Source organism: Yersinia bercovieri ATCC 43970 (assembly GCF_013282745.1).
Lineage (GTDB): Bacteria > Pseudomonadota > Gammaproteobacteria > Enterobacterales > Enterobacteriaceae > Yersinia > Yersinia bercovieri.
The window spans coordinates 1-54,096 of the sequence record NZ_CP054044.1 but is presented as its reverse complement, the minus strand read 5'-3'; the positions used below and the strand labels follow the sequence as shown (position 1 = coordinate 54,096).

Below are 54,096 nucleotides of genomic sequence, written 5' to 3'. Positions count from 1 at the left end.
TGGCTTTGCCAATGCGCTGATCAGCCGCCTCGAGAAAAAGCTAATTGCTCGCGGCTGCCCAAAGCTCAATATCATGGTGCGCGAAGACAATGACGCGGTAATTGGCATGTATGAAAAACTCGATTACGAAACCCAAGACACGATTATGTTGGGCAAACGGCTGATTGTGGATCAGGAGTATTGAGGGGTAGTTGGCGTAATCAGAATAAACTTTCCCTCAGCAGATGAGGGAAAGTGGGTATTGAATTTTTTATTATTAATGGGTCGTAGCTATGGTTGGAAGATTGAAATTATCAAAGGGTGTAATCACATACAGTACTTCCGAGCTCTGCGTCTTATCGCTGAATTCAGACATACATTCAGTCATTACATCGTATGGATACCCTTCTGGGTTAATACATTCCGACTCGTTATTTGTATAGTCAAAATAATCATCAAGAGAATTAACCTGGAGGGAGTTGGTTTTATTAGAGGTGATGAATTTTTTTGAGTCATATGTCACATTTTCAATAATCATCTCTTTAATACCAGTCATTTGATTATCAACTATATGATTATTCAAATCATGAAGCAGATTTTTATAATTAGAAAATGCCTTTTTTTCCGCATTAAGGCGATCTATTTTTTTGCTGTCAATATTATTATTAATATCATGTAACAGCTTGTTGTAATTAGTGATTTCATCTTTCATTGCATTAAGATTATCTATTTTTTCGTTCTGCTTGGAAATCAAGATTCTAATTTTAATATCCACTACCTCAATGACATTATTGATTTTATGTAAAATTAATTCGGTGGGGATATCTCCCTCGTTATAATTTTGGTAAAGTATTTGATGAGTAAAATTAGAGTCGTTAATTACCTTATTATAATGTTTGTTTGCTGTTATGGCATCTCTATATATATCTCCATCTCCATCTATGGTTAGGTCATAATTATTGAAAAGTGCGTGTTCTATCTCATCGGCAGCTTCCTGTAAATTGGCTAATGCTTGGTTATATCCAGCATAACCAGCGTTAGAAAACGTCACTTTATGGCCAGATTCTTTATCTAGTAGATAGCTACAATTCTCTCCGGGGATGTATACTAAATTCTCTTTTTTGCTGTTCTTGAAAGTTAAGGTGGCAGTGCCGTCAGCATTACTAATAATATAATTTCTTTGCCTTAAATCTACCTCAAATTTATTATTTTCTAACTTGCCCTCTAATTCTATTGTTTCTGATTTGGTGTTTATTGAATAGTGGTCGTTATTTATCATTGCGTTTTTCCTTATTTATTTTTTATTTGTATAAATTATTATCTCAGGCGATTTATCTTGGTATGCCTGATAAATTTAATCATAGTGTTATTTTAATTGGCTTTAAATAAACAAATAATAAACATTTCTTCACAGTAAATATATTAAATATATTTGAATTTTATATTTTTCTTTGATGATGATTCGTTGAGGAGAGCATAGGTGTTAGGGGTATTATCGGGTACTGAACTCACTGAGATACAGTACCCGAGGTTAAAAATGAATGATTGAATCTTGATAATTATTGAATCTTACTAATATTCTTCACATCCACTTCTACTGAGTTCCAGTCTTTATCCACTTTCCCTTCGATTTGTACTTTATCTTGCGGCGTGATGGTTTGGCCTTTCCAGCGTTTGTCATCAATATCAACCGTGATGGTGCCAGTGGCGTCGCGGAAAGTATAAGTGTCGTGGCCCAGCCGCTCGATAATATTCCCTTGCAGGGTCACACGGGCGTCATCCCGCATACTTTTGACTTTATCCACAGTGGTGTTCGTGGCGCTAGGGCCGGTAAATCCGCCCTGAGTTGCCGGTTGAGTCTGTGTGGTTGCCGGGCCATCAAAGCCGCCTTTCGTGGTGTCGGTCGCGCTGTGGGCTAATAGTGGCGCACCGCATAACATCATGAGCGTTGCAGCTAAGGTTAATTTTTTCATTATATTGCTCCTTCAATGAATGAATAATTACGTCTAAAACGGGAGGCGATAAAAGCCTCTCAGGTACTCAAGAGTAGACCAAATTTAAGTTAAAACATGCAGAAGTTTCAATACCCGGCAATTAAATAGGGCCGATGTGGGTTTTATCAACCACCGCCAGTGGCTTTCATCTGGGTAGCGCAGTAAATTAGATGCGCCGCTGACCAGTGATAGCGATCAATGCCTGCGTGGCAATGGCACTTTTTCTGCGCTGAAGACTCCAACCACTGGTTATCATTTTTCAACTGCCCATAACTCTGTCTCTGCGCCGCACTCTTTGCAGAGAAGCTTACTGGATGCAGTGGTTTTTTTAAGGAGCTTTAGATGAATATTCGCCCACGGTTGTCTGGGGTGCGGTTGTTATTACTGGGTGCCCCTTTGTTGCTGGCCGGGTGTTCAAGTATGTCCGGTCTCTCCTGGTCAAGCCTCTCTCCGCTCAATTGGTTTAGCGGCAGTAGCAGCTTGCAGGTGACTGATCAGGGGGTCGGCGGGATTACTGCCAGCACGCCGCTGGCCGAAAATGAGATTAAAGAGGGGCTGAAAGGTGATTATCGGTTACGCAGTGGAATGGCAACCAATGATGGCAAATTAGTCTCTTTCTATCAGGCGATGCAAGAGGAGCAAATTAAGCTAGTGATATCCGGTCAGCCAAAAGGTACGGTAGAGCGTATCGATGTAATGGATAAAAATATTCCTAGCCAATGGGGTGTCAAAATTGGTACTCCATTTGGTGATTTATATAAAAAAGCCTTTGGTGTTTGCCGCCAGGGGCATGGTGATGACGCCGCGCAAATAGAGTGCGTCGCACCGGATAGCAAGCATGTCAGCTACTTATTTGACGGTGACTGGCATGGCCCTGAAGGCTTGATGCCCTCTGATGACACGCTAAAAAGCTGGAAGGTGAGTAAGATTATATGGCGAAATAGTAGCCAATAGTTTTTATTGTCATGCTATTAAGGCGCGGCATATTTCTCGCGCCTTAATAATATTCTCATCTCCCTTCTCTATTTTATTTTGCGTTGACGCAAGGTTATTTAAATCGTTTCAGCTATGATATTCAGCATTATCAATATGGATTTTAGTAAGGAAAAAAGATGACTCAAGTACAGAGTGGCATTTTGCTGGAGCATTGCCGTTTTGCCATATTTATGGAAGCAAGAGTGCAGGGCGAATTTGATGCCATTCGTCAGGGCTGCAAAAAATTCTGCCATTCATTACAAGAGTTGCAGCAACAATTTCCTCATGAACATCTAGGTGCCGTTATCGCTTTCGGTTCTGACATTTGGCATGATCTATCCAATGGGCAGGGCGCGAAAGAGTTAAAGCCTTTTGTCCCACTGGGTAAAGCGCCAATGGTTGCCCCTGCGACTCAGCGCGATCTATTGATTCATATCCAATCACTGCGTCAGGATATCAACTTTACCTTAGCGCAAGCGGCTGTTGCGGCCTTTGGTGATGCTATTGCAGTTGAAGAGGAGACCCACGGTTTCCGCTGGGTTGAAGAGCGTGATTTTACCGGCTTTATTGATGGCACTGAAAACCCGCAGGGCGATAGCCGGCCAGAGGTGGCGGTGATTGCTGATGGTGAAGAGGATGCGGGCGGCAGTTATGTTCTGGTTCAGCGTTATGAGCACGACCTGAAAAAATGGCAGCGTATTCCTGAGCATAAACAAGAACAAATTGTTGGGCGCACCAAGCATGACAGTCAGGAGTTGCCTTCGGATCAACGCCCAGACACTTCCCACGTCAGTCGGGTTGATCTGAAAGAGCATGGTAAGGGGCTGAAAATTTTGCGCCAAAGCCTGCCTTATGGCCAAGCCAGTGGCAAACATGGCTTATATTTTATTGCTTATTGCGCGCGCTTGCACAATATCGAGCAGCAATTATTAAGCATGTTTGGTTCAATAGATGGCAAGCATGATCTGCTACTTGGTTTTAGCAAACCGGTGACTGGCAGCTACTATTTCGCGCCGTCACTGACTAAATTGCTCTCCCTCTAACTCTTGGTCTTGGTCATAATAAAGGCCGGATATCCGGCCTCAGACTGATACAAACCCCGATGACGCGATCTGGAATGGAGAGGACGGGTAGAAGAGTAAAGCGTCCGCGCCAGGGAGGGCGCGGCTCGAGCCATCAGGGATGATTTTACGGCGTCTTTACGATCTGCCTGTTCTCTCCGCTCAGGCGACTTTGTTTGCTATTACTGCCATCATTCAATTAAGCAGAATATATTGCGTCACGCATTCTGTTCACCACTGTTTGCTTCTGCTCTTTGGTCAGTGCTCGCAGTGGCAGACGTGGATTACCGGCATCAATACCGTGTAACTGCATCGCCGCTTTGCCGGCGGCAACACCGCCAAATTCAACCAGCACACGAATAAGCGCAATAACCTGATCCATGCTGCGCTGTACCGCCACTTGATTGCCCGCATTGAAGTCAGCAATGATTTTGTGGAACAGTGGGGCTGCATAGTTATAGGTGCTGCCGACTGCGCCGATAGCGCCCACGGCCAAACCCCCCGGCAGATGTTCATCTACGCCAAATGGAATATCAAATTTACCGCCACTCACTCGCAGGCAGCGCTGGAACTCATAGAGATCCGCATTATTGAATTTGATGCCTGAAAGGTTAGGGATCTTGGATTCAGCTTTGATCAGGAACTGCTCCATATCCAAATTCACCCCAGACATCCCAGAGTGATAATAGTAGAAGCCTTTCGAGGGTGCTGCGGCCGCGATGGCCTGACAGTAGGCTATCAGATCATCAAGATTGCCGGGCTTAAAGAAGCAGGGGCCGATGGCGGAGGTCGCGAAGATATCCAGTGTTTCTGCATGGCGAGAGAGGTCGACGGCATCTTTGATGCTGAGCGCGCCGGTGTGCAGGGTGATGCTCAGTTTGCCTTGTGCCGCCTTGACCCAGCGCTCAGCAATGTTCTTGCGCTCTTCAACTGAGCAGTGAATGCCCTCGCCAGTGGTGCCGCAAACATAGACCCCTTTCACGCCATCATTGACCAGATGCTCGGCAATTTGGTCAATAACAGGATAGTTGACCTCACCCTGCTCATCAAAGGGGGTGTGCGGAGCTGCTATCAGGCCGGTTAACTTTTTCATACGCATCCTTATAAATCAGAGAGAGTGGGTAGCCCGGATGGGCTAATAGCCATTAGTATTCAGTCAGTTTTGCGGCTTGATGCTGCTTGATTGCTTCGCAAAACCAACCGCAAATATGTTCGATTCGGGTAATGGCCGAGCCGACAGTCACGGCATAAGCACCCGCTGAAATCGCGGCGGCTGCCAGAGCTGGCGAGTTATAGCGGCCCTCCGCAATCACCCGACAACCCGCTTTGGCCAACTGATTAACCAGCGTCAGATCCGGTTCGGTAGGCACGATTTTTTGGGTATAGCCGGATAGAGTGGTGCCGATAAAATCGATACCTAATCGATGGGCCAGCAAGCCATCGTCAAGATTGGAAGCATCCGCCATCGCCAGGCGGCCGGTCGCCTGCACTCGTTGGTACAGCTCTTCAACCGAGACCGGACGAGCGCGGCAGGTGACATCAAACGCGATAATATCGGCACCGGCGGCACTCAGGCCATCGACATCTTCCAGCCACGGAGTAATTCTCACCTCGCAATCCGGCAGGTCGCGCTTAATAATGCCGATAATTGGCGCATCTGTAACCCGGCGCACCGCCAGAATATTGTCGATACCTTCAATCCGCAGGCCAACGGCACCTCCAGCGAGAGCCGCACAAGCCATTGCCGCCACAATTTCAGGTCTATCCATGGCGCTGCCGGGGAGTGGCTGGCAAGATGCGATTAAGCCATTTTGCAGCTTGTGGCGAAGATCACTGGTGTTACTCATGGTCGGGTCACTCGCAGTCAGATTGCGCACGGTTTTTTGCTCCGATCTTTAATTTTAAGTGAAGTTTTACTCCATTATGTTAGATCTTTTATTTGCAGGGCGCAATGGTGATAAAGGTAAATAAATGTCTCAATCGGAGCTTAACTCCAATTTAAAAATAGTAATGGAGTTAAGGCCAAAAAATTGCCATAGTCAATGTCATGACATTTATGACAGGTGCAAGAGGGTTACGCCGGATGGGAAAAGTATTAGCACTGGATATTGGTGGGACAAAAATTGCGGCGGCAGTGGTCACCGAGAGTGGCATGTTGATTGGTCGCCAGCAGGTGGCAACGCCACGGGGCGGGGCGGAACAACTGGCTATCGCCCTGGACACCTTGGTGACACCTTATCGGCATCTGGTTGATTCTATTGCAGTTGCCTCAACAGGCATTATCAGTGGTGGCCGCCTCACTGCGCTGAATCCTGCCAATCTGGGCGGGCTGGCGGATTTCCCATTGCAGGAGTGTATTCAGTCGATCACTGACTTGCCCTGTGTGTTGCTCAATGATGGGCAGGCCGCAGCCTGGGCTGAGTATCAGGCATTAAGTGATAATGGCGACAGTCTGATTTCTGTCAATAATATGATGTTCGTCACGGTATCTACTGGCGTGGGCGGCGGCATTATCTTGAATAAAAAGTTGCTGGTCGGCAATCACGGGCTGGCAGGGCATATTGGCCACACGCTGGCTGATCCCCATGGTCTGCTATGTGGCTGTGGTCGCCGTGGGTGTGTCGAAAGTGTGGCATCCGGCAGTGCCATTGGTGCTGAAACCTTGGGCTGGAAACAGCCGGTCGCGGCGGCCAAAGTGTTTGAAATGGCGCAACGTGGTCATCTTCCGGCGGAAAACATCATTAACCGTTCCGCGACAGCGATAGCACAGATGCTGGCAGACATGAAAATGGCACTGGATCTGGAGATCGTGATTCTGGGTGGCAGTGTCGGGCTGGCAGTGGGGTATCTGGAGCGGGTGATAGGTGCGCAAAAAGCGCTACCTGAAATTTATCGCGTACCGGTACAGGCGGCACATCATCGGCAGGATAGTGGCCTGTTGGGGGCCGCACTCTGGGCAAAAAACAGCCTTTGTTCTTGACGCCGCAATGAGTGTGGGTATTCATTTTATGATTAAAAATAGAGGGTCAATATGATCAGCGGATCATTAACACAAACAACATTTTTTGGCGGATTGCCAGAGCGACTTCAATGGGTTTTAGCTTATTTGGCCAAGTTGCCACTGGCGGAGCTAAGCTGCGGGCGTCATGACATTGATGGCGAGCTACTTTTCATGAATGTCATGGAGTTTGACACCCAACCGGCTGAGAGCAAAAAAGCTGAAATGCATCGCACCTATGCTGACGTCCAGCTATTGATCAGCGGCATTGAGGGCATTGAGTATTCAACGCTGACACCAACTGAGCATCTGGAACCTTATCATGCGGATGACGACTACCAACTCATCGCCGATATTCCGGATAAAAGCCAATTACGTATGCTACCGGGGATGTTTGCGCTGTTTTTACCGGGCGAACCCCATAAACCAGGCTGCAAGATTGCCGACTCCGGCACCATTAAGAAGGTGGTGGTAAAGGTTCACTACAGCCTATTGTAAATACTATATCGCTATGATTTTTATATAATAATAATGCAGGTTGTCTTTGACATCTTCCCCGGCCCTCCGGGGTTTTTTTATCGATTTTTTATGGAGTGCATCCCGCATAACAGAGCCATTGTTCTTCACGAAATGGGCCAATTATGTCATGATGCGCCCCAGATATGTCCCCTGTTCATCAATTCTCTTTCCCTTGAGGTGTCCGCGTGAAGACTGGTGCCCCCCGTTTTAAGCCAGGTAAAATTCTTGATGCCTTGGGTGCGATGCAAAATAGCCTGACACGCTCAGCACAGCGAATTGCGGCCTATATTCTGGCGGAACCGGCTAAAGTGACTCACCTTTCTATTGCTGATCTCTCCGCGAACACGCAGGCCGGTGAAGCCACCATTATCCGCTTCTGCCGGACACTGGGCTATAAAGGGTTTCAGGATTTTAAAATGGATCTGGCCATTGAAGTGGCAACCCGCCATAACAGTGAAAACAGCCTGTTGGATGCGGATGTGCAAGAGGGCGATGATGCGCTGGCGATTGGCAATAAGTTGCAGTCGGCGATTAATAACGTGCTATCCGAAACCCTAAATCTGCTCTCTATCGAGAGTGTCGAGCAGGTGGTTAAGTTACTGCGTCCGGCGGATCGAATCTGCATTTTTGGTGTCGGCTCTTCCGGCATCACGGCGGAAGATGCCAAAGGTAAATTAATGCGAATCGGACTGCGGGTTGATGCCGCTACCAATAACCATTTTATGTATATGCAAGCCTCTTTGATGCGCCCTGGTGATGTGGCGATTGGTATCAGCCACTCGGGAACCTCGGCTGAAACTGTGCATGCCCTGAAGCTGGCGAAGCAGGCGGGGGCGACCACTGTGGCATTGACTCACAATATGGGTTCCACTATTACTGAGCTGGCGGATTATGTGCTGATTAACGGCAACCGTCAGGGGCAGCTGCAAGGGGACTCCATCGGCACCAAAATCGCTCAACTCTTTGTGCTGGATCTGATCTACGCCCTGCTGGTTAAAGCTGATCCGGCGCAGGCGGAGAGCATTAAACGCAAAACCACTCAGGCGGTCAGTCAAAATGGATGACCGGTAATACATTTTCTGCTGCAATACCTAGCCCCCGCGACGGAGATATTCCGCCTGCGGAGGTAAATACCCCGTTATCCTGTTGCCTCTCTCTCGCACACTAGCATTTCGCCATCTTTGTCACGTTTTAGACACATTGTGATTGAAATAGCGGGCTGATCTTATACACTCAAATGGAGTTTTACTCCTTTTGTGTATTTTGTTTGGAGTAAAACCACATAAATATAAATGTGGCGAGAACCATCGGGTAGTGACAGATTATGTGATGATAAACAATCGGTTGCTATGGTTATACCTGCCGCGGGGAAAACAGTTTCTGCCAGTGAATTTGGCTGGTGGTGGAGAGAGCGACGATATGAGCACTTCAGTAGGATCTCGTGGAGACAAGCCATTGCGCTGGTATAAGCAGCTAACCCCTGCGCAATGGAAGGCATTTATTGCCGCCTGGATCGGTTATGCCCTGGATGGTTTCGATTTTGTTCTTATTACTCTGGTTCTGACTGATATTAAACAAGAATTTGGTCTGACACTGATTCAAGCCACCAGTCTTATCTCAGCGGCCTTTATTTCACGCTGGTTCGGTGGTCTGGTGCTAGGGGCCATGGGCGACCGTTATGGCCGCAAACTGGCGATGATCACCAGTATTGTGCTGTTCTCTTTCGGGACGCTGGCCTGTGGTTTAGCGCCCGGTTATACCACCCTATTTATCGCGCGACTGATTATTGGCATCGGGATGGCGGGGGAGTATGGCTCCAGTTCCACCTATGTCATGGAGAGCTGGCCGAAGAATATGCGCAATAAAGCCAGTGGTTTTCTGATTTCTGGCTTCTCTATTGGCGCAGTATTGGCGGCTCAAGCCTATAGCTATGTGGTTCCGGCATTTGGCTGGCGTATGCTTTTCTACATTGGATTGCTACCGATTATTTTTGCACTCTGGTTGCGTAAAAATCTGCCAGAAGCGGAAGATTGGGAAAAAGCCCAAAGTAAGCAACAGCACTCTAAACAGACCAAAAATCGCAATATGTGTGGGGGAGTGATCATTTTAACATAGCTTAAGGAGAGTCTGATTTAGGCGGGATGCCTTGAAGAGAGTGACTTGCGGGGCAATTCAACGATTTTGCATGGTTACGATAAAAATAATCAAAAGTACGTTTTTTTGCATTCAATTCTGCACAAATTAGATCATCGTTCAAACCATTCTAATCAGATCTTAAACAACGTTTAAAAAAGATGATTGCGTTACCATAATGCAATCATCCAACCTTCTTCTGTGATTGGTCGCCAGAGTTATTTTCTACACAACTTTCAGATGCCCCTTTTTTGGCTTCGTGTAGCGCCATCAGGCGTTCCTTCTCTTCAGTTGGTAACTGTAGTAGCTCTATATCGAGAGAATTCGCAGTAGCCAGCTCGACTATGCCATCAACCCCCTTCTTGTGTATCACTCTTAATAAAGCCTGTGCTTCATTTTCATCAAGAGAGTCAAGCACTGCTAGCCAAGCGCTAGTTAACCTCCCTCTAGCTTTATATTCTTTTTCAGCCTCACTGAGATTATGGTTAGTGGTGGTGATCGTGTCAGCTATTGATCCATATGCTAACCAGTCAAGACTAACTTGCTCCTTATGTGCAATTTTCTGCATGGCAGTAAAAGCAGGCTCAGTACTCTTGGTTAAATAATTATTTAACGTGGAGAAAGATAGCCCCCAGTCTCTTGCCGCTGCCCGCACACTCCTGGTACCAACAAGCTCCCTCAAACGCTCTTTGAGTTTTTCTTTTCCTTCAGCCTCAAAAGTAAATTCTTTAACTTTACTACTAATCATTTTCTTTTCCTTTTAACTCTTTGATTATTAATCGTTATTCATAATTGAAATCAATTGATCACAATAAGAAGCAAAGAAAGTCATATTTTTACTTTACGTGACCACTATTTGGATCAATACTCTATCCATACGGATAACCTTTACGGCTTATCCGCGCGGTTCAACTTTTTAGGGTAATCGAATGATGAATAGAAATGAAGTGGCTTGTAGCGATATGCACCGAATAGATATCGTTGCATCGTTACATAAACAAGGTGTAACCATGCGAGACCTGTCTATTGAGGCTGGTTTAGCCGCAGATACACTCAAAAACGCTCTGTATCGCCCTTACCCAAAAGGGGAAAAAATCATTGCCCAAGCATTGGGTTTAGAACCAGCAAATATTTGGCCGAGTCGCTACCCCGCTTTAACTCGCAGGGTGGCTTAACATGTTTCTTTCTGTGAATGAGCTGATTGGGTTACCGGGTATGCCTGGGACTGCGCCAGGTATTAGGGCTGCGCTTAACAAGCGCGCGGGTAGTTCACTGGAATTGAAACGTAAACGCGCTGGCACCAAGGCATTTGAATACCACATCGATTGCCTGACAGAGCAGCAACAAGACGTTGTTCGTGAGCGCCACCTTAACTCTCTTTTAAATGCAGAGAAAAAAGCCGTTAAAACGGCATTTAACGGCGATTTAAACCCAAGAGTAAAAGCCAAGCATGAGTTAGACCTTATGCGCCAATGTCCAGCCCTGCTTGAGCGTAGCACCGGCAATCTGACCAAGTTACAGCGTGATATTGCGGATGCCCGCGCCACTCTGGTGACCGAGGTTATCAATTTACAGAACGCCGGATTGTCACGCATTCGAGCCATTAATTATATTTGTGACCAGTCACGTTCTAATAATTTACCTGAGAACTTGCAGAAAGCAGCCGCAATGGCCAATGCCCGTAAAGGTCTGCGCACAGGCGTCAGTACCCGCACCCTGAATGGTTGGGTTGTTGACTATGAACGTGCCGCCACGCCCTCCGAGCGTCTGGTTTTATTGGCTCCAGGGCACAATAAAGGCAAACCCGTTGAGCGCATTAAATGGATGCCACTATTTATGGCGCACTACCGCACCACCAACGGATTAAGCATTGCTGAGGCTTACGAGAACTTTGAGCATGACTGGCAAATGCAGTATGCAGACCAGCCCGCCATGCTCGCCGCAATTCCTTCTGTCTATGCCGTGCGGCGGGCATTAGACAAGTTGCCAACCGTCGTTAAACAACGTGGCCGTGTTACGGGTTCTGCCATGCGAGCGCTGAATACCTATGTGAAGCGTGACTGGTCACAAATGCCCGTTAACGGCGTTTGGATTGGGGATGGCCACAGCATGAAAATGAAAGTGGCACACCCTGACCATGGCCGTCCATTTACACCAGAAATCACGCTGGTTATTGATGGCCGGACACGTTATGTCGTCGGCTGGAGTCTGAGCCTGGCTGAGAACGTGATCGCTGTGGCTGATGCACTGCGCCACGGTATGCAGAGCCACGGCATACCCCTGATTTACTATTCAGATAACGGTGCAGGTCAAACCGCAAACGTATTAGATGCTGATATTACGGGGATTTTATCGCGTCTTGGTGTGGAACACCCTACAGGTATCCCCGGTAACCCGCAGGCACGTGGGATTATTGAGCGGCTTAACCGCGAAATTCCTGCCCGTATCGCCCGTAAATTTGCCACCTATAACGGTAAATCTGCTGACCGCGAAACGGTTCGTATGGTCAGCGTTGACCTTAATTCAGCCTTCAATGCACAGGGGAAGAATAAAGAGCTCAACAGTCGCCAAAAGGCGGCGATGGCTAAATTACCCTCATGGCAGCAGCTTATCGATGCCATAGAAGATGAAATTGAAGCCTATAACACCACCCACCGGCACAGCGAATTACCCCGCCGTGACGATGGTAAACACTATACCGCTACGGAGTACCGCCAGTTATTGCTGGCAAGCGAGACCATTGATCGCCTTTCCGATATCGAGTTGCGCGACATGTTCCGTCCGCAAGTCAAACGTACCGCCCAGCGCGGTTGGCTGTCTATCTTCAATAACCAATATTTTGCTGAGGGTTTAATTCAGGTCGATGGCGAAGAAGTTCTGGTTGAGTTCGATATTCACGATGCCAGTAGCGTTACCGTTCGCCGCCTTGATGGCTCGTTTATCTGTACTGCGATTGTGAATGGTAATACCCGCGCCGCCTTCCCTGTGGATTACGTCCAGAAAGTGGCAAAAGACCGCCATAGCCGCCGTATGAAACTGGTTGAGCAAAAAGCCGAAGAGATTAACGCCGAGCTTAATCCGGTACTGACTGCCGATGATGCACCCGATTTTGGCTCGCTTATCCAGGGTGATATCTCACGCATTAATGATGACCGGGAAGAGATGTTCTTATTCCAATCTGATCGCGATGAATATTTAAAAGTACATGGCAATAAAAAAGCGGCTATTTGACGCCCATCAAATGCCGCTCATTCACTACATAGGAATTAAATCATGACAATTAAAAATGACCTTATAGAACTGATGGAACGTAAAAGCCTCAACCAAACACAGGTTTCACGCGCTATTGGTATGAGTACTGCCACCGTCAATCAATATCTACAAGATAAATATAACGGGGATTTGGAGAGGGTCAATAGTGAGGTACAGGCTTTCCTCGAACGTACTCGCGAGAAAGATAAAGCCCAGCGCGTAGACGTGAAGTTTGTTGCAACGTCAGCATCCAAAAAAGCGCTGGAAATTATCCGTATGGCCCACGTTGACGGTGAGATCAATGTGATTTACGGCGAGGCTGGGCTAGGTAAAACCATGGCATTAAAGGCTTACGCCAGCCAGAACTCGACTGCGTTGTTAATCGAAGTTGATCCCAGCTTTACCGCTCGCGTCTTGCTGGAAGAGATCTGTAACCGTTTGGGGCTATCCCCTCGCGGCAACATGCATGAAACCTTTGAGTTATGTAGCAATAAATTACGTGACTCGGGCTATGTCTTGTTGATTGACGAGGGGGAATTATTGCCGCATCGGTCACTGGAAGTACTGCGCCGACTGCATGATAAAAGCGGGATTGGTGTTGTTCTAGTCGGTATGCCGCGCCTGCTGATTAACCTGAAGGGGAAACGTGGCGAATTCGTCCAGCTTTATAGCCGTGTGGCCTTTGCACTCAATATCGGTAATGCCCTGCCTAAAGATGATGTCAGTGCCATTGCGGCCAGTGTATTGCCTGCGGTAGCGGATGATATCAATGAGGCGCTTTATCAGGAATCAAAAGGCAATGCCCGCCGCTTATTTAAGTTACTGCGCGGTGCAATTCGCCTTAGCCATATCAATGAAACACCCGTGGGTGTAGGTGCCGTTCGCCAAGCCGCCAAAATGTTAATTAATTAAGGAATAAGCCATGTGCCAATTACCTATTAATAACCCGACCTTAATGAAGCCGATTAATCGCTTATTACGCGCCGGTATTAAGGTGGTGGAATTAAACACCCGCTTACGCCGTCCGATCATCGAAGTTGATCGCCCCTTTAAGGCATGGGAACAAGGCGCGGTTGAGATAACCGAAACCCGTAACGGCGTCCGTAGCCTGGTCAAAATGACCCTCTGGCGCGGCGCTCATATCATCTGGAGATAGCCAGTTATGGCAAAAATAATCATTGATATTACGACAGACAGTAAAAACCGGATGGCTGTTGATTGTCGGTGTGAAGCATCAAAAACAGACGGTAAGGATGATTTAGCGATAGCCAAAGCGGTTTCTTGCGGGTTGGCTGGGCATATTTCAATCAAGGCTCACGAAGCATTAATTAAAACCAAACGAGGTAAAAAGCATGTCCACTGATAACAAACAATTCACTGATAAAGCCGCTCCAGAGGGGTACTGGGTTGATGCTAAAGGTATTCTGACCCCAATTTCTCTGGTTAAAGATATCGACAAAATGCGCGACACATTAGTGGGTGACATTATCAATCGCGCACTGGTCGTTAACAAAATGCTGACCGAGTTTAAGTTGGCCACCTTTGCTGACATCGCCGCGTTCGTTGACCTGTCAGCCAATGAATACAATGTTTCACTGGGCGGTAAAAAAGGCAACGTCACGCTATATAACTTTGACGGCAAATATAAAATACAACGAGCCATGCAAGACCGCATTGCTTTTGATGAGCGCCTGCAAGCTGCTAAAGCGCTTATTGATGAATGCCTTGCTGATTGGGTTAAAGGTGCACAGCCTGAAATTCATACCATAATCAACCGGGCTTTCTCCTCTGATAAAGAGGGTGAGATCAATACCGGAGCAGTCTTGGCACTGCGTCGTTATGACATTCAGGACTCACGCTGGTTACGCGCCATGGACGCAATCAGCGAAGCGGTGCAGGTTGTCGGCAGTCGTTCCTATGTGCGGGTTTATGAGCGTATTGGTGACAGTGACCAATATCAGGCAATACCTCTTGATATCTCTGGAGTCTGATATGAAAGCTGGAGAGTTTAATCGGCGTTATCCCGTAGGTAAGGTTTTCATCTACCAACCGTGCAAATTTTTACGCGGGGGCAAATCAGTAAAAACGGTTGGCCCAGCCCATGATTTTGATTCGGCAACTGTCGTGGAAATTAATAAAGAACCTTATTTTGATAATACGGAATCATTAACGCCTGCGGGCTAATTTAATTCGCTTTTAAATCATCTTTAAACATGGCGTAAACCCGCAGGGGCGCGCTTACGCCAAAATAATGGAAAACCATCATCATGAATAAAGAAAAGTATCTCGCCAAAATAAAGAAACTGTTGAATTTGGCTAAGCACAGTACTAATTCCAATGAAGCTGCCAATGCGATGAGTCAGGCTCAAAACCTGATGCGTGAGCATGGTCTGACATCTATTGATATCGACTTGATGGAAATCAACGAGGCAGGCAGTAAAGGCGCTCCCTCTCATGCTCAGGCTGTCCCTAAATATATGGGGCTGCTGGCAGATATTATTTGTCGGGCTTTCGGCGTTAAGTGTTATATGACCTTTAAACGCAATTATTACACTACCGCTCAGCGTCAGGTTATTTTCTACGGCCCGAATGAACGCCCACAAATAGCAGCTTATGCCTTTGACGTACTCTCTCGCCAAATGATGAAAGCCCGCCGTGAATATACCGCGTCAATGCGCAAGAGCATTAAAGCCAGCACCAAAATAGCCCGAGGGGATACCTTCTGTGAGGGGTGGGTAATAGGCGCTTATCAGGTCATTAAAGATTTTACGGTTACAGATACAGAGGCAACCCTAATCACTGCCTACCATCGTAAATTGCAGAAAGATATTGGGCTGCAATCAGGCGATATGCGAGAAGCCAAAAAGTGTCGTGGGGCTGATGATGCTGCGGATACTGGATATCGAGCGGGTAAAGATGCCAGCTTGCTCCACGCAGTCAATGGTACTGATTCTCAACCTGCATTGATTGGGAGGTCATAATGGAAAACCTGTCTAAAACCGATTCTTTGCGCCAGGCACTGAAAATACTGGGTTCTGCCACTGGCCGCGAACTGGCCAACTTTACTGGCTTACCCATTGCGCGTGTCGGCGCACTGTTGGCCAAAGATATCAGCAAAGGCCATGTTAGCCGGTGCTGGAACGGTAATATGCGTTGCTACGCTATGGCAGGGGTAGCCGGTGTCACGCCAAAATCGCCGGGTACCCCCCGTTTGTCTCATTGGAAAAATGTACCCGCCAGTAAAAAAGTCAGCACCAAAAAATTGCGCTGCCTGCCTTTGGGTGTCACCAACCCCGAGTTTATGTCTTTGGCGCTGAAAGCCGCGGCCCTCGAAAAACAGTTCAAATATGCCGATGCGTTACCCGTTTGGCGAGCAGCCGCCGACGCCTCCATGCTGGCCGTCAATGAGCAATGGTGTTTTACCCGCGCCCGGTTCTGTGACGCGGCCAGATTCAAAGGCTGGGGAGAGCGCTCATGAAAGCCCATGTCAGCAGCCGGGAATATCAGGATAACGGCAATAAGCGTATTTACACCCTGACGGATGGCAGCGTGGTGATCGAGTATCCCAATCTGCCCGGTAAATCGCGTTTCAACTTCTTTGATAGTCGTGGGAATTCGATTCACAAGAACCAGCAGCGCGTTGCCATGAAGCAAGCCGTTGAACACCATAAAAAACAGTGGAGGGTGAAGCCATGAGCCATTTTCTAAAAGGGTTGTCAGCCGAAATATTCAATCAAAAATACCCTGTAGGCAGTCGTTTTAATTACTTTTCCGTTAAGGGCATTCCTGACAGTGTTGAGGTGGTCACACGTACTGAAGCCTGGGCGTTAGGTCATGGGGATGTTGTTGTCAGCGTCAATGGCCGAGCCGGTGGGCTTCACATTGAGCATATGAAGCCTGTTGTTATCGCCGATAGTTCTTTGCAGGTGCTAAGCACCGAGTATTTGACAGAGATTATCAATAGTCCAGCCAGTGAACTCACTATAGCGCTAGCAACTGGACTGCTATCACTGCGTGAGCAACTGGAGGGGCTTAAAGAGCAGAAGCCCACAGGCCAAGTTATTAGCTGTAACGGCAATAAAACGCTCGGTTGGATTAATGACGCGCCAGTTGGCACTTTGTTATTCACAGCAGCCAAGCCAGCAGACATACAAAGGGGGCAAGGATGACTATCAGAGAAATTACCTTAATCTGTTGGGCCATAGCGACCTACATTTACCTTGGCTATTGCTGGGCCAGCATTCTGCGGCGGTTGGGTTGGATGAGAAAAAACATTCACTGGATTGCCTTTATTTTCACAATGCTGCTTTGGCCAGTGGGATTAATGCTTTTTGAAGCGCGACTGGTTGAAGAGAGTTATGACGATAACGTTGACGAGGATGATATCAATGGCAATTGAAATCTCACCAAATGATGAACGTATAGCAATGCTGGTAGCCAGCGGCTTTTCTCATGATGAGGTCAGCCAGTTGTTTAATCATCTCAAATCAGAACCTGATCATGAGGCTTATCAGCAAGAGTTATACCGTAATGCCGTGTTATCAGCCAGAGAAACACTTAGCGCCTATTGGATTATCTCCAGGCTTAAAGCCATATCTGAGGGCAGCGATAAACAAGCCGCAGTGACAGCATTGAGTGCCTTAATGGATATTTCTTCATCCTTTAATCTTTTCAGACTCAATATTGCTCCGGAGTTTTTATCGGGTTTAAGTCAGGGAGGTGTCGATAATGACCAAGGACAACAGTAAAGAGCAGGCAGCGGCGCGTAAGCGCCTCTCCCGCGCTCGCGCAAAGTCACAGTTCGGCCAGCATCGTATTGAAATAGTTATCTCTGACCGTGGGTTTAAAATGTTGCTGGATGGCTGTAAGCGCCGTAATCCGGGTCGTAAACCATACATCCCCAGCGAGTATGTTGAGCTTTTAATCTTTTGTGACGGTGAGCGACTGGAGCGGCAAGAGGCTGAGTTAGGTCATTGCAATCACTGTGACTTGCCATTACCTACCGGTTGCAATACAGCGTTTGTAGGTGAATCACAATGTTGGTTTTATCGTCAGTCACGCGCTTTAAATCTTACAGATGTGACCGGTCACGCTCAGTTAGATGAGGTGAAAAAATGACTAATTTGGGTCTGTTAAAAAGTCACCTGGCACTGGGTGAAGACTACGGCGAAGAACTGCTGCAAGTGCTCCAGTCGGCCTTTGATGAGATTACCGTCTCGCGGGCAAAGCTGCTTGAATTGGGCGGTTACTCTCCAGCGGATACTGCTGATTTACTGACTGGCTGCGGGAAATTAACCCAACACATCACTAAGTTTGAACACAGTAGCCCGTACTCTGTAGGTTCTTCCGCTTTGATTAACTTATTGGTGACGCATCAAAACCAACACACTGTTATTGAACAATCATTAACCTTAACTTCTCTCAATAACGAGTGGTTTGCTCTGGTGGGTTTTGAGAACTTTCCTTGGCATGCCTCACCAGCCGAGGCGATGGATACACTATCTGACTGGCTTATCCGGTTGGGCTTGGCGACAAAAGTCAGTGATGGTTTACGTACTCAGCTGGGGGCGTTATGGACAAAAAACTGATCCAGCTTATTCATGTGGGTAAGTCTGCCTTAGCCTGGGACGATGAAACCTACCGTGATGTTATTTATCGACTTACCGGTAAAACAAGCTCGGCTCATTGTTCCATCGAGCAGCAAGAACGTATTGTGGCTTATATGCGGGCTCATGGATTTGAGCCTAAACCGACCCCAAAACGCGGACGTCGCCCCAGCGTTCCCGCCAGTAAGAAGACGATACTCAGTAAGATTGAGGCACTTCTGGCTGACGCAAACCGACCATGGGATTATGCTGAATCTATGGCGCAACATATGTTTCAGGTAAGATATGTTGATTGGTTGCCGCTGGATCAACTGACAAAACTGATGCAGGCATTGATTATCGATGCCAAACGTCGAGGTAAATTATGATGGATATTGAGCAGGTTAAAGCGCTATTGCCAGAGTCTGTCCAGCAGATTGCCGAGTTGATCGGTTATCCAGCCACAGCCCGCCTGCTCGATAAGTTGGGTGGCACCACCTTCCCAATCGGTAAAGGGTTGCGCGCACTTGGCGCAGCCCGCGCCACGTTGTTACGTGAAACCATTGGTGATGAGAACGCGCAACTGTTGGTCAAGCACTTTGGTGGGGAGGTTCTTTACCTCCCTCGTTGTGATCGGGCATTGCGTGAGTTGCGTAACCGTTCGTTCCTGGCTGAATTTGCGCAGTTGCGTGACACTGGCGTCTCTTCACTGATGGTAATGACGCAGCTATGCCCTAAGTATGGTTTTTCTGATAGATTTGCTTGGGGGCTTTTGAGTCAGCGTAATATTGATAGTGTCCATAATCAGCAAGATTTGTTTTAAGGCATACATGGAATGATGATGAAAACGATTTTACTATCCTGCATATCTTTGTTGTTGGCAGGCAATGTAGGGGCATCAATGGTTGATAACTCTAAAATGGTTGCCTCGTATAAAACTCATAAAGATGATGCAGACTTTATATTAGTTAGGGTGCAGGATGCGGTTCAACTCAGCGATGCTATATTGATATCCTATAAAAACATTGGCATAACCCCAACATTCACGGGTTACAATCGCACAATGCAAACTCTGCGGGAGGACGCAGCAACGTTACCTTCTCCATTTGACTCCTGTAGCACTTTGCCAAACTCAGCAGCCATTTATTTTGATGCTAGAGTTGATGGGCTGAAAAAAGATAATCGTTTGGCAATTAAATCCAGCAAGGCACGTTATCTCGAAGATGTTAAATATTGTACAGAAGAGATAAATGTCCCCCCACAAGATAAAGTAGAAGAACTTGGTATAATTGATATTGATGCTCCCCACTGAACCCCTTCCACTGATTATATAAAGCCCCCGTAGCAATACTGACACCATCCCAACCCATTGGATGGTGTCATGCAAATATCCCTATCACAGTTTCAACTTGCCGCTTCTTTATCGCCCGCGCTCGCATCGCGTTGGTATCCGCATATTCTGTCGGCCATGAATGAATTCGGTATCGATACACCACGCCGACATGCTGCATTTATTGCTCAGGTCGGGCATGAAAGCGCTGGTTTTAAAACACTGGTCGAATCATTTAACTACAGCATAGCGGGCTTAAAAGCCACCTTTAATACCCGTTTAACGGCGGGTCAATGCGCGATGTTGGGCCGTCAGCCCGGTGAAACCGTTGTCCCTATTGAACGTCAAAAAGCCATTGCTAACCTTGTTTACAGTAAACGCTATGGTAATAATGCGCCCGGAGATGGCTGGAAATTCCGTGGCCGTGGCCTGAAGCAAATCACCTTCCTGGATAACTATTACCGCTGCGGCCATGCGTTAGAAATCGACCTTATCACTAACCCTGACCTGTTGTTGCAAGATGAGTATGCGGCCCGTTCTGCTGGCTGGTTCTGGCACGTTAATAACTGCAACCAATATGCCGATAACGGTAGCTTTGTTCTCTTGACCAAAGTGATTAATGGCGGTGCCAATGGCTTGGCAGACCGCCAGGCTCGCTTAACTGTTGCCGAGCGTGTCCTATGTCCATCATGAAAACCCTTAAAGAACTCATCACCAACCCCTCATCTGGGCGATTGTCGACGTCAGATACCACTCTGGTGGGGGCGTTTATCGTGTCCTCTCTCGCGTTACTGTGGGCCACCATCTTTGGCCAGTCCGGTGATATCTGGTTCGGATTGTATCTGGCCGCGTGGGTCACTCAAAGCCAGGCATCAAAACACCAGGCGCTCAAACGTGATAAGGAGGTCTCCAGTGCTAATTCTGCGGACGCTCCTTAAAGCCTATTGGAAAACCCTGTTGGTGTTGCTTATGGCTGCTGTCGCAGGGTTTGCACTGGCCGCATTGATTTACGGCAAGCAACTTGCTGATGAACGGCTGGATTTTAGCCAGGCTAAAACCGTCTGGTTAGAAGAAAAGGCAAAGGCGGCTAATGATGCTTCTGCGGCGTTAGAGACCGCGCTGGCCCGACAGAGAGCCGCTCAGCAGTTGGGCGATAAATTGTCTGCTGAGTTGCAGGCCAAAATCGACGCACTTTATAGCGATAACCAGAGACTCAAGAGGCAAATCAATGATGCGACTCAAAAAGATGGCGCTACCTATACTGGCCTTGGGCCTAACAGCCTGTGCGTCTACCAGTCAGCCCTTGGCTACGCCGATTGTGATCAGCGAGTGCAACCCACCGCCAGCGGTTCTGTACCAACTGCCCGCGAAACCCAGCCCACCCATAGCGGGCTACCACCAGAAGATATTCTCGCCCACTCCACAGATTACGGGAAGTGGTGCCAGCAATTAGAAACGCAATTAATACAAATCAATAAATATTATTCGGGCGGTGCTAAGTGATATTTGATCTGGCAATGGCATTCCAAATTATTTTGGGATTGGTTTCTACTCTTTTCGGCTTATGGATTAACGAACTTAAAAAGGATATTACCGCGCTGGAAAAATCGGTTGAAAATATAAAAACCGATTATCAACGGCGTGAAGATGCCAAAACAAACTTTGACCTCATGATGAACACATTACGTGATGTCAGAAGCGCCATTGATCGCATTGATGGCAAATTGGATAAGAAGGCAGACAAATGAAATCACGCCAGAAACGCAGAAGTCGACGTGTTCATGCCGTTGAGAGTGAAGTCAGTGCGCTGAAAAAAATCAGCACTCAACTAGACCAGCTCATTATTCCGGGGCAGGACTTGGAGATATTGACTGACATCAATTTAAAACTTGATCGGATAGAAACCAATATGACGGCAATTCAGGTCGAAGCGACCCGCCGTGGTGCGGTGGCCGGAGCCATTGCGGGTGGTTTATCCGGGGGGCTTATTGCGACAGCTATCGTGCTTATTAAAGCTCGTCTGGGGCTGTAACGATGGCGCATCCGCAGGAAACACGGGACAGGCTGCGTAGGTCGTATATTTTCGGCCAGATGTCATTGGAAATCGCCTCCGCTCAGGCGGCAATCCCTTTTGTTACCGCCCGTCGCTGGAAAAAAGAGGCACAGGACAACGGGGATGACTGGGATAAATTGCGGGCCGCTCACGTGATTGCAGGCGGTGGACTGGAGGATATTGGCCGGGCAGTGCTGACCGGACTGGTCACGCAGTACCAGACCACGCTGGAGCAGCTTAACGGTGACTCTCAGCTTCCCGCGAAACAGCGGGTCGAGCTGTTGGCCAGTCTGGCGGATGCCTTTAACAAGGCGATATCTGCCAGCAAGAAGATATTGCCGGAAACCAGTCAACTGGCCATTGCGCTGGATGTTCTCCAGAAACTCAGCATCTTTATTTCTGAGAAGCACCCCCAGCATTTAGCGGCGTTCGTCGAGATATTAGAACCCTTTGGTGATGAAGTGGAGAAACATTATGGCTGATAAATTAATCCGTTTGACCGGTAATTACAGTGTTATGGCCAGCGATATTCTCGGCGTAGAAGTCAACTGTAATGGCTATATCGTTGTGACGACATCAACAGGGAAGCATCACGCGGATGCGGGTTATGGCGAATTGACCTATCAAGCCCGTGACCGTCTGATTAACGAAATTAATAAGGCGCTGGAATAGCCCTATGGCGAAGAAATTCACCGCGCGTGACTTTGCCAGCGAACTGGCAGACCTCGCCGCCAGTCTGCGCAGAACCATTGAAGCCGAGGATGTGGGTTTTGACCCCTCAGCGGCGGCGGTGGCTGAGCGTCACCAGCAGGTAAAAGACCCGGTGACGGGCTATGAGTTCTTTATCGAGAATTATTTCCCGCACTATGTGCGTCATAAAGACAAAAGCGAACTGCATAAATATCTGTTCAGTCGCCTGCCGGAGATTGTCGCCAGTCCCAAGGGCGAGAACGATGCCATTGCCGCCCCGCGTGGTGAAGCCAAATCCACTCTGGTCAGCCAGCTCTTTGTTCTGTGGACAATTATTTGTGGCATCAAACATTACCCGGTCATCGTAATGGACTCCATTGATCAGGCGTATCCGATGCTGGAAGCCATCAAGGCCGAACTGGTGTACAACCCGCGTCTGTTGATGGACTTCCCTGATGTCTGTGGCGCGGGTCGTGTGTGGCAGATGGGGACAATCCTGACCCGCAACGATATTAAAGTTCAGGTGGCCGGTTCCGGTAAGAAACTGCGTGGTTTGCGCCATGGGCCATACCGTCCTGATCTGGTGGTGCTGGATGATATCGAGAATGACGAGCAAGTCCGCAGCCCGGAGCAACGCGAGAAGCTGGAAAACTGGCTAAAGAAGACCGTGTTACCGCTGGGAACGGCGGGTGGTAAGCTCGATGTTATCTACATCGGGACTATCCTGCATTACGATTCTGTCCTTTCCCGCACACTCAAAAATCCGCTGTGGCGTGTCGCCCGATTTAAGGCCCTGATTCGTTGGCCAGATAACATGTCGCTGTGGGATACGTGGGAAGAAATTCTGCGTAACAACGGGCAGGATGGCGAGATGCTGGCCAATGCCTACTATCAGCAACACCGAGCAGATATGGACGAGGGGGCCATTGTCTCCTGGTCAGCCCGTCCTCTCTACACCTTAATGCTTATCCGTGCGCGTGATGGCCATGCCACCTTTGACGCAGAATATCAGAATGATCCGGTCAGTGGTGAAGATGCGATTTTTGCCGGAGAAGGTGTGTTTCACTTTTGGGTTAACCGACTTGCCGAGTGGATTTTCTACGGAGCCTGCGACCCAAGCCTCGGTTTGCGCGGTAACAGTCGTGACCCTTCCGCCTTATTGGTCGGCGGCTTTAACCGTCACACGGGGATTCTTGATGTGGTCGAGGCAGCCATCCGCAAACGGGTGCCGGATAAGATAATCTCGGACATTATCGAGTTACAGAAGGTTTATCGCTGCCAGATATGGAGCGTTGAATCCGTCGCATTTCAGGAATTCTTGCGCACCGAGTTAATCAAGCGCTCCGCCAAGGCGGGTATACCTGTGCCAGCTCGCGGCGTGTCGCCTAGTGCCGATAAGCTGTTACGTATCGAATCTTTGCAGCCGCACATGGTGAATGGCTTGATCCGCCTGCACCCCAGCCAGACCACGTTGATTGAACAATTACGTCATTTCCCCAAAGCCGATCATGATGATGGCCCGGACGCCCTGCACATGTTGTGGGCGCTGGCTGTTTCCGGTGCGGGTCACTTTGAATTTACGCCGGTGCCGCGTAGCCGAGATAATGATCGCGGTAGTCGGTTCGGCTCGGGAGGTTGGTAGTATGGGACAAATCGTTGACCAGTATGGTCGCCCGCTTAAACGTGAAGTACTGAAAGAATCCCAGACCTCACGTGTCGCACAGCTTAACCGCCAGTGGCCAATGCACCCGTCCAAGGGGCTGAGCATTCGCAAATTGCCCCATATCCTTGAGGCCGCAGAACGGGGCGACCTGTCCGCGCAGGCGGATTTGTTTGAGGATATGCTGGAGCGTGACGGGCATATTTTCTCGGAGATGGCCAAGCGCAAGAATGCCTTGTTGACACTGGACTGGAGCATTGAGCCACCGGAAAATGCGACTGCTGCCGAAAAAGAACTGGCGGTGGTGGTTTCTTCCTGGCTGAAATCCATCCCCGATATGGAAGATATCATTCTCAATGCCGCCGATGCTATCGGCCATGGCTTTGCCGCGCAGGAAATTGAGACCTGGGAACTGGAGGGAAATGTCTGGTTGCCCACCAAGATGGTGTTGCGCCCCCATCGCTGGTTCAGTACCACCCCGGAGACCAACGACGAAATACGCCTCAATGACGGCACCTTTAATGGCGCTGAACTCTGGCCGTTCGGCTGGCTGGTACATACGCATAATGCCAAGCCCGGTTTTATTGCGCAGTCCGGTTTATACCGTGTGTTGGTCTGGCCTTATCTGTTTAAGAACTATGCCTTACGTGATATGGCGGAATTTCTGGAAATTTACGGACTGCCGTTGCGTGTCGGTAAGTTCATGACCGGGGCCACTGATAAAGAAAAAGACTCATTGCTTCATGCACTGGTGACATTGGGCCATGATGCGGCAGGGGTTATTCCTGATGGTAGCTCGATTGAGTTTCATTCAGCGGCCACCGGACAGTCTGACCCGTTCCAGGCCATGATTGACTGGGCGGAGCGCACCGAATCCAAAGTTATCCTGGGCGCAACCCTCACCAGTCAGGCTGATGGCAAATCCTCAACCAATGCACTGGGCAATGTCCATAACGATGTGCGCCATGACATTCTGGTGTCTGATGCCCGCCAGCTTGAGGGATTCTTCCGGGGCTTTATTCGGATGTTATTGGCGCTCAATGGCAAAGAAGTTAGTGCACGTCGTCAGCCTAAGTTGGTGTTTGATACCCGTGATATTGAGGATATTAAAGTCTTCTCTGAGGGGGTATCTAACCTGGTGAGCGCCGGTATGAAGACCATCCCGACCTCGTGGATACATAAGAAGCTCGGTATCCCTGTGCCGCAACAAGGCGAAGATGTGCTGACCGCGCCAGAACCCACGCCGATGTCAGCCAGTTTGTCTCTGGCATCCAACCCGCAACCGTTTAAATCTTTTGTGGCATTGACCGCGAACCCGGAGAGTGATGACCCCGCGCAGGTGGTTCTTGATGAGGCACAAACAGTGCCTGAAGCCATCAATCAGGCTATGGAGAAACTCATAACGCCGCTGGTTGCTGCGCTAAATCAGGGGCAATCGCCTGACGAAGCTATCAATATCATCGCGGCCAGTTATCCGGCGCTGGATGATAATCAGCTCCAGCAGCTGCTGACACAGGCCATCTTTGTGGCAGACATCTGGGGGCATCTCAATGCCGAGAGCTGATGTCAATCTGGCCCAGGCGATGACGCTCAAGCCAGAAGAGGCTATTCGCTATTTTGAGTCGAAGGGCTACACCATCGGTTTTAATTGGCATGACGTTGAAGCCCGCGCCCATGCCACGGCGTTCACCGTGGCAGGGATATTGAAGCAAGATGTGTTGGAAGATGTTCGCCATAGCCTGAATGACAGCTTGCGTAACGGCACCACCTTTGAGCAGTTCAAAAAGCAACTTATCCCGGTGCTGGAGCAAAAAGGCTGGATGGGGAAAGGACTGGTGGCCGATGCGGATGGTGTTCTTGAAGGTAAGCAGCTCACCCCGCGCCGCCTGAAAACCATCTTCCAGACCAATATGCAGTCAGCCTATAACGCGGGCCGCTATGAAGAGCAGCTCGCCAACGCCGAGTTTCGTCCCTACTGGGAGCGGATCGCGGTGATGGACAGGCTAACCCGCCCTAAACATGCCGCGTTAAATGGCTTTACCGCCCGTTATGATGATCCGGTCTGGCAGTTTATGTATCCGCCGGATGGTTACCGTTGCCGCTGCCGCGTTCGGGCGCGTTCTGAGGCGGATATCAACCGCTATAGCATCACCGTGCAATCCAGCCAGGACAGAATTGAGACCGTGCAACAGGCATGGGGGCCAAATGATACGCGCTCAGTTCAGGCTTTTCGTATCAATGGCGAACTGTATACACCAGATGCGGGCTTTGGTCACAATCCGGGCCAGGGTAATTTGTCCGCACTGGGGCAACGGTTAATGGATAAATCTGCGGTGGCGTCTCCGCGCTTGGCATCACTCGCCGTCAAAGAAACCCTGAGCGATAACACGCTGTTAAATGCCGTTAAAACCGATGTTAAACGCTGGGTCAATCAGGTGTCACTCCAGCCAAAACCCAAAGGCTCATTGCGTCATCTTGGCGCTATTGAACCCGAGACCCTCACCAAACTGGAGATGCGCGGGCAAGCGCCTGGCTCTGTGACTTTAACGGCGTTTGATAATGCGGTACTGGATGCGCCTGGGCCGTTATGGGCGGAGTTGCCGGAACTGTTGCAACGTCCGGTGGCGACATTGCTCGATGATGAGCAACTGGTCTACATCGTTCGCCAGGGAAAAAGTGACTATGGCGTGACTGTTCCGCTCAGTGCCGGTAATACCGGTCTGGCGGTCAAACTGATGCACAAAGGCGCGGTGCTGTCTGAGGCTCACCGCAATGAGCTTGCTAACCTCACGGTGCTGGCAGGGAGTCTCTGATGGGTGGCAGTATTGGTATCAAGTTCAACGTTACCGATTTTGAGCGCTCCCTGGGTGAGCTTATCAGTAAGCTGGAACACCGTGGGCCGTTGATGCGTGAACTCGCGGCAGCAATGGGAGACGCTGTTGAAGAGAACTTTAAAAATCAGGGTCGACCTGCCTGGATGGGATGGAGTCCGGCGTATGCGAAAAAACGCGCCGGTGGTCAGATTCTACAGTTGTCGGGGCGTCTTGCGGCGAGCACCGTGCAAGAGAGTGATAATGATAGTGCTAGCGTCGGGACTAATTCGGTCTACGGCCCTATTCACCAGTTCGGTGGTGAAATCAAACGTAAAGCCCGTAAGCAGGATATGCACTTCAGGCAGAAGAAAAACGGTGAAGTAGGTAACCGGTTCGTTAAAAAGTCAAAGTCCAATTTTGTGCAAACGGCGGCGGTGGGTGCCTATACCATCAAGATGCCCGCGCGTCCTTTTCTGCACCTGACCGAGCAGGATGTGGAAGCTATGGAAAACACCGGTTTAGACTACTTTCGCCGTGTTATTGATTCGTAACCGTAAACGTCCTGTAATCGACGCAGGGCGTTTTAATCGTTTACTGACACTCTCGCCGGACTTTACCCCGCTTAATCGCACCACCGAGTTTTTAAATCATGTTTAAAAACGGGTTAACGCCATTGCTAATGTGTTGGGTGAAGTGGCAAGATGATCCGCGAGTTATCCCCTCGATGTAATCCACTGAACCCCTTCCACTGAATACCCTTTTAACGGCCCCGTATTCTCGGTGGCATGAAAACATTATTCGCCGCTCTGGCAATCGAAATCACAAAAGCGACCCACGGAACCATCCAGCTCTTTCCCGCTGGCGAATTCCGGGCGGTAGATGGTCGCCCTGAAGAATGTGATCACTGGGTGATGAACGCTGAGATTGCACAGCGGCTCATTGATGCCGCTAATGCCAGGTCGACGCCTTACGTTATTGATTACGAACACCAGACATTAAAAGCCGCCCAAAATGGTCAGCCCGCCCCCGCATCCGGTTGGTTTAAAACACTGGAATGGCGGGAGGGTGAAGGTCTGTACGCTGCTGGGGTCAACTGGACTGACGCCGCAGCGGCGATGATTCTGAAAGGTGAATACCTCTTTATTTCCCCCGTTTTTAGCTACAACAAATCCGGTCATGTGGTGCAGATACTCCATGCAGCACTGACTAACACACCGGCTCTGGATGATATGGACGCGGTGATGTTAGCTGCCGCATCCGTCCTGGCCATCAACTCAACCTCTGAGGGTAACGCCGGAATGGACGAACTACTCGAACAATTGCGCTGGATGCTCAATCTGCCGCTATCTGCTACGCAGGAAGAAGTCAGTGCCGAACTGATGAAGCTGATTAACCGCCTTTCAAATAATGAAGGGACAGCAGCGGCATCGGTGAACTTGCTCCAAATGCTTGACCAACATGATACACAAATTGCCGCACTGACCGCACAGCTCGACACGCCAGACCCGGTTAAATGGGTGTCTGTCGATGTTATGCATCAGGCCGTCAGTGAAGCGGTCACTCAGGCTCAAGCCAATATGGCCGCATTGGCCAGTCAGCAGTGTGACGGACTCATCACCGCCGCATTGTCTGACGGACGATTGCTTCCGGCTCAGAAAGCCTGGGCGGAGTCACTGGCCAAGGCTAACCCGGACAGTCTGAAGAGCTTCCTGGATAAAGCGCCAAAGATTGCCGCACTCACCCAAACTCAGACCAGAGGCAAGCCGCCAGTAGGTTCATCGCCCACGGACACCCTCGATGATGATAGTGATATCAGTGTAGCCGTCTGCGGTTTGATGGGCCTCGATGCCACTGAAGTAGCCCAATTCATTAAGGAGAACGGCGATGCGTGACAGAAATACCATGCGTAAAGACGGTGAGCTGACCCCAGTTCCTATTGCCGCCGCTACGGAGATTTTCGGGGGGCATATTGTGTGCGCCAATGCGGCCGGATTTGCCGTACTGGGTGCCGCGACAGCCGCATTAACGACTCTCGGTGTGGCTGATGGCTATGCCGACAACCGTGCCGGAGTTGCAGGTGATGCTGATGTTCTGGTGCGCCGGGGTAAAAACTGGTGTTTTGCCAACTTTGGTGGTGATGCCGTCACTCAGGCTCGAGTGGGTAAGGATTGCTATATCGCAGACAGTCAGACGGTAGCGGCGACAAGTGATACCAATGCTCGTCCGTTGGCTGGCAAGGTGATGGCTGTCGATTCTGACGGCGTTTGGGTTTTGATTTAGGAGAAGCACTGTGATTGTAAATGCGAAAGTTGTTAAACAAATCTTTGTCAATCTGAAAGCGACGTTTCAGAAGGCATTTTCCCAAGCCCCAACCGACTGGCAAAAAGTGGCCATGGTAGTGACGTCTACCGGTAAGGAGAATGACTACAGCTGGTTAAGCCGTTTCCCAAAAATGCGGGAGTGGATTGGTGATAAAGCAGTTAAAGCGTTGGAAGCCTTTAATTACACCATCCGTAACAAAGACTTTGAAGCCACGATTGAAGTTGATCGTAATGATATTGAAGACGATCAACTGCTGGGGTATGCACAGCAAGCCGCTGCCGCGGGTCAATCTGCCGCTGAACTGCCATCAGATATCGTGTTTGCGCTGCTGAGTAATGGTTTTGTCAATCTTTGCTATGACGGCCAACCGTTCTTTGATACTGACCATGCAGTCAGGGGTGTCTCGGTTTCGAACAAAAGCACCAAAAAGTTGACATACCAGACGTTGGCACAGGCCAAAGCAAGCTACGGTCTGGCGCGAGCTACCCTACGCAATATGAAGGATGAAGAAGGTGCTTCACTTAAGATCCAACCTAATCTTTTGATTGTGCCGCCCGCGCTGGAAGATGATGCCAACTATTTGATGACGGCTGACCGCTTCCCCGATAACACCCCCAATATCTACAAAGGCACTGCTGAAGTGCTGGTTGTACCGGAACTGAAGACCGACACAGAGTGGTTCCTGGTTGATGCCAAGCAATCCATGAAACCACTGATTTATCAGGAGCGCAAAAAACCGACTTTCGTCGAGCAGACTACCGAAGAATCGCCGGATGCCTTCATGCGTAGGAAATTCCTGTTCGGTGCTGAAGCGCGTGGTAACGGCGGTTATGGTTTCTGGCAGATGGCGTTTGGCTCGACTGGGGAGACTGCATAATGCCGATTCAAATCACTGCAAAACGGGATGGCTTCCGCCGCTGTGGGATGGCCCACAGCGATAAAACCCAAACTTACACTGATGGTCACTTTAGCTCATCGGTTCTCGCTGAGCTGATGGCTGAACCCATGCTGGTTGTTTCGTATGTGCCTGATGGTCAGGCAGAAAATACTGATCAAAGCGAGGCGTTAAAGCAGGCATTGGCTCAGGTTATGGATATGCAGGGCTGCATGCTATCGCTTACGAACCGTAATGGGGAGTTAGAAATGGGGCTGCAACAGCTCTCGAAAGATGCTCATGAATTGAAATTGGCCAATGAGCAAGCCAGCGCCACCATTGCCGACCAGCTGCGAGAAATAGACGCTCTCAACGCGCAGATTGCCAGCCTGACTCCAGCTCCCGATACGGAGTCCAAAGAGTCTGAAGGCACTAACCCCGCCAAGAAGACTAAATAAGGTAAAACGCCATGTATGCGACTCGTCAAGATATGGTGGATGCGTTCGGTGAGCGGGAGTGTATCGCCCTTACTGACCGTAATTTTACAGGTCAGATTGATGACCATGTGATGGTCGTCAAGCTGACGCAGGCCAGCGCTGAAATTGACAGCTATCTGGCGGGTCGCTACCCCATCCCCTGGCCAGATACTCCCGGCATTCTGGTAGGTAAGTGCTGTGATATTGCCCGTTTCCTGTTGTGTGGTGCCGAAACTCAAAACACTGACGAAATCCGGGAGCGATACGAAGATGCCCGCCGTTACTTTGAAAAGGTCGCGGCGGGGACAATTACTCTGGGTAAATTGCCTAACGGGGAAGTGGTCGAGTCCAGTCCACGTATTCGCTTCTCTTCTGCGGGCCGTAACTTTGGCCGTGACTCGACTAATGGGGGTGCATTTTGATTATTGCACTCACTGAAAAAGCCATTTGTGAACGGTTACGCCAGGGAATGGGCCACATGGTTAAAGGGGTTCATTCCTACGGGGGCGAAATGGACGGAGAACCCGCTGAAGTTAACCGCCGTTTACCTGCTGCTTGGGTGACGTTCGGCGGTATCCAGAAGACTGAAAACACCAGTATCACCAAGCGTAAATACAAAACCTATGGGCGCTTTGTGGTGATTGTTGGGGAGCGTAACGTGCGCAGCGAGGAAGCAACGCGCCAGGGGGGCCCCGGATTGGAAGAGGTTGGTACCTATAAAATGGTCGAGGCCGTGCGCCGTTTGTTATCCGGTCAGGATTTGGGACTCAGGATTGCGCATTTGGTGCCTGGGCGCGTTCGCACCTTATTTAACACCAAAGTGGATAATGCGGCGTTGTCTGTTTTCGCCTGCGAGTTCGATACTTACTGGATTGAAGAGGCACTGGAGAATGGCTTATTCCCTGTTGTTAATCCGCCTGCTGATTCCATTGACAGTATCTTTAACGGCTATCTGGGCAGCCAAAGCGAGCCGGATGCTGACTGGCTTACCACTCATATTCGTTATGACATCCCGCAGACCCCACTCTCACCGGATGCTGAGGACATTATTCATCATGACCATACTGAAAGTTAAAGCCGTTGGAGGGGTTCGTGTTCCATACCAACACAACGCCCGAAAATACATCGAGAGCGAAACGGTAGATGTTCCCAATACCGCCTATTACCTGCGTCAAATCGCCACCGGTGACCTGATTGTAGTGGAGGACAGTAAAGCCGCCCCTACGACTGAAGATGCGCCGGTGACAGAGACCGTTGTCGATACAGTTGAACCGAAAGCCAAAACCAAAGCGGAGGCATCCCGTGGACAGTCCTAATATTGCTTTTGACAATATCCCGTCGAGTATCCGAAAACCGGGTAAATACTTTGAATTCAATACCCGGCTGGCGGTTCGCTCGTTACCCAGCAATCAGCAACTGGTCTTGATTATCGGCCAGATGTTGTCAACAGGTAGCGCGTTACCGCTTGTGGCCACCAGTGTATTTTCAGATACGCAGGCCGCTGAATTGTTCGGTTATGGCTCGCAAGCCCATTTGATGGCCATCGATGCCATTACCAGTAATCGCTATCTGCAATTGCAGATTATCGGTGTATCGGATGCCACAGCAGGTCAGGCTGCTAAAGGAACATTAACCCTGACGGGTACAGCGGCGACCAGCGGCGTGGTCAGTCTGTCGGTTGGCAATATTCGCATTGATGCTGCCGTGGCCGCGACAGATACCCCTACTGAGATTGCTAGCAATCTGATTGCTGCGATGGCCAGTCAGACCAGCTTACCTGTGACCGCTGTTGCTGCCGCAGGCGTTATCACGCTCACTTGCCGCCATAAAGGTGCGCTGGGTAACGATATCAAATTACGTGCCCAATCCACGGCGACGGGTGTCACCACCGCTATCACTGCCATGGCTGGGGGAGAAGTTGACCCTGATATTGCACCCGCATTAGCGGCTGTTTTTGCTGCTGGCCATAACATCCTTGTTTGTCCGTACTCAACACCAGAAGCATTAACGGCGTTGCGTAACCACCTGGATGAAGTCGGTGGGCCATTAGAGCAGCGCGGAGCCCTCGGTGTTGCAGGCTGGGCTAAGTCCTTATCTACTGGCACCACGCTGAGCGGGGATATCAATGGTGGGCGTGTCACGTTGGGCTGGCATAACGGGTCAGTTAAATTACCCAGTCAAATCGCAGCGGCTTACGCGGCGGTCATTGCGAGTGAAGAAGACCCGGCACGGCCACTCAATACGCTGGTGATGAGCAGTCTGGATGTGACCGCACTTGCTGACCGCCCAGGGCGTAATGAGCAGGAAAACGCGTTGCATAATGGGTTAACTCCGTTTGAAGTCGGCCCCGGCAATACCGTGCAGATCGTCCGTGCTATCAGCACCTATACCGAAAACCTTGCAGGAACGCCGGATGTGTCCTTGCTGGATATCACCACCATTCGTACCCTGGATTATGTGCGTAAAGCCTGCCGGGAGCGTATCGACTTGCGCTTCCCTCGCGACAAGCTGAGCGCCAGAACGGGGCCAAAGGTACGCAGTGAATTGCTGGACGTGCTGATAAAACTGGAAGAGTTGGAGATAGTCGAAGAGGTCAGCGCGAACAAATCTGGTCTGATTGTTGAACGAGATTCACAGGACGACAACCGACTTAACGCTGCAATTCCTGTCGATATCGTTAATGGCCTGCATGTCTTTGCTGGCCGCATTGACCTCTTACTGTAAGGAGCCATCACCATGGCAGCAGATGAATATGTGGGCTCGATTGTGTTGGAAATCGACGGGCGAGAAATTGAAGTCACGTCCTTGAATGTCGATATCACCACGGGCCGTAAGTTAGTTAAAACCATGAACAAGACCGGACGAGCCAAAGGCTTTAGTCGGGGCATTGCGGAATACAAACTCAGCCTTTCTGCTGTCGTTCCGTTAGATGGCAACATTGACTGGGCTGCTATTGAGAATGCCAAAGTCACGCAATACCCGCTCAATGGTAGCGGTGGTAAACGCACCAGTTATCTGGACTGCTTCACAACAGAAACCGGCGCGAAATACACTGTGGATAATGAAGCCATGATTGATATCACAATGAATGCTCTGCGTGAGGTAATTGAATAATGACGGAACAAGGGCTTTTAGTTTTCGGGGTTGCAGTTGGTGAGGTTATTCACCGTGAGTTCTCTATCCGGTTGCCGGTAGTAAAAGACACTATTACCGCATTAACCGACACTCAGGACTCTCAAGGTACGACAGAAGGCCCGGCTGCACAGTTGTATTATAAAGTGGCGATTATTGCGTCAGCATTAATTAGCCTGGGCAATCTGGCAAAAGAAGATATCACCACGGAATTATTATTGAATGAATTAACCGATGATGATTTCGATATTATTGATGCTCATATTGCCGCCATTAAAAAAAAGCGCTTGCCCACGAACAGCTCCTTGCCGGATACCGACTTATTACCCTCGTCCTCGGTAAACACGGAGTCAGTGAGCAACAAATAAATGCAATGACCCACACCGAGTTAGATGGTCATCTTGACGCATTGGCCCGGCTGAATGGCAAGAAAACGTCAGCCGGGAATAACAAGGTAACCACTACCCAGCGGGTTAAATCCAAACGACAAAAGCGGGGACGATAAATGTCACGTGGACTCAATCTGGCGTTGACGTTATTCGCCCGCGATAACGCCTCTAAAGTACTCAAAAAGACCCTGCAAGATACGGTAAAACAAACCGCCGATGCAGCGAAAGCCTCTGAGAAGTTGGGTGATACCGACTCAAAGAGTGCTGAAAAGGGTATTAAAGCCTCCCGTAGTCTACAAGCTGAATTGAAACGCCAGGCATCTGCCCGATCCACATTGGGTGTGCGTTCTGAGCAGGATATTCAGCGCGAAATCCAACAAACTCAAGCCGCCTATCTTCGCCTAACCCGCAGTGGTGTGATGTCTGCTAATGAGCAGGCTCGCGCATTCAGTGCCATGACCGATAAAGTCAGTCGGCTAAAGAATGAACTGAATGGCGCTAACCACAGCATGACAGGCTTACAGCGGGCTAGAATGCTGGGCTCGGGTGCAGCAGCCGTGGTGGGTGGTATTACTGCCGCCAGTGCGGTATTGGCTCAGCCGGTTCGTAACCAGATGAGTTATGACCGCCGCGTAGCCATGATGGCCAATACAGCTTATGCAGAGAGAGGCGTTGAAGGTCGACTGGAGGGTAAAAAAGAGCTTGGTGGTGTCATCAGAAATGCGGTGACTGTAGGCGGTGGCACAAAAGAATCAGCGGCTGATACCTTGGATACGCTATTGGCATCCGGTGCGGTTGAGATGGATTCCGCTAAAACATTGCTACCTGTTATTCAGAAATACGCCACCGCAACCGGGGCTGATCCAAAAGACCTGGCTAACATTGTGATCGCATTGAAGCGCTCTTTTGATATTAAGGATGAGGATGTCGAAAAAGCGTTAAACATGAGTATTGTTGCGGGGCAAAAAGGTTCTTATGAACTAGCTAATATGGCGAAAGCGCTACCTGAGCAACTCGCTCTTGCCAAAAATTTGAGCATGAGTGGGCTGGATGATTATGCTACTTTGCTTGGCGTTAATCAGGGGGCAGCGATAACATCAGGCTCCAGCAGCCAGGCGGGCACTAATGTTATTAACTTGCTGGCAAAGATTAACAGTAAAGATGCGGCGAATGCCGCTGCTCGAATAAAATACAATGGCAAAGGCATTGATTTACCCGGTAGTCTTGCTGCGGCTAAAGAAAAAGGCATTAATCCGATAGATGCCTTTATGGGGATTGTCGATAAAGTAGTCGCCAATGACCCTGCGTACCAAAAATTGGAAGCTAAATTAAAAACAGCTAAAGGTGAAGAGCGCAAGCAAGTGCTGGAGTCAATGTCCAAAATATTGGAAGGCTCAGCGATTGGTACCATCATAGCCGACCAGCAAGCGCTATTAGGGCTATTAGGGTATCGCGGAAATAAAGAATATGTCCAAGATGTTATTAAAGAGTCAAATGAACAACGAGACGTAAAACCCGGACAAGGCGCGGGGGATGTTAGTTTCTCAGTTATGTCTAATGCCAATGATGTTAAAGCTGAGCAGTTTAATAATGCGAAAGACTTTGCTGAGATGGATGCCATTAAGCCGCTTTCAGATATTCTCGGCACATTATCCAAAAACCTAACCGATTATTCTAAAGAATACCCTGGGCTCACAACAGCCGTTGTCGGTGCAACTGATGGTATTAAGGCTATGGGCGCAGCGGCAGCAGCATTTGCCGGTCTTCGCTTCCTTATGGGTGGTGGTGGCGCTGGCCCAGCAGGTAACGGGGGATTAGTGCACCTGGTACGCTCGGGAAAATGGCGGGTAACAGTATTGCCGTGCCTTTGCTCTATATTACCGCAGGTTCTGTCGCCATCTCTACCGTGCGAGATGCATTGCGTGAAGATTTTGCCAAGAAAAATATGTCCGAGAAAGTGGATTCCATATCAACCGGCACGTCGGGGTATTCATTTGTTGATTTAGCCTGGTCAGTCGTTAAGGACAGATTCAGCAAAAAAGGCTCCTCAATCTCTGTTCCATCCAACATCACTACCGCCGATGTTAATCCCTTTAATGCGCAAGCCAATAACCTCGCAGGCTTTGGCGTACCGTCCTATCTGTCCGCTGGCCAGCAAGGGCAAAAGAATCAGCCCATCCAGGTCACCACTAAATTAGAGGTCGATGGACGTGTACTTGCTGAGATTGTCAATGACCACAATGGTACACAAGCCGTGCGCGGCCCCACCGGGAGTCCTCAATGAGCTGGTCAGATAGCATGTTAGATGCCTCGTTTCGTGGGGTGAAATTTGATGTGGTCAACACCCGCGATACGTGGAGCCGCGATACGGCACAGCATGAGTATCCCTATATTGATGGGGCTGATGTGCAGGATATGGGCCGCAAGGCGCGGAACATCCGCATGACAGCCCTATTCTGGGGGGATGATTACGATAGTCGGTTGCAGTCTTTTATTGTGGAACTGGATAAGCGTGGCGCAGGTGAGCTGATCCACCCCATCTACGGCTCAATGCCTCAAATGCAACCGCTGGAGTGTCAGGTCAGTCACGATGCCGAAAACGTAGATTATTGCACCGTTGAACTGGTGTTTCTTGAGTCAAAAACGGGGAACCCCTTTTTTAGTCAGGACTATCCTACCGCTCAGGCGGATGTCATTTTTAATCAGGTGCAATCGCTGATGGATGCCGAGCAGAGCCTGATGGATAAGGCAATGGCCCCGTTACGTGATGCTAAGAAACTGATGTCAAAATCTAAGGCGCTGGCGTCTGCGGCACTCAATATGCTGCTCATTTTTCGCGGTGAGATAACCGGATTTGTCGGCAGTACCACTGATTTTGTGCAATACCCCGGTGCGTTTATGAGTGACTTGCAAAGTGCGGTCAGCCTGACCTCACAGAATGCTACCTCCAGTGGCAGCAGCGGCGTCTCTGCGGCCAGCGCAATCAGTCAGACCAATGCCACGATGTCTGACTGGGGCGAGTCTCATCGCCAGTTGACTGAGATTGCCAACTTACCTGCTGCACTGATATCCGGTGAAAAAACTGCGCCCGTCGATATGCCAGCTGGGGCATCGGTGGCCGATATTGCTGAGCTGATTGCCATGGTCACTATCGTGGTGGCTGGCGAACTGGCACTGGACGCCGCTGATATCTTCAGTAATGAAGACATCAACAGTTTGCTGTCACCCATTGAGATTGAACGTATTGCTAATGATACCCGCCAGTTTATCCAAGCGGCTATTGACCAGCATCGAACTCAGTATGCTGAGGCCACGCAAGAGGTCAGCTCAAGTCCCACCGCATTGGGTATTGCATGGCAACCTGTGGTAGAGGGTTTAAAAGAGATGGCGCTGGCCGTGCAACAGTTGGCCGCCAACATGATAACCACCCGCCCACCGCTGATACAGCGGCGGGTTGATAGCGTCAGCAACCTGCATTTAGTGGCTCACCGTTGGTACGGTGACTATCGTCGTGCCGTCGAGTTACAACGTCTGAATCCTCAACTGCGCAACCCGAACAACCTTCAGCCGGGGGATATGCTCCATGCCTACGCCATCTGACAAAGAGCAGGACAACCGCGTCAGTATTCTAATTAATGGCAAAGTCCACAGCGCGTGGAGCCGCTATCAGATTGACTCTGATTTCCTGATCCCCGCCGATGCCTGGTCTGTTTCTCTGGGCCTGCCAGATGGCGTATTTCCCACTGGTATTACTCGCGGTGTCCCCGTACAGGTGAAGGTTGGGGCTGATACCGTGATGGTGGGCCGTATCGACAGTATCCAGCGAAACATCGCCCGCAAACAATGCACCCTCTCGTTGTCGGGGCGTGATGGCGCAGCCATTCTGGTGGATTGTACCGCGCCTATCTTCACCTCCCGCCAGTTGGGGCTGGAAGAAGTGATCGCCAATATCGTGCGGCCACTGGGCATCACAAAGATTCGGATTAATGCCGAGAGTGCCATCCGTAACGATAAGGTCAGTATCGAACCCGGTGAACGCGCTTGGGATGCGTTAGTCCGTGCAGCTGCGGGCCGAGGCTTATGGCCATGGTTTGAGCCTGATGGCACCTTGGTAGTCGGCGGGCCGGATTACACCGCGCCCCCAGTGGCCACGCTGATTATGCAATTTAACGGTGAAGGTAATAACCTGCTGTCACTGAACGATAACGCATCTATTAACGGTTCATTCTCCGAACTCACGGTGTTGGCGCAGGGCCATGCTCAGGGGTCTAAATCCTCTGCTAACTTGGGTATTGTGGATGTTGAGGGTGCCAGCATCCAAAGCGCGACCAGTGACGATCCAGACGATAATCAGGACGATGATTTCAGCAATGAGACGGGGACGGCTGAGACAGGAACACACGGCCTCAAAGCCGTGATAAAAGACCCGACAGTGCCGTATTACCGTCCGCAAATTATGGTGGTGGGTGATGCTGACAATCTGGATCAGGTGCGCTATCGCGGACGTAAGGCGATGGCGGATGCGCGTCTAGCGGGATACAGCTTAACGGGCGTCGTCGCCGGACACCGTACTTCTGATGGCGTATTGTGGGAGCCCGGACAGCGTATTCATGTGCGCAGTGAACCCCATGGGATTGATGCTATTTTCTTCCTGATGGGCCGTGAATTTATCGGGGGCCGTCCTGAAGGCGAGACCACCACCTTACGGTTAAAAGAGGATGGGGTCTGGATACCGGATGCCTTCCCGAAAAAGAAAAAAGGCCGGAAAAGAAAGAGTAAGAAAAATACAGAGCTGGGGATAGTCGATGTGGAATAGTGTTGATGGTCGGATTAATGCCGCGTTAAACCGCATTCGAAAGGCATTTAGGGCGGTGTTAACGCGGGTTAACAGTGACGGACAGATTCAAACCGTACAGGCTCGAGCGCTGGCTGGAGAGCAGCTACAGGATAATGAGCTGTTCCAGCATTACGGTTTTACCTCCAATCCCTTACCCGGCACGATGGCGGTGATATTACCTCTGGGTGGAGCCACTTCTCATGGCATCGTGATTGCCACTGAGCATGGTGCTTATCGGCTCCAGGGGCTCAAGTCCGGGGAAGTGGCGCTCTATACCGATGAGGGGGCTAAAATCGTATTGAAACGGGGCCGCATCATTGATGTTGAATGTGATATTTACCGCGTGACCTGCAAGAACTATGAGGTCAATGCTGAGAATCAGGCTGATTTCAATACCCCAATGGTGAATGCCAGTGAACAAGTGACCGCCCAGGCTAAAATCACGGGCAATGGCGGTATGGCCATCAAGGGTGGCACTGGGGCAACATTTGAGGGTAATATCGAACAGACCGGAGGCAACTACGTCACCGAGGGTGATGTGCAAGCGGGTGACATATCTCTGACCGGACATCATCACATTGACAGTATGAGCGGTAATACCTCGGACGCCAAAGCCTAACCCACTGAACCTCTTCACCTGAATTTTCTTGCTCTGTGCCGCCATAGTGGCGGCATGGACATGCTAATTGACCCTTCAACCCGCGACTACACTGGCGAACATATCAATACGCTGGCCAATGCCGTCTACCTGTGCCTGATGGTGCCGCTAGGCACATGGTGGGCCGATACCTCGCTGGGCTCACGTTTGCATGAGCTGGCTCGCGAGAAAGATGTCCCACGTGTTTACACTCTGGCTCGCCAATATGCTGAACAGGCATTACAGCGCCTGATTGATGATAATCGCGCCACCGCGATCACGGTGACAGCGACCCGATTAATGCCCGGCTGGTTATTACTGCATGTCGTGGTGGAAACCGCCCCCAATCAATCAGAAACGTTTCGCCATCAAGTGAGGGTTGCCTGATGCCCCATATTACACCCACCGTCGAGACTATTCGTTCCAATATCTTACGCGATATACGTAACTTATTAGCTGATGCCGATATTTCTGAAAACAGTGATTACTATATTCGTGCCTCCTCAGTGGCCAGTTGTGCGGCGGGGATCTATCAGGATCAAGGCTGGATAGTGCGTCAGATATTCCCCGACACGGCGGATATTGAGTTTCTGGAGTTGCATTGTCGGACGCGGGGCATCGTTCGTAAGCCCGCCAATACCGCAACCGGCACGATTGACCTGACAGGTGAGCCTAATGCCACCGTAGTCAGTGGATTAACCGTGACGCGTGACACGCTCTCATTTGTGACCACTCAGCAGGCCACTATCGGGCTTAATGGCAAGTTAACCGTGGCCGCGCAGGCCGCTATTGCAGGCTCAGCCGGAAACACGACACAGGTGATGTCGGGCACGTTGTCATCAACGCCAGATGGGGTGGATAGCACTGTTATCATTGGCGTTATGCGCGGGGGAACTGACCAAGAAAGCCCGGAAGACCTACTGGCGCGGTTGCTCGATATTATTCGTCGCCCTCCTGCTGGCGGTAATAAATATGACTACAAACGCTGGGCGCTGGAGGTTACTGGCGTAACGGCAGCGTTTGTTTATCCATTACGCCGTGGCTTAGGCACCGTTGATATTGTGATCACCTCTGCTGATGGCTTGCCATCCCAAGCCATTATTGCCGATACACAGCTTCATATTGATGACGTTCGTCCGGTAACAGCCAAGAGTTCATTGGTCATGGCTCCGACGATTAAGACATTTGATATCGAAGTTAAAGTCACATTAAGCGGTATTACTTTTGATGTGGCAGAAGCGTTAATTAAAGAGGCGTTAAATAACTATATAAATCGCCTGATGCCCGGTGAAACCTTTATTCGCAGTCAGGCTGAAATGTTGGTTTCGTTTATTACAGGCATCACTGACAGAAAAATAATCACTCCCGTTGATAATGTGATCCCACAAGTCGATGACGCTATTGTCGAGTGGCTACGTGTCGGCACGATCACAGTGGCCTTGCTATGAAATTCTCAACCCTGATGGGTCTGTTGCTACCACCTGTGGCTTATGACTCTCAGCAGCCGAAGATCAATGCTGAAATGCAGGCCGAAGGTAGCGCACTTGATACCGCTTCACTGTTGGCTAATGCCGTATTAGGGGGCGTCACTCCCTTTTATGCCAATAGCTTGCTGATTGATTGGGAGCGCGTGCTGGAGATTACCGCTGAGCCGGAAGCCAGCTATCAGCAACGTTTGCAAGTGGTGCTTATCAAACTGTCAGAGTCTGGTGGGCTCAGTATTCCCTATTTTAAACGCATTGCGGCCAGCGCCGGATATCAGATAACCATTGATGAGTTGGAACCCTTCAGGGCGGGGATTAATCGGGCTGGCGATACGCTCATGACGCCTGAGGTTATCTGGGTCTGGCGGGTGAATGTGTTCGGTTCAAAGACCCAAACATTCAGATTTAGAGCGGGCATATCGGCTGCGGGTGAGCGCTTATCCTCCTTTTCAGACACGGTGATTGAAACTGTATTTAACAATCTCAAGCCAGCCCATACTTTTTGTTATTTTACTTACCAGGAGAGCTGATAATGAAGAATATCATGCCGCCGATTAATACCCCTGACAATGCATTTCATGACGGTAACCCGGCAACGGGTGAGCAAGGAACGATTGTTTCAGCTGAATGGCTGAACAACGCTCAGGGGAGTATTAGAAATACCCAGCAAGAATTATTATCTGTATTAACTGAAGCCGGTATGGCAATAGATGAAAATAAAACCAATCAGTTATTACTGGCAATATTAAACCTAATTACAGATCGTTCGCCTGATTTACCGATCGCCTCTACCACCCAAAAAGGGATTGTTCAGTTAAGCAACTCAACTAGCAGCACCAGCGAAGCGTTAGCGGCCACACCGAAAGCTGTCAAGGCCGCGCTTGATGCTTCATTGCCAATCGATGGCATAGCAGCATCCGCCACAAAACTGGCCACAGCGAGAAAAATCGGTGGGGTAGATTTTGATGGTACCAAAGATATTACCTTGCCATTTATTAATACCACCGACGCCAATGTTCAATTGGCAGGCAACCTTACCGCACAAGGCAGTCTCATTGCAAAAACCAACATTGCCGCAGATGGCCGCTGCGATATTGTTGGTGATGTAAGAGGCGGGCGGATTATATCAAAAAGTGATGTTGTTGCGGGTGAAGGCCGCGCAGAAGGCCATGCAACATTGACAGTGGACGGTAATATCCACGGTACGTTGTGGGGTTCCACTCTTTACACTTTCCTGACAGAACAACTGATTGGTATCCCAATGCCTCACCCCCTGTCCAGTGTCCCCGCTGGCTGGTTGAAGTGTAACGGCGCTGCCTTTAGCACATCAACTTACCCGCGGTTAGCCCTGAGATACCCATCAGGTGTACTCCCCGACATGCGCGGGAATGCCATTAGAGGCTGGGACGACGGACGAGGGGTAGACGCGGGACGAGTATTGCTGTCGTTTCAGGATGATGCCATTAGAAACATTACGGGTATCTACGCCCCCGCAGGCGGGAAAGCCGCGGAGGCAAGTTACTTCTCAGGTGCTTTCACGCGGCTGGATGTTTCAGTACCTCAAGGTGGGCAAGTCGTTGGCGGGAGCACTGTGCAGGGAGCTAAGTTTGATGCCTCCCGTGTCGTTCCCACTGCAAATGAAAACCGCATGAAAAATATTGCATTTAACTACATCGTGAGAGCCATATAATGACTAAATATTCACTAGATATCCCAACCGCGCAGATTGGAGCAAATGGTCTCGCTATTCGTGCTGGCTGGATTGCCGTTTATAGTGCAGACACCCAATCGCAAGAGTTTATCGGCGTCAATAATGAGTACCTACCGTTGGGCGTTAGCTTGCCCGCTAGCGGTTATGCTGACTCGCCTGTATTACCCACCGAACCAGATAAGGCCGTGCGTCGAAACGATACTGGCAATGCATGGGAAATAGTTGACGACTTGCGCGGCAAGACTGCATACAGCACTGAAACCGGTCAACCAGAAGAAATCAGCTTTATTGGTGAGTTGCCGGACATATTGACGTTACTGGCTCCGCAAACCTATTACGACAAATGGAACGGCGCGAAATGGGTAACGGATAAAGTCTTGCAAAAGGCCGCAGCAGTGCAGGAAGCGGAAGAAAAGAAAACCCGATTATTGAATGCAGCCGCAGCGAAAATTGCACCGTTACAAGATGCGGTAGATACCGGCATGGCAACGGATGACGATAAAGAGCAGCTTACGGCGTGGAAAACTTACCGCGTTTTACTGAACCGCATCGATACATCAAAAGCGCCAGATATTGAGTTTCCGCAACCACCAGAATAAACACTAGCCTAGATGGTATTAAAAAAGCTGCGAACGCGGCTTTTTTAATACCCAATAATATTTGATCGATTTAGCCGATCAAATATTAAAAAACGATCATTTAAACCAATTATAAAACGAGGTGTATATTTTATGAATAGCCCGATAATCCCTTGGGTTGGTGGTAAACGGAGGTTGGCGAAACATATTTTGCCACTATTCCCTTCGCATACATGCTATGTCGAACCGTTCTGCGGTGGTGCGGCTCTCTATTTTCTCAAAGAAACATCGAAAGTGGAGGTCATAAACGATATCAATGGGGAATTAATCAACCTTTATCGAGTGATTAAGAACCATTTAGAGGAGTTTGTCAGGCAGTTTAAATGGGCATTAACCAGCCGTCAGGTATTTGAGTGGACGAAAGCCACACCAACTGAGGTGCTCACTGACATACAGAGGGCGGCGCGGTTTTACTATCTGCAAACGACAGCCTTTGGCGCTAGAGTTGATGGCCAAACATTTGGCACCTCAACCACCAGACCTGCGGGATTGAATCTGTTGCGCCTTGAGGAGACGCTATCAGCGGCACACCTGCGGCTGTCTCGTACGATGATAGAGCACCTCGGCTGGGCTGATTGCATTGAAAAGTATGACCGCCCGCATTCACTATTCTATTTAGATCCCCCTTACTGGCAGACCTGTGGCTACGGTGTTGAATTCGGGCTTGATCAATACAGCCACATGGCTCAGTTGGCGCGTTCTATTCAAGGGAATATGATAATTTCAGTCAATGATATCCCTGAGATGCGGGACGTCTTTAAGGGACTGCATATCGACACTGTGAGCCTGAAATACTCATTAGGGGACAACAAGAAGCAGGCCAGCGAGTTAATCATCCGAAATTTCTAACGTTCTATTTTGCATTGTGCAAAATCGACGATTATCGCGCGGCGGCCTTATGCAAAAATGGTCGCTAATCTATGCAAAAAAAATCGCCGCGCTACATATGGTGGATATTCTCTATCGCAGCAACTTGAGTTATTTGAATATCGGCCTGACCATCTTTGCCGCCGCCGCGCTCTACGCCTGCTTTACCGGCATGGTATCGACTCCCGTGGTGGTGATCCTGGGTATCCTTTGTGCTGCAATATTCGTCTACTTTATGATTCAAACCAGCGGTGAGCGCTGGCCGACAGGTGTCATGCTGATGGTAGTGGTGTTCTGCGCCTTCCTCTACTCATGGCCGATTCAGGCACTGCTACCCACTTATCTGAAAATGGATCTAGGCTATGACCCGCACACGGTCGGCAATATATTATTTTTCAGTGGCTTTGGTGCGGCGGTGGGGTGCTGTGTGGGCGGCTTCCTCGGTGATTGGTTAGGCACCCGCAAAGCTTATGTGACCAGCTTGCTGATTTCGCAATTACTGATTATTCCGCTATTCGCCATTCAGGGCAGCAGCATCGTGTTTCTTGGTGGTTTACTGTTCCTACAACAGATGTTGGGGCAGGGGATTGCCGGATTACTGCCCAAACTGTTGGGTGGCTATTTCGATACCGAACAACGTGCAGCGGGCCTGGGCTTTACCTACAACGTCGGCGCACTGGGTGGGGCATTAGCGCCCATTCTCGGGGCATCCATTGCTCAGCATCTGAGTCTCGGCACCGCGCTCGGTTCGCTCTCATTCAGCCTGACATTTGTGGTGATTCTACTGATTGGTTTTGATATGCCATCCCGCGTACAGCGCTGGGTGCGACCATCTGGTTTGCGCATGGTGGATGCTATCGACGGCAAACCATTTAGTGGCGCTATTGGTGCAACTAATGTCAGTGTAGTTACGCAAAAATAGAATCAGCCCACTATTTATGCCCAGTGCAGGTCGGCTGGGCTTTTTTTATCGATAGAGAACCGCAAAATGGAGTGGCTGGCGACCTGCGGTGTGACTGGCTTAGAGCATTTGATACTTGCACATCACTAAACGGTATATAAAAGCATTATAGGTATGCGCCTAGTTATAAATACACTGAACATATTAAGGGCGGTATTAACATTTATAACCCGCCTGCCGGATGAACTCAGTGAATAAGGTGCAGAATGAAACAGACCTCAGTGAAGAGAAATGGATGGACTCGTGTTGCCTTATTAAGCGCGTTAATTTTCGGCAGTGCAACCGCCTGTGCAACTGAGTTGCTCAACAGCTCTTATGATGTCTCGCGCGAACTATTCACCGCGTTGAATCCGGGCTTCCAGCAGCAGTGGGAGCTGCAAAATCCGGGCGACAAACTGACCATCAAGCAATCTCATGCCGGCTCCTCTAAGCAGGCATTGGCTATCTTGCAAGGTTTGAAAGCCGATGTGGTGACCTATAACCAAGTCACTGATGTGCAAATTTTGCACGATCGCGGCAACTTGATCCCGGCCGACTGGCAGGCGCGCTTGCCAAACAACAGCTCGCCATTCTACTCCACCATGGCTTTCCTGGTGCGCAAGGGCAATCCAAAGAGTATCCACAACTGGGATGACTTGGTGCGCGAAGATGTGAAACTGGTGTTCCCAAATCCAAAAACCTCCGGCAATGGCCGCTATACCTATCTGGCAGCATGGGGCGCGACACAGCAGGCCAATGGCCAGGATGAGGCGAAAACCCGCGACTGGATGAAGCGCTTCCTGAACAATGTACAGGTGTTTGATACCGGCGGTCGTGGTGCTACCACCACTTTTGTTGAACGTGGTTTGGGTGATGTGCTGATCAGTTTCGAGTCAGAAGTGAATAATATCCGCAAAGAGTATGGCAGCGACAAATATGAAGTTATTGTCCCGCCGGTCGATATTCTGGCGGAGTTCCCGGTGGCGTGGGTAGACAAAAATGTGGCGAAAAATGGCACGGAAAAAGCCGCCAAAGCTTACCTCAACTACCTCTACAGCCCAGCGGCGCAGCAGGTTATCACCAGCTTCAACTATCGTGTTTACGATAAAGCCGCGATGGAGGCGGCCAAATCCCAATTCCCTGATACCAAATTATTCCGCGTTGAGGAGCAATTCGGTAGCTGGCCACAAGTGATGAGCACCCATTTTGCCACCGGCGGCGTGTTGGATAAATTGTTAGCGGAAGGGCATCAGTAATGTTGTCGGCATCCAGTAAACGGGTTCTGCCCGGATTTACCCTCAGTCTTGGGAGCAGCCTGCTTTACACCTGCCTGATCTTGTTATTACCACTCAGCGCGTTAGTGATGCAGGTCGCACAGATGAGTTGGGCGCAGTACTGGGAGGTGATAACCAACCCTCAGGTGGTCGCGGCTTATAAAGTGACCCTACTGGCGGCGGGGGTGGCGAGTCTGTTTAATGCGCTCTTTGGCATGTTGATGGCGTGGATTTTAACCCGCTATCAATTCCCCGGCCGCAGCTTGCTGGATGGCCTGATGGATTTGCCGTTCGCTTTACCGACCGCAGTCGCCGGTTTGACTTTGGCGACCCTGTTCTCCACCACCGGCTGGTATGGGGCCTGGTTGAATGAATTGGGTATCAAAGTGTCATTCACCTGGTTAGGCATTGCGGTGGCGATGGCATTTACCAGCTTGCCGTTTGTGGTTCGCACGGTGCAGCCGGTGTTGGAAGAGTTGGGGCCAGAGTACGAAGAGGCGGCTGAAACCTTAGGTGCCAGCCGCTGGCAGAGTTTTCGTCTGGTGGTGATGCCCGAACTGGCGCCGGCACTGCTGGCAGGAACGGCACTCTCCTTCACCCGCAGTCTGGGCGAGTTCGGCGCAGTTATCTTTATCGCCGGTAATATCGCCTGGAAGACCGAAGTCACCTCGCTGATGATTTTCATCCGCTTGCAGGAGTTTGATTACCCGGCAGCCAGCGCCATTGCCTCGGTTATTTTGGCGGTTTCACTGCTGCTGCTGTTTGGTATTAACACGTTACAAAGCCGCTTTGGTCGGCGGATAGGTGGGCACTGATGGCGGATATCAGCGAGTTTAACGGCGTGGCCCGCCCGCCGATCAACTGGGGCAAATGGGCCTTGATCGCCATCGGCGCAGGGTTCTCACTCCTGCTGCTGGTGATCCCGATGGTATGGATCTTTATCACCGCGTTCTCGAAAGGGATTGAGGTGGTGGGGCAGAATTTACTCGATCCCGATATGTTGCACGCCATTTGGCTCACCGTGCTGGTGGCGCTGATTACCGTGCCGGTGAATCTGGTGTTTGGTGTGGTGTTGGCCTGGCTGGTGACCCGGTTTGTCTTCCCCGGCCGCCAATTATTGATGACGCTAATTGATATCCCGTTTGCTGTTTCGCCAGTGGTCGCGGGCCTGATGTACTTGCTGTTTTACGGCTCTAACGGGGTAGTCGGCGGCTGGTTGGACTCCCATGATATCCAATTGATGTTCTCGTGGCCCGGCATGGTGTTGGTGACCATCTTCGTCACCTGCCCGTTTGTGGTACGTGAATTGGTGCCGGTGATGATGAGTCAGGGCAGTCAGGAGGATGAAGCCGCGGTGCTGCTCGGCGCATCCGGCTGGCAGATGTTCCGCCGGGTGACCTTACCCAACATCCGCTGGGCGCTGCTGTATGGCGTGGTGTTGACCAACGCCCGCGCGATTGGCGAGTTTGGGGCGGTCTCCGTGGTATCCGGTTCTATTCGTGGCGAGACCTACACCTTGCCGCTACAAGTTGAGTTGTTGCATCAGGATTACAACACCGCCGGGGCATTTACCGCCGCCGCGTTATTGACCCTGATGGCAATAGTGACCCTTTTTCTGAAAAGCGGCCTGCAATGGCGCTTAGCGCGTCAGGTTGTTCGTCTCGAACAGGAGCAAAAGCATGAGCATTGAGATTGATAATATCAGCAAGTATTTTGGTCGCACCAAGGTATTGAACAACATTACGCTGGATATTCCTTCTGGCCAGATGGTGGCGCTGCTCGGCCCGTCCGGTTCAGGGAAAACCACCTTACTGCGCATTATTGCTGGGTTAGAGAACCAAAACGCCGGGCGGTTAAGCTTCCACGGCACTGATGTCAGCCGCCTACATGCTCGTGATAGGCGCGTGGGTTTTGTGTTCCAGCATTACGCCCTATTCCGCCATATGACGGTGTTCGATAACATCGCTTTCGGCCTGACGGTGTTACCGCGCCGTGAGCGGCCAAATGCCGTGGCCATCAAGCAGAAGGTGGCACAGCTGCTGGAGATGGTGCAATTAGGCCATCTGGCTACCCGTTACCCGTCACAGCTCTCCGGCGGCCAGAAACAGCGCGTTGCATTAGCGCGGGCGCTGGCGGTTGAACCCCAAATTCTGCTGCTGGATGAGCCATTCGGCGCTCTGGATGCACAGGTGCGCAAAGAGCTGCGCCGCTGGTTACGCCAGTTGCATGATGAACTGAAGTTCACCAGCGTCTTCGTCACCCACGATCAGGAAGAGGCGATGGAAGTTGCTGAGCGAGTGGTGGTGATGAGTCAGGGGAATATTGAGCAGGTCGGTACGCCAGATGAGGTGTGGCGCTACCCGGCGACCCGTTTTGTCCTGGAGTTCCTCGGTGAAGTGAATCGCCTGAGTGGTGAAATCCGTGGTTCACAGTTGTATATTGGCGCTCATCACTGGCCGCTGGATTTAGCCCCGATGCATCAAGGCAGTGTGGATCTGTTCCTGCGCCCATGGGAGATGGAGGTCAGCACCCAATCGAGTGATCGTTGCCCGTTACCGGTACAGGTGCTTGAAGTCAGCCCGCGCGGTCACTTCTGGCAACTGACAGTGCAACCTATTGGTTGGCATCAAGATCCTATCAGTGTCGTGCTGCCAGAGGGTAATATCGACGCCCCAGTGCGCGGCAATCGCTATTACGTGGGTGGATTGAATGCTCGCTTATATTCAGGCGATCAATTATTACAACCCATTGCTTTAGCCCAAAGCGCCTGATAAATTTTTCTGCAAGTGGCAAACAGAGGTGGCCTTATGGTCGCCTCAGACTGCTGATAAAGTTGATAAGCGGGGAGATGTGCCGAATGGGTCGTAACGGCGTGAGCCGTCGGAGCGCCCATCGGTGCAGTCGCCCCGCCAGTTTCGGAGTGACAAAATAGGTTTGTCATCAACCTCAGGTGGCCTTATGGCCGCCTTTTCTTTTATTGAGATCAATTCAAGTTAGGTAACGAATGTGACTACCCTCGAACACTGCATCGGCAACACCCCACTGGTCAAACTGCAACGCTTAAGCCAAGGGCTGAATGCAGAAATTTGGGTGAAACTGGAAGGTAATAATCCGGCGGGGTCGGTCAAAGATAGGGCAGCTCTCGCTATGATCCAGCAGGCAGAATTACGCGGGGAGATTGCACCTGGCGATGTGTTGATCGAGGCAACCAGCGGTAATACCGGGATTGCATTGGCAATGATTGCGGCCCTGAAAGGTTATCAGCTGAAATTACTCATGCCAGAAAATATGAGTCAGGAACGTCAGGCGGCGATGCGCGCTTATGGTGCTGAGCTAATTCTGGTGAGCCGCGAGCAGGGCATGGAAGGTGCGCGCGATCAGGCGTTGATGATGCAGGCCGCAGGGCAGGGCAAGGTGCTGGATCAGTTTAATAATGCCGATAATCCCTACGCCCATTTTACCGGCACTGGGCCAGAGATTTGGCAGCAAACGGCGGGTAAAGTGAGCCATTTTGTCTCCAGCATGGGAACCACCGGCACCATTACCGGGGTCAGCCAGTTTCTGAAAAGCCAAAATCCTGCGGTGATCACTATCGGGTTGCAACCGGCTGAGGGCAGCAGTATTCCCGGTATCCGCCGTTGGTCAGCGGAATATATGCCGGGGATATTCCGCCCCGAATTAGTGGATCAAGTATTGGATATCACGCAGATCTCAGCCGAACAGACCATGCGCCGACTCGCCACGGAAGAGGGGATCTTCTGTGGTGTCAGTTCTGGTGGCGCGGTCGCTGGGGCGTTGCGCGTGGCGGCAGAGAACCCTGGTGCGGTCATTGTGGCGATTATTTGTGATCGCGGAGATAGGTATTTATCGACCGGGGTGTTTGAGTAACCGCGCTTCTTTTACCATGACCCGGTAAAACCCAACCTGATCCTATGATCAGGTTGGGTGACATAACATTTAATAATAAAAATCCTGACGGTAAAAATAGTTCACTCTCGTTCTAACGCCCTGATAGGGTCCATCTCCGCCGCTCTCTTTGCCGGGAAAAAACCAAAAATCACCCCAATCAGGCTGGAACAGACAAATGCGGTGATGATCGAGGTTGCCGAATAAACCATCGAAAAGCTGCTGCTGAACTGGCTAAACAGCAGGCCGATACCCAGTGACAGCACCACCCCAATCCCGCCCCCCAGCAGGCACACCAGGACTGCCTCAATCAAGAATTGCTGCATAATGTCACCGGCTCGCGCACCCACCGCCATTCGAACCCCAATCTCTTTAGTGCGCTCACTGACTGATACCAACATGATATTCATCACTCCGATACCACCGACTACTAATGAAATAACGGCAATCATTGACACCAGTAATGTCATGGTTGAGGTGGTCTTCTCAATGGTTTGACGGATGCTATCGGTGTTCATCACGAAAAAATCCTGTGCGCCGTGACGCTGGGCCAGCAGTTTGGTGACACCCTGCTCAGCATTCGCCAAATCTATATCATCGTTAACTCGCACGGTAATGCTGCGCAGATAGGTTTGCCCCAGCATACGCTTCATGGCGGTGGTGTATGGTATCCACACATTCAGATTCTCGTCACTGCCAAAACCGCTCTGTTTCTTGGCTGCAACCCCAATTACCCGGCAGGGCAGGGAGCCGAGCAGGATAACTTTACCTAAGGGACTTTCGCCGTTGGGGAACAGCTTATCGCGTGTATTTTCATCAATAACAGCCTCTTGCATCAATCCATCGACGCTGGCACGGGTAAATGCCATCCCTTGGGCAATGCTATAGCCGCGCACCATAAAGTATTGTTCGCCGACACCATTCACGGTGCCACTGACAGATTTATTACCATAGCGCAGCGTGCTACTGCTGGAGACCGCAGGTGTCACGCTGTGGATATAGCCCTGTTTCGCCAATGCATCGGCATCAGTGGCCCGCAAAGTTTGGATGGCAGCAGAGCGCATATCGCCGAAATCTTTGCCGGGGAAGATCTCCAGCGTACTGGTGCCCATGGCGTTGATGTTAGCGAGCACTTGCTGTTGCGAACCTTTTCCCAATGCTACGACAGAGACCACTGACGCAATACCAATGATGATCCCCAGCATGGTCAGCAGGGTGCGCAGGCGCTGTGCAGCCATCGCCAGTGTCGCCATTTTAAATGCTTCACGGAGGCGGTCACGTTGGGCCATCCAGGGCGATAGCACGGTTCTTTTAGCACTTTTGGGTGCTATTTCTGGCGTGATTATGGGGAGTCGTTGTGCCTGTTGTGCGGCCTGCTGCACCGCTCTATCCGCAATCACCTCGCCGTCTCTTAGCTCGATAATCCGTTGAGCATGTTCTGCAATCGACATATCGTGGGTGACAATGACCACGGTATGGCCTTGTCGATGCAGCTCTTTAAGGATGTTTAACACTTCATTACCGCTGTGAGTATCAAGTGCGCCTGTGGGTTCGTCGGCCAGAATAACTTCGCCGCCATTCATCAATGCTCTGGCAATACTGACCCGCTGCTGTTGCCCGCCAGAAAGCTGGCTCGGGCGATACTCCAGCCGGTCAGCCAGGCCGAGACGGGATAGTAGATCGCCAGCGCGTTGACGGCGCTCTTCACGATCGATACCGGCGTAAATAGCAGGTATCTCAACATTTTCCCGCGCATTTAAGTCATTGAGTAAATGATAGCGCTGAAAAATAAAGCCGAAATGTTCGCGACGTAGCTCGGCGAGGGTGTCGCTATCCAAATGCTGCGGAATACGGCCAGCCACCAGATACTCTCCTGAACTGGGCTTGTCCAGACAGCCAAGAATGTTCATTAGCGTCGATTTGCCGGAACCGGATGCTCCGACGATCGCCACCATTTCACCGCTGTAAATCGTCAAGTTGATGTTTTTCAGCACCCGGACGCGCTCTTCACCTGCAATAAACCAGCGGCTCACGTTATCAAGTTGCAGCAAAATCTTTCTTTGGTTGAGGTCTATCATCAGTTACATCCCCATCGGTGGGCCGATATGTTGGGCCTTATTGTTGGCGGGGGCGGCACTTGCCTGACTGACAATCACCTGCTCCCCAGCCTGCAAACCGGAGAGAATCTGAGCATCGACATTGTTATTTAACCCGACGGTGACCTCGCGCGCACTGATTTTGCCGTTGCTGCTCACCACCTGAACCCGATACGTCCCGTGATCATTTTCCAGTGCCGTGGCGGGGATGACCAAGGCTTTTTCGTCTTTATGTAGCACGATATACACTTGGGCGGTCATCGAAATACGCAGTGCTCCGTTCGGGTTCGCCACATCGAACAGGCCGTTATAGTAAATGGCCGTGGTGGTGGTGGTGCTCGAACTTGATGTTGTGGTGGTGGTTTCATCGTTTATCGAGTCAGGGGCGGGTTCGATGGCGCGCAGTGTGGCACTGAAGCGCTCTTCCGGCTCGCCTAAAATAGTGAAGTAAACGGGCATACCGGCTTTGACTTTGACCACGTCCGCTTCAGAGATCTGCGCTTCAATCGTCATCGTATCGAGCTGAGCGACTTTAATAATAGTGGGGGCGCTTTGCACTGCGTTAACGGTTTGCCCCTCTTCAACCGGAATAGCGACCACCGTCCCGGTGATCGGCGAGCTGATTTTGGTATAGCCGAGATTGAGTTTGGCGGTATTCACGGCGATTTCAGCCTGCGCAATTTGGGCATCCAGCGCATTAATCTCAGCTTGGGCGCTCTCTAATGTGGCTTTGGCACTATCAAAATCGGCGCGGACGCCGAGACCCTTGGCGAGGATTTGCTGCTGTCGCTGGTAGGTTAATTGGTTGTTCTGCTGTGTCGCCACTTTGGCTGCACGCTGTGCAAGCACATTTTTCAGCGCTTCCTCCGCGTCTTTCAGCGCATTTTGTTGCGTAAGATCATCAATTTCGGCCACTAACTGGCCTTTTTCAACTTGCTGCCCTAGGGTGATATGCAGGGCTTTGATCTGCCCGGAAACTTGTGCGCCGACAGTGACCTGTTTTTTTGCCTTGATAGTGCCATCGGCGAGTACGCTCTGTTCCAGTGTGCGGATCTCGGCCGCTGCGGTGATATAGCCGGGTTTCTCCGCAGGAGAGAGCCATTTGAAGAGCAACAAACCGGCCAGCATCAGCAACACAACCGCTAACCCAATAAAACGCCGTTTTGACTTGGTAACCTGTAGCATAATTAATCAAAAATCCTTGAACCACAATGAAGAGAGTGGTGAAGCCAAATGCAGGGAGCTAATTTACCGCCAAGGCCGCTGAGTGTGAGTTAAGTCGAATTCAAAAATATGTAAGGATTGAGTAAAACTGGCTGCGTGCGCACCAAATAGGCATGAAAATAGCTGAAATCAGGCAGGAGAGTTAAAAATGAAGATTTTGTTAGTCGATGATGATGTAGAACTGGGCACGATGTTGAGGGAGTACCTGAGCGGCGAGGGCTTTAATGCTGAGTTGGTATTAACTGGC

General features: G+C 50.2%; 68 protein-coding genes and 3 pseudogenes (1 of these 71 only partly in view). 64 read left to right on the top strand and 7 right to left on the bottom strand.

Annotation, left to right across the window (positions count from 1 at the left end):
* Nucleotides 1-184, top strand: the final stretch of a protein-coding gene (locus HRK25_RS00360; RefSeq protein ID WP_005273382.1) for a GNAT family acetyltransferase. 242 nt of this gene lie to the left of the window's left edge; only the last 184 of its 426 coding nucleotides appear in the window; the start codon falls outside the window, past its left edge; the stop codon is at nucleotides 182-184.
* Between the two features lie 72 nt (nucleotides 185-256).
* Here the strand turns inward: HRK25_RS00360 and HRK25_RS00355 are convergent, their stop codons facing one another.
* Together HRK25_RS00355 and HRK25_RS00350 are read right to left on the bottom strand one after the other, a co-directional pair.
* Nucleotides 257-1,258, bottom strand: a complete 1,002-nt coding sequence (locus HRK25_RS00355) for a hypothetical protein (protein ID WP_005273388.1) — start codon at nucleotides 1,256-1,258, stop codon at nucleotides 257-259.
* A 280-nt stretch (nucleotides 1,259-1,538) separates the two neighbouring features.
* Nucleotides 1,539-1,952, bottom strand: coding sequence for a YgiW/YdeI family stress tolerance OB fold protein (locus HRK25_RS00350; protein WP_005273390.1), 414 nt, complete (start codon nucleotides 1,950-1,952; stop codon nucleotides 1,539-1,541).
* Nucleotides 1,953-2,315: 363 nt separating this feature from the next.
* Between HRK25_RS00350 and HRK25_RS00345 the strand changes: the two genes are divergently transcribed.
* Both HRK25_RS00345 and HRK25_RS00340 read left to right on the top strand, forming a co-directional pair.
* A complete protein-coding gene (locus HRK25_RS00345) occupies nucleotides 2,316-2,927 on the top strand; it encodes an RpoE-regulated lipoprotein (protein WP_005273393.1) in 612 nt (203 codons plus the stop codon).
* Nucleotides 2,928-3,085: 158 nt separating this feature from the next.
* Nucleotides 3,086-3,991 carry a Dyp-type peroxidase gene (locus tag HRK25_RS00340; RefSeq protein ID WP_005273395.1) on the top strand — a complete coding sequence of 302 codons (906 nt, stop codon included), beginning with the start codon at nucleotides 3,086-3,088 and terminating at the stop codon, nucleotides 3,989-3,991.
* Between the two features lie 217 nt (nucleotides 3,992-4,208).
* On the opposite strand, the gene HRK25_RS00335 is transcribed toward HRK25_RS00340, so the two are convergent.
* Both HRK25_RS00335 and HRK25_RS00330 read right to left on the bottom strand, forming a co-directional pair.
* Nucleotides 4,209-5,102, bottom strand: coding sequence for a dihydrodipicolinate synthase family protein (locus HRK25_RS00335; protein ID WP_032898408.1), 894 nt, complete (start codon nucleotides 5,100-5,102; stop codon nucleotides 4,209-4,211).
* 52 nt (nucleotides 5,103-5,154) lie between these two features.
* Nucleotides 5,155-5,856: an N-acetylmannosamine-6-phosphate 2-epimerase gene (locus HRK25_RS00330; RefSeq protein WP_071984931.1), complete on the bottom strand. Its 702-nt coding sequence runs from the start codon at nucleotides 5,854-5,856 to the stop codon at nucleotides 5,155-5,157.
* A gap of 236 nt (nucleotides 5,857-6,092) precedes the next feature.
* Between HRK25_RS00330 and HRK25_RS00325 the strand changes: the two genes are divergently transcribed.
* From HRK25_RS00325 to HRK25_RS00305, 4 genes and pseudogenes are all read left to right on the top strand, one after another.
* Nucleotides 6,093-6,989 (top strand): N-acetylmannosamine kinase, encoded by an 897-nt coding sequence (locus tag HRK25_RS00325; protein ID WP_005276785.1) that lies wholly within the window; start codon nucleotides 6,093-6,095, stop codon nucleotides 6,987-6,989.
* A gap of 51 nt (nucleotides 6,990-7,040) precedes the next feature.
* On the top strand, nucleotides 7,041-7,505 hold the full coding sequence (gene nanQ, locus HRK25_RS00320) for an N-acetylneuraminate anomerase (RefSeq protein ID WP_005276787.1): 465 nt from the start codon (nucleotides 7,041-7,043) through the stop codon (nucleotides 7,503-7,505).
* Nucleotides 7,506-7,768: 263 nt separating this feature from the next.
* Complete coding sequence (locus tag HRK25_RS00315) at nucleotides 7,769-8,590, top strand: MurR/RpiR family transcriptional regulator (RefSeq protein WP_478212746.1); 822 nt, start codon at nucleotides 7,769-7,771, stop codon at nucleotides 8,588-8,590.
* Between the two features lie 355 nt (nucleotides 8,591-8,945).
* Nucleotides 8,946-9,614, top strand: a pseudogene (locus HRK25_RS00305) (MFS transporter); the annotation flags it as partial.
* 229 nt (nucleotides 9,615-9,843) lie between these two features.
* Here HRK25_RS00305 and HRK25_RS00300 read toward each other — a convergent pair.
* Entirely contained in the window at nucleotides 9,844-10,407 is a 564-nt protein-coding gene (locus HRK25_RS00300; RefSeq protein WP_005276793.1) for a transcriptional regulator, read from the bottom strand.
* A gap of 184 nt (nucleotides 10,408-10,591) precedes the next feature.
* Between HRK25_RS00300 and HRK25_RS00295 the strand changes: the two genes are divergently transcribed.
* The 56 genes and pseudogenes from HRK25_RS00295 to cysM all read left to right on the top strand — a co-directional run bounded on the left by HRK25_RS00295 (nucleotide 10,592) and on the right by cysM (nucleotide 50,511).
* Nucleotides 10,592-10,834, top strand: a complete 243-nt coding sequence (locus HRK25_RS00295; RefSeq protein WP_032898438.1) for a helix-turn-helix domain-containing protein — start codon at nucleotides 10,592-10,594, stop codon at nucleotides 10,832-10,834.
* Between the two features lies 1 nt (nucleotide 10,835).
* Nucleotides 10,836-12,890 (top strand): Mu transposase C-terminal domain-containing protein, encoded by a 2,055-nt coding sequence (locus tag HRK25_RS00290; RefSeq protein WP_032898409.1) that lies wholly within the window; start codon nucleotides 10,836-10,838, stop codon nucleotides 12,888-12,890.
* 42 nt (nucleotides 12,891-12,932) lie between these two features.
* Complete coding sequence (locus tag HRK25_RS00285; protein ID WP_005276797.1) at nucleotides 12,933-13,823, top strand: ATPase; 891 nt, start codon at nucleotides 12,933-12,935, stop codon at nucleotides 13,821-13,823.
* Between the two features lie 10 nt (nucleotides 13,824-13,833).
* The gene (locus HRK25_RS00280) at nucleotides 13,834-14,067 is read left to right on the top strand and encodes a hypothetical protein (protein WP_005276801.1); all 234 of its coding nucleotides are present in this window, start codon (nucleotides 13,834-13,836) and stop codon (nucleotides 14,065-14,067) included.
* Nucleotides 14,068-14,073: 6 nt separating this feature from the next.
* Nucleotides 14,074-14,274, top strand: coding sequence for a hypothetical protein (locus HRK25_RS00275; protein WP_032898410.1), 201 nt, complete (start codon nucleotides 14,074-14,076; stop codon nucleotides 14,272-14,274).
* Nucleotides 14,264-14,902 (top strand): DUF3164 family protein, encoded by a 639-nt coding sequence (locus HRK25_RS00270; RefSeq protein ID WP_005276806.1) that lies wholly within the window; start codon nucleotides 14,264-14,266, stop codon nucleotides 14,900-14,902. The genes HRK25_RS00275 and HRK25_RS00270 overlap by 11 nt, the downstream gene beginning before the upstream one ends.
* A 1-nt stretch (nucleotide 14,903) precedes the next feature.
* Nucleotides 14,904-15,095: a hypothetical protein gene (locus HRK25_RS00265; protein WP_005276809.1), complete on the top strand. Its 192-nt coding sequence runs from the start codon at nucleotides 14,904-14,906 to the stop codon at nucleotides 15,093-15,095.
* 83 nt (nucleotides 15,096-15,178) lie between these two features.
* Nucleotides 15,179-15,892, top strand: coding sequence for a DUF2786 domain-containing protein (locus HRK25_RS00260; protein ID WP_032898411.1), 714 nt, complete (start codon nucleotides 15,179-15,181; stop codon nucleotides 15,890-15,892).
* Nucleotides 15,892-16,389, top strand: coding sequence for an ANR family transcriptional regulator (locus HRK25_RS00255; RefSeq protein ID WP_032898412.1), 498 nt, complete (start codon nucleotides 15,892-15,894; stop codon nucleotides 16,387-16,389). Before HRK25_RS00260 ends, HRK25_RS00255 begins: the two co-directional genes overlap by 1 nt.
* Nucleotides 16,386-16,607 carry a hypothetical protein gene (locus tag HRK25_RS00250; RefSeq protein ID WP_032898413.1) on the top strand — a complete coding sequence of 74 codons (222 nt, stop codon included), beginning with the start codon at nucleotides 16,386-16,388 and terminating at the stop codon, nucleotides 16,605-16,607. The genes HRK25_RS00255 and HRK25_RS00250 overlap by 4 nt, the downstream gene beginning before the upstream one ends.
* Complete coding sequence (locus tag HRK25_RS00245) at nucleotides 16,604-17,080, top strand: hypothetical protein (RefSeq protein ID WP_050413696.1); 477 nt, start codon at nucleotides 16,604-16,606, stop codon at nucleotides 17,078-17,080. The genes HRK25_RS00250 and HRK25_RS00245 overlap by 4 nt, the downstream gene beginning before the upstream one ends.
* Nucleotides 17,077-17,310, top strand: coding sequence for a hypothetical protein (locus HRK25_RS00240; protein WP_032898414.1), 234 nt, complete (start codon nucleotides 17,077-17,079; stop codon nucleotides 17,308-17,310). The genes HRK25_RS00245 and HRK25_RS00240 overlap by 4 nt, the downstream gene beginning before the upstream one ends.
* Entirely contained in the window at nucleotides 17,300-17,659 is a 360-nt protein-coding gene (locus tag HRK25_RS00235) for a hypothetical protein (protein WP_032898415.1), read from the top strand. Before HRK25_RS00240 ends, HRK25_RS00235 begins: the two co-directional genes overlap by 11 nt.
* The gene (locus HRK25_RS00230) at nucleotides 17,640-18,029 is read left to right on the top strand and encodes a hypothetical protein (protein WP_032898416.1); all 390 of its coding nucleotides are present in this window, start codon (nucleotides 17,640-17,642) and stop codon (nucleotides 18,027-18,029) included. Before HRK25_RS00235 ends, HRK25_RS00230 begins: the two co-directional genes overlap by 20 nt.
* On the top strand, nucleotides 18,026-18,499 hold the full coding sequence (locus HRK25_RS00225; RefSeq protein ID WP_032898417.1) for a hypothetical protein: 474 nt from the start codon (nucleotides 18,026-18,028) through the stop codon (nucleotides 18,497-18,499). Before HRK25_RS00230 ends, HRK25_RS00225 begins: the two co-directional genes overlap by 4 nt.
* The gene (locus tag HRK25_RS00220; protein WP_032898418.1) at nucleotides 18,484-18,885 is read left to right on the top strand and encodes a gp16 family protein; all 402 of its coding nucleotides are present in this window, start codon (nucleotides 18,484-18,486) and stop codon (nucleotides 18,883-18,885) included. Before HRK25_RS00225 ends, HRK25_RS00220 begins: the two co-directional genes overlap by 16 nt.
* Entirely contained in the window at nucleotides 18,885-19,319 is a 435-nt protein-coding gene (locus tag HRK25_RS00215; RefSeq protein ID WP_005276820.1) for a Mor transcription activator family protein, read from the top strand. Before HRK25_RS00220 ends, HRK25_RS00215 begins: the two co-directional genes overlap by 1 nt.
* A 12-nt stretch (nucleotides 19,320-19,331) precedes the next feature.
* On the top strand, nucleotides 19,332-19,808 hold the full coding sequence (locus HRK25_RS00210) for a hypothetical protein (RefSeq protein ID WP_152411974.1): 477 nt from the start codon (nucleotides 19,332-19,334) through the stop codon (nucleotides 19,806-19,808).
* Between the two features lie 75 nt (nucleotides 19,809-19,883).
* A complete protein-coding gene (locus tag HRK25_RS00205; RefSeq protein ID WP_032898441.1) occupies nucleotides 19,884-20,519 on the top strand; it encodes a glycoside hydrolase family 19 protein in 636 nt (211 codons plus the stop codon).
* The gene (locus tag HRK25_RS00200) at nucleotides 20,507-20,764 is read left to right on the top strand and encodes a hypothetical protein (protein ID WP_025377249.1); all 258 of its coding nucleotides are present in this window, start codon (nucleotides 20,507-20,509) and stop codon (nucleotides 20,762-20,764) included. Before HRK25_RS00205 ends, HRK25_RS00200 begins: the two co-directional genes overlap by 13 nt.
* Before the next feature lie 31 nt (nucleotides 20,765-20,795).
* A complete protein-coding gene (locus HRK25_RS00195) occupies nucleotides 20,796-21,329 on the top strand; it encodes a hypothetical protein (protein ID WP_005276832.1) in 534 nt (177 codons plus the stop codon).
* Nucleotides 21,326-21,574 (top strand): hypothetical protein, encoded by a 249-nt coding sequence (locus tag HRK25_RS00190; RefSeq protein ID WP_244262467.1) that lies wholly within the window; start codon nucleotides 21,326-21,328, stop codon nucleotides 21,572-21,574. The genes HRK25_RS00195 and HRK25_RS00190 overlap by 4 nt, the downstream gene beginning before the upstream one ends.
* On the top strand, nucleotides 21,571-21,858 hold the full coding sequence (locus HRK25_RS00185) for a hypothetical protein (protein WP_032898420.1): 288 nt from the start codon (nucleotides 21,571-21,573) through the stop codon (nucleotides 21,856-21,858). Before HRK25_RS00190 ends, HRK25_RS00185 begins: the two co-directional genes overlap by 4 nt.
* Before the next feature lie 2 nt (nucleotides 21,859-21,860).
* Nucleotides 21,861-22,361, top strand: a complete 501-nt coding sequence (locus HRK25_RS00180; protein ID WP_032898421.1) for a DUF1804 family protein — start codon at nucleotides 21,861-21,863, stop codon at nucleotides 22,359-22,361.
* On the top strand, nucleotides 22,354-22,551 hold the full coding sequence (locus HRK25_RS00175; RefSeq protein ID WP_032898422.1) for a hypothetical protein: 198 nt from the start codon (nucleotides 22,354-22,356) through the stop codon (nucleotides 22,549-22,551). Before HRK25_RS00180 ends, HRK25_RS00175 begins: the two co-directional genes overlap by 8 nt.
* A gap of 4 nt (nucleotides 22,552-22,555) precedes the next feature.
* Nucleotides 22,556-24,211 (top strand): phage terminase large subunit, encoded by a 1,656-nt coding sequence (gene terL / locus HRK25_RS00170; RefSeq protein ID WP_005276842.1) that lies wholly within the window; start codon nucleotides 22,556-22,558, stop codon nucleotides 24,209-24,211.
* Nucleotide 24,212: 1 nt separating this feature from the next.
* The gene (locus HRK25_RS00165) at nucleotides 24,213-25,793 is read left to right on the top strand and encodes a DUF935 domain-containing protein (protein ID WP_005276844.1); all 1,581 of its coding nucleotides are present in this window, start codon (nucleotides 24,213-24,215) and stop codon (nucleotides 25,791-25,793) included.
* On the top strand, nucleotides 25,780-27,042 hold the full coding sequence (locus tag HRK25_RS00160) for a phage head morphogenesis protein (RefSeq protein ID WP_032898423.1): 1,263 nt from the start codon (nucleotides 25,780-25,782) through the stop codon (nucleotides 27,040-27,042). The genes HRK25_RS00165 and HRK25_RS00160 overlap by 14 nt, the downstream gene beginning before the upstream one ends.
* Nucleotides 27,042-27,593: a phage virion morphogenesis protein gene (locus HRK25_RS00155; RefSeq protein WP_032898424.1), complete on the top strand. Its 552-nt coding sequence runs from the start codon at nucleotides 27,042-27,044 to the stop codon at nucleotides 27,591-27,593. Before HRK25_RS00160 ends, HRK25_RS00155 begins: the two co-directional genes overlap by 1 nt.
* 234 nt (nucleotides 27,594-27,827) lie before the next feature.
* A complete protein-coding gene (locus HRK25_RS00150) occupies nucleotides 27,828-28,934 on the top strand; it encodes a phage protease (protein ID WP_005276848.1) in 1,107 nt (368 codons plus the stop codon).
* Nucleotides 28,927-29,322 (top strand): hypothetical protein, encoded by a 396-nt coding sequence (locus tag HRK25_RS00145; protein ID WP_032898425.1) that lies wholly within the window; start codon nucleotides 28,927-28,929, stop codon nucleotides 29,320-29,322. The genes HRK25_RS00150 and HRK25_RS00145 overlap by 8 nt, the downstream gene beginning before the upstream one ends.
* Nucleotides 29,323-29,332: 10 nt before the next feature.
* On the top strand, nucleotides 29,333-30,241 hold the full coding sequence (locus HRK25_RS00140) for a Mu-like prophage major head subunit gpT family protein (protein ID WP_005276852.1): 909 nt from the start codon (nucleotides 29,333-29,335) through the stop codon (nucleotides 30,239-30,241).
* Entirely contained in the window at nucleotides 30,241-30,696 is a 456-nt protein-coding gene (locus HRK25_RS00135; protein WP_032898426.1) for an HI1506-related protein, read from the top strand. Before HRK25_RS00140 ends, HRK25_RS00135 begins: the two co-directional genes overlap by 1 nt.
* Before the next feature lie 11 nt (nucleotides 30,697-30,707).
* Complete coding sequence (locus tag HRK25_RS00130; protein ID WP_005276853.1) at nucleotides 30,708-31,136, top strand: gp436 family protein; 429 nt, start codon at nucleotides 30,708-30,710, stop codon at nucleotides 31,134-31,136.
* Nucleotides 31,137-31,183: 47 nt separating this feature from the next.
* On the top strand, nucleotides 31,184-31,789 hold the full coding sequence (locus tag HRK25_RS00125) for a DUF1834 family protein (protein WP_254451385.1): 606 nt from the start codon (nucleotides 31,184-31,186) through the stop codon (nucleotides 31,787-31,789).
* Nucleotides 31,770-32,030, top strand: coding sequence for a DUF2635 domain-containing protein (locus tag HRK25_RS00120; protein WP_032898428.1), 261 nt, complete (start codon nucleotides 31,770-31,772; stop codon nucleotides 32,028-32,030). Before HRK25_RS00125 ends, HRK25_RS00120 begins: the two co-directional genes overlap by 20 nt.
* Nucleotides 32,017-33,438, top strand: a complete 1,422-nt coding sequence (locus tag HRK25_RS00115) for a phage tail sheath C-terminal domain-containing protein (RefSeq protein ID WP_032898429.1) — start codon at nucleotides 32,017-32,019, stop codon at nucleotides 33,436-33,438. The genes HRK25_RS00120 and HRK25_RS00115 overlap by 14 nt, the downstream gene beginning before the upstream one ends.
* A gap of 12 nt (nucleotides 33,439-33,450) precedes the next feature.
* The gene (locus HRK25_RS00110; protein ID WP_032898430.1) at nucleotides 33,451-33,828 is read left to right on the top strand and encodes a hypothetical protein; all 378 of its coding nucleotides are present in this window, start codon (nucleotides 33,451-33,453) and stop codon (nucleotides 33,826-33,828) included.
* On the top strand, nucleotides 33,828-34,214 hold the full coding sequence (locus HRK25_RS00105; RefSeq protein ID WP_005276860.1) for a hypothetical protein: 387 nt from the start codon (nucleotides 33,828-33,830) through the stop codon (nucleotides 34,212-34,214). The genes HRK25_RS00110 and HRK25_RS00105 overlap by 1 nt, the downstream gene beginning before the upstream one ends.
* 137 nt (nucleotides 34,215-34,351) lie before the next feature.
* Nucleotides 34,352-36,241 carry a phage tail tape measure protein gene (locus tag HRK25_RS00100; protein ID WP_173361755.1) on the top strand — a complete coding sequence of 630 codons (1,890 nt, stop codon included), beginning with the start codon at nucleotides 34,352-34,354 and terminating at the stop codon, nucleotides 36,239-36,241.
* On the top strand, nucleotides 36,193-36,519 hold the full coding sequence (locus HRK25_RS00095; RefSeq protein ID WP_173361754.1) for a hypothetical protein: 327 nt from the start codon (nucleotides 36,193-36,195) through the stop codon (nucleotides 36,517-36,519). The genes HRK25_RS00100 and HRK25_RS00095 overlap by 49 nt, the downstream gene beginning before the upstream one ends.
* A complete protein-coding gene (locus tag HRK25_RS00090) occupies nucleotides 36,516-37,835 on the top strand; it encodes a DNA circularization protein (protein ID WP_032898431.1) in 1,320 nt (439 codons plus the stop codon). Before HRK25_RS00095 ends, HRK25_RS00090 begins: the two co-directional genes overlap by 4 nt.
* Nucleotides 37,819-39,051 carry a phage baseplate assembly protein gene (locus HRK25_RS00085; protein WP_032898432.1) on the top strand — a complete coding sequence of 411 codons (1,233 nt, stop codon included), beginning with the start codon at nucleotides 37,819-37,821 and terminating at the stop codon, nucleotides 39,049-39,051. The genes HRK25_RS00090 and HRK25_RS00085 overlap by 17 nt, the downstream gene beginning before the upstream one ends.
* The gene (locus HRK25_RS00080) at nucleotides 39,041-39,691 is read left to right on the top strand and encodes a phage baseplate assembly protein V (protein ID WP_032898433.1); all 651 of its coding nucleotides are present in this window, start codon (nucleotides 39,041-39,043) and stop codon (nucleotides 39,689-39,691) included. The genes HRK25_RS00085 and HRK25_RS00080 overlap by 11 nt, the downstream gene beginning before the upstream one ends.
* A gap of 54 nt (nucleotides 39,692-39,745) precedes the next feature.
* Entirely contained in the window at nucleotides 39,746-40,096 is a 351-nt protein-coding gene (locus HRK25_RS00075; RefSeq protein ID WP_032898434.1) for a phage GP46 family protein, read from the top strand.
* Nucleotides 40,096-41,157 carry a baseplate J/gp47 family protein gene (locus tag HRK25_RS00070; protein WP_005276880.1) on the top strand — a complete coding sequence of 354 codons (1,062 nt, stop codon included), beginning with the start codon at nucleotides 40,096-40,098 and terminating at the stop codon, nucleotides 41,155-41,157. Before HRK25_RS00075 ends, HRK25_RS00070 begins: the two co-directional genes overlap by 1 nt.
* Entirely contained in the window at nucleotides 41,154-41,723 is a 570-nt protein-coding gene (locus tag HRK25_RS00065; RefSeq protein ID WP_032898435.1) for a YmfQ family protein, read from the top strand. Before HRK25_RS00070 ends, HRK25_RS00065 begins: the two co-directional genes overlap by 4 nt.
* A gap of 2 nt (nucleotides 41,724-41,725) precedes the next feature.
* Nucleotides 41,726-42,883 carry a phage tail protein gene (locus HRK25_RS00060; protein WP_005276886.1) on the top strand — a complete coding sequence of 386 codons (1,158 nt, stop codon included), beginning with the start codon at nucleotides 41,726-41,728 and terminating at the stop codon, nucleotides 42,881-42,883.
* Nucleotides 42,883-43,503 carry a tail fiber assembly protein gene (locus tag HRK25_RS00055; RefSeq protein WP_173361753.1) on the top strand — a complete coding sequence of 207 codons (621 nt, stop codon included), beginning with the start codon at nucleotides 42,883-42,885 and terminating at the stop codon, nucleotides 43,501-43,503. Before HRK25_RS00060 ends, HRK25_RS00055 begins: the two co-directional genes overlap by 1 nt.
* A gap of 132 nt (nucleotides 43,504-43,635) precedes the next feature.
* The gene (locus tag HRK25_RS00050; protein WP_005277632.1) at nucleotides 43,636-44,391 is read left to right on the top strand and encodes a DNA adenine methylase; all 756 of its coding nucleotides are present in this window, start codon (nucleotides 43,636-43,638) and stop codon (nucleotides 44,389-44,391) included.
* Nucleotides 44,392-44,485: 94 nt separating this feature from the next.
* A pseudogene (locus HRK25_RS00045) lies at nucleotides 44,486-45,331 on the top strand (MFS transporter); the annotation flags it as partial.
* A gap of 245 nt (nucleotides 45,332-45,576) precedes the next feature.
* Nucleotides 45,577-46,605 carry a sulfate ABC transporter substrate-binding protein gene (locus HRK25_RS00040; RefSeq protein WP_005277630.1) on the top strand — a complete coding sequence of 343 codons (1,029 nt, stop codon included), beginning with the start codon at nucleotides 45,577-45,579 and terminating at the stop codon, nucleotides 46,603-46,605.
* Entirely contained in the window at nucleotides 46,605-47,438 is an 834-nt protein-coding gene (gene cysT / locus HRK25_RS00035; RefSeq protein ID WP_032898590.1) for a sulfate/thiosulfate ABC transporter permease CysT, read from the top strand. The genes HRK25_RS00040 and cysT overlap by 1 nt, the downstream gene beginning before the upstream one ends.
* Nucleotides 47,438-48,313, top strand: coding sequence for a sulfate/thiosulfate ABC transporter permease CysW (cysW, locus tag HRK25_RS00030; RefSeq protein WP_005277629.1), 876 nt, complete (start codon nucleotides 47,438-47,440; stop codon nucleotides 48,311-48,313). The genes cysT and cysW overlap by 1 nt, the downstream gene beginning before the upstream one ends.
* Nucleotides 48,303-49,394 carry a sulfate/thiosulfate ABC transporter ATP-binding protein CysA gene (gene cysA / locus HRK25_RS00025; protein WP_032898589.1) on the top strand — a complete coding sequence of 364 codons (1,092 nt, stop codon included), beginning with the start codon at nucleotides 48,303-48,305 and terminating at the stop codon, nucleotides 49,392-49,394. The genes cysW and cysA overlap by 11 nt, the downstream gene beginning before the upstream one ends.
* A gap of 235 nt (nucleotides 49,395-49,629) precedes the next feature.
* Nucleotides 49,630-50,511: a cysteine synthase CysM gene (gene cysM / locus HRK25_RS00020; RefSeq protein ID WP_005277627.1), complete on the top strand. Its 882-nt coding sequence runs from the start codon at nucleotides 49,630-49,632 to the stop codon at nucleotides 50,509-50,511.
* Between the two features lie 101 nt (nucleotides 50,512-50,612).
* On the opposite strand, the gene HRK25_RS00015 is transcribed toward cysM, so the two are convergent.
* Entirely contained in the window at nucleotides 50,613-52,607 is a 1,995-nt protein-coding gene (locus HRK25_RS00015) for a MacB family efflux pump subunit (protein ID WP_005277626.1), read from the bottom strand.
* Nucleotides 52,608-52,610: 3 nt separating this feature from the next.
* Nucleotides 52,611-53,810, bottom strand: coding sequence for an efflux RND transporter periplasmic adaptor subunit (locus HRK25_RS00010; RefSeq protein WP_005277625.1), 1,200 nt, complete (start codon nucleotides 53,808-53,810; stop codon nucleotides 52,611-52,613).
* 187 nt (nucleotides 53,811-53,997) lie between these two features.
* Between HRK25_RS00010 and HRK25_RS20110 the strand changes: the two are divergent.
* Nucleotides 53,998-54,096: pseudogene (locus HRK25_RS20110) on the top strand (DNA-binding response regulator); the annotation flags it as partial.

Excerpts from the sequence above, each read along its gene's own strand:
- HRK25_RS00220 (WP_032898418.1), top strand. The coding sequence starts at position 18,484 with ATGGACAAAAAACTGATCCAGCTTATTCATGTGGGTAAGTCTGCCTTA.
- HRK25_RS00225 (WP_032898417.1), top strand. The coding sequence starts at position 18,026 with ATGACTAATTTGGGTCTGTTAAAAAGTCACCTGGCACTGGGTGAAGAC.
- HRK25_RS00075 (WP_032898434.1), top strand. The coding sequence starts at position 39,746 with ATGGACATGCTAATTGACCCTTCAACCCGCGACTACACTGGCGAACAT.
- HRK25_RS00355 (WP_005273388.1), bottom strand. The coding sequence starts at position 1,258 with ATGATAAATAACGACCACTATTCAATAAACACCAAATCAGAAACAATA.
- HRK25_RS00100 (WP_173361755.1), top strand. The coding sequence starts at position 34,352 with ATGTCACGTGGACTCAATCTGGCGTTGACGTTATTCGCCCGCGATAAC.
- HRK25_RS00080 (WP_032898433.1), top strand. The coding sequence starts at position 39,041 with ATGTGGAATAGTGTTGATGGTCGGATTAATGCCGCGTTAAACCGCATT.
- HRK25_RS00200 (WP_025377249.1), top strand. The coding sequence starts at position 20,507 with ATGTCCATCATGAAAACCCTTAAAGAACTCATCACCAACCCCTCATCT.
- HRK25_RS00230 (WP_032898416.1), top strand. The coding sequence starts at position 17,640 with ATGACCAAGGACAACAGTAAAGAGCAGGCAGCGGCGCGTAAGCGCCTC.
- HRK25_RS00085 (WP_032898432.1), top strand. The coding sequence starts at position 37,819 with ATGCCTACGCCATCTGACAAAGAGCAGGACAACCGCGTCAGTATTCTA.
- HRK25_RS00110 (WP_032898430.1), top strand. The coding sequence starts at position 33,451 with ATGGCAGCAGATGAATATGTGGGCTCGATTGTGTTGGAAATCGACGGG.
- HRK25_RS00235 (WP_032898415.1), top strand. The coding sequence starts at position 17,300 with ATGGCAATTGAAATCTCACCAAATGATGAACGTATAGCAATGCTGGTA.
- HRK25_RS00335 (WP_032898408.1), bottom strand. The coding sequence starts at position 5,102 with ATGAAAAAGTTAACCGGCCTGATAGCAGCTCCGCACACCCCCTTTGAT.
- HRK25_RS00315 (WP_478212746.1), top strand. The coding sequence starts at position 7,769 with ATGCAAAATAGCCTGACACGCTCAGCACAGCGAATTGCGGCCTATATT.
- HRK25_RS00060 (WP_005276886.1), top strand. The coding sequence starts at position 41,726 with ATGAAGAATATCATGCCGCCGATTAATACCCCTGACAATGCATTTCAT.
- HRK25_RS00155 (WP_032898424.1), top strand. The coding sequence starts at position 27,042 with ATGGGTGGCAGTATTGGTATCAAGTTCAACGTTACCGATTTTGAGCGC.
- terL (WP_005276842.1), top strand. The coding sequence starts at position 22,556 with ATGGCGAAGAAATTCACCGCGCGTGACTTTGCCAGCGAACTGGCAGAC.
- cysW (WP_005277629.1), top strand. The coding sequence starts at position 47,438 with ATGGCGGATATCAGCGAGTTTAACGGCGTGGCCCGCCCGCCGATCAAC.
- HRK25_RS00145 (WP_032898425.1), top strand. The coding sequence starts at position 28,927 with ATGCGTGACAGAAATACCATGCGTAAAGACGGTGAGCTGACCCCAGTT.
- HRK25_RS00065 (WP_032898435.1), top strand. The coding sequence starts at position 41,154 with ATGAAATTCTCAACCCTGATGGGTCTGTTGCTACCACCTGTGGCTTAT.
- HRK25_RS00255 (WP_032898412.1), top strand. The coding sequence starts at position 15,892 with ATGGAAAACCTGTCTAAAACCGATTCTTTGCGCCAGGCACTGAAAATA.
- HRK25_RS00105 (WP_005276860.1), top strand. The coding sequence starts at position 33,828 with ATGACGGAACAAGGGCTTTTAGTTTTCGGGGTTGCAGTTGGTGAGGTT.
- HRK25_RS00250 (WP_032898413.1), top strand. The coding sequence starts at position 16,386 with ATGAAAGCCCATGTCAGCAGCCGGGAATATCAGGATAACGGCAATAAG.
- nanQ (WP_005276787.1), top strand. The coding sequence starts at position 7,041 with ATGATCAGCGGATCATTAACACAAACAACATTTTTTGGCGGATTGCCA.
- HRK25_RS00300 (WP_005276793.1), bottom strand. The coding sequence starts at position 10,407 with ATGATTAGTAGTAAAGTTAAAGAATTTACTTTTGAGGCTGAAGGAAAA.
- HRK25_RS00125 (WP_254451385.1), top strand. The coding sequence starts at position 31,184 with ATGGGCCACATGGTTAAAGGGGTTCATTCCTACGGGGGCGAAATGGAC.
- HRK25_RS00010 (WP_005277625.1), bottom strand. The coding sequence starts at position 53,810 with ATGCTACAGGTTACCAAGTCAAAACGGCGTTTTATTGGGTTAGCGGTT.
- HRK25_RS00345 (WP_005273393.1), top strand. The coding sequence starts at position 2,316 with ATGAATATTCGCCCACGGTTGTCTGGGGTGCGGTTGTTATTACTGGGT.
- HRK25_RS00040 (WP_005277630.1), top strand. The coding sequence starts at position 45,577 with ATGAAACAGACCTCAGTGAAGAGAAATGGATGGACTCGTGTTGCCTTA.
- HRK25_RS00260 (WP_032898411.1), top strand. The coding sequence starts at position 15,179 with ATGAATAAAGAAAAGTATCTCGCCAAAATAAAGAAACTGTTGAATTTG.
- HRK25_RS00295 (WP_032898438.1), top strand. The coding sequence starts at position 10,592 with ATGAATAGAAATGAAGTGGCTTGTAGCGATATGCACCGAATAGATATC.
- HRK25_RS00070 (WP_005276880.1), top strand. The coding sequence starts at position 40,096 with ATGCCCCATATTACACCCACCGTCGAGACTATTCGTTCCAATATCTTA.
- HRK25_RS00270 (WP_005276806.1), top strand. The coding sequence starts at position 14,264 with ATGTCCACTGATAACAAACAATTCACTGATAAAGCCGCTCCAGAGGGG.
- HRK25_RS00015 (WP_005277626.1), bottom strand. The coding sequence starts at position 52,607 with ATGATAGACCTCAACCAAAGAAAGATTTTGCTGCAACTTGATAACGTG.
- HRK25_RS00180 (WP_032898421.1), top strand. The coding sequence starts at position 21,861 with ATGGCGCATCCGCAGGAAACACGGGACAGGCTGCGTAGGTCGTATATT.
- HRK25_RS00055 (WP_173361753.1), top strand. The coding sequence starts at position 42,883 with ATGACTAAATATTCACTAGATATCCCAACCGCGCAGATTGGAGCAAAT.
- HRK25_RS00185 (WP_032898420.1), top strand. The coding sequence starts at position 21,571 with ATGAAATCACGCCAGAAACGCAGAAGTCGACGTGTTCATGCCGTTGAG.
- HRK25_RS00150 (WP_005276848.1), top strand. The coding sequence starts at position 27,828 with ATGAAAACATTATTCGCCGCTCTGGCAATCGAAATCACAAAAGCGACC.
- cysT (WP_032898590.1), top strand. The coding sequence starts at position 46,605 with ATGTTGTCGGCATCCAGTAAACGGGTTCTGCCCGGATTTACCCTCAGT.
- HRK25_RS00160 (WP_032898423.1), top strand. The coding sequence starts at position 25,780 with ATGCCGAGAGCTGATGTCAATCTGGCCCAGGCGATGACGCTCAAGCCA.
- HRK25_RS00290 (WP_032898409.1), top strand. The coding sequence starts at position 10,836 with ATGTTTCTTTCTGTGAATGAGCTGATTGGGTTACCGGGTATGCCTGGG.
- HRK25_RS00050 (WP_005277632.1), top strand. The coding sequence starts at position 43,636 with ATGAATAGCCCGATAATCCCTTGGGTTGGTGGTAAACGGAGGTTGGCG.
- HRK25_RS00210 (WP_152411974.1), top strand. The coding sequence starts at position 19,332 with ATGATGATGAAAACGATTTTACTATCCTGCATATCTTTGTTGTTGGCA.
- HRK25_RS00245 (WP_050413696.1), top strand. The coding sequence starts at position 16,604 with ATGAGCCATTTTCTAAAAGGGTTGTCAGCCGAAATATTCAATCAAAAA.
- HRK25_RS00090 (WP_032898431.1), top strand. The coding sequence starts at position 36,516 with ATGAGCTGGTCAGATAGCATGTTAGATGCCTCGTTTCGTGGGGTGAAA.
- HRK25_RS00175 (WP_032898422.1), top strand. The coding sequence starts at position 22,354 with ATGGCTGATAAATTAATCCGTTTGACCGGTAATTACAGTGTTATGGCC.
- HRK25_RS00120 (WP_032898428.1), top strand. The coding sequence starts at position 31,770 with ATGACCATACTGAAAGTTAAAGCCGTTGGAGGGGTTCGTGTTCCATAC.
- HRK25_RS00340 (WP_005273395.1), top strand. The coding sequence starts at position 3,086 with ATGACTCAAGTACAGAGTGGCATTTTGCTGGAGCATTGCCGTTTTGCC.
- HRK25_RS00265 (WP_005276809.1), top strand. The coding sequence starts at position 14,904 with ATGAAAGCTGGAGAGTTTAATCGGCGTTATCCCGTAGGTAAGGTTTTC.
- HRK25_RS00240 (WP_032898414.1), top strand. The coding sequence starts at position 17,077 with ATGACTATCAGAGAAATTACCTTAATCTGTTGGGCCATAGCGACCTAC.
- HRK25_RS00130 (WP_005276853.1), top strand. The coding sequence starts at position 30,708 with ATGTATGCGACTCGTCAAGATATGGTGGATGCGTTCGGTGAGCGGGAG.
- HRK25_RS00280 (WP_005276801.1), top strand. The coding sequence starts at position 13,834 with ATGTGCCAATTACCTATTAATAACCCGACCTTAATGAAGCCGATTAAT.
- HRK25_RS00325 (WP_005276785.1), top strand. The coding sequence starts at position 6,093 with ATGGGAAAAGTATTAGCACTGGATATTGGTGGGACAAAAATTGCGGCG.
- HRK25_RS00330 (WP_071984931.1), bottom strand. The coding sequence starts at position 5,856 with ATGAGTAACACCAGTGATCTTCGCCACAAGCTGCAAAATGGCTTAATC.
- HRK25_RS00135 (WP_032898426.1), top strand. The coding sequence starts at position 30,241 with ATGCCGATTCAAATCACTGCAAAACGGGATGGCTTCCGCCGCTGTGGG.
- HRK25_RS00165 (WP_005276844.1), top strand. The coding sequence starts at position 24,213 with ATGGGACAAATCGTTGACCAGTATGGTCGCCCGCTTAAACGTGAAGTA.
- HRK25_RS00215 (WP_005276820.1), top strand. The coding sequence starts at position 18,885 with ATGGATATTGAGCAGGTTAAAGCGCTATTGCCAGAGTCTGTCCAGCAG.
- HRK25_RS00285 (WP_005276797.1), top strand. The coding sequence starts at position 12,933 with ATGACAATTAAAAATGACCTTATAGAACTGATGGAACGTAAAAGCCTC.
- HRK25_RS00195 (WP_005276832.1), top strand. The coding sequence starts at position 20,796 with ATGGCTGCTGTCGCAGGGTTTGCACTGGCCGCATTGATTTACGGCAAG.
- cysA (WP_032898589.1), top strand. The coding sequence starts at position 48,303 with ATGAGCATTGAGATTGATAATATCAGCAAGTATTTTGGTCGCACCAAG.
- HRK25_RS00275 (WP_032898410.1), top strand. The coding sequence starts at position 14,074 with ATGGCAAAAATAATCATTGATATTACGACAGACAGTAAAAACCGGATG.
- HRK25_RS00350 (WP_005273390.1), bottom strand. The coding sequence starts at position 1,952 with ATGAAAAAATTAACCTTAGCTGCAACGCTCATGATGTTATGCGGTGCG.